We start from the raw sequence: 56,615 nt of genomic DNA, 5'->3' as shown, positions 1-56,615 counted from the left end.
CATCTTCTTTATTCCTAAAGAAAGATAGGGTGAATTAAAAGCGTCTTGGGAATAACATAATCAATTAAAAATTGATGGCCAATTTTATAGAATTTTTCATTTTCTTATTAAATCGGACCTTTGTACAATGATAAATCTTGACGGTAGTTAATTAAACATGGAGCAGGTATGATGAAAAAATCTGAAACTTTATTGATAACGTTACTTCTATTTTTTGGGGTCTTGATATTTCCTGCATCTGCCGATGATTCAGTGCAACTTTCGCCGGAAAGTAATAATTCTGAAAATTCAGAAATAAGTAATGTAGATTTTGACTATTATACTTACTTTTTTGGTCTGTATTCACAAGGAAATAATGTAATTACAAGATACGGAAAGCCTCCTGTACTGGAAACTGAGACTCAAAAAGAAAACTGGAACTCTACTCTTGAAGAACTTAGTAATGAGATAAAAGACACTGTTGTCTCCAAATACATGTATCCTCATGGAGAGGTAATGTCATGTGGAATTAATGCCAAGGGATACTTTGTGATTTTGTTCAAGTATGGCAATGTTGACGAGCAGTTAATGGATGAGATCTACTCTCTAATAGATAATTCTGCAGAAGAAATGGGTATACAGGATATTCCAGTAGAATTCGGATACGGAACTTATAGGGAGGTAATTTACCTGGAAGGCATTAATCGCTGGTACTGGTTTGGGGAAAATACAGAAAATCTTTCTGAAGCTGATATATATACACTTGAAGAAGTTATGAAGCAAAAAACGGTCATGCCAGTGCAGAAAACCGTTGCAGCTTATGGGAATATTCCTCTGTTAAAAGATAAGAATGAGACAATTTCCTGGGTGAATGAGCTATCTGAGATTGCTAATGCTACCGAGGAAAAAATCACTCCATATATGGAACAAGGTCAGGTAATTAGATACGCAACAGGAATTAGATTGGAAGTAGAGATTAACGAAACTTTGTCTCCTGAAGAAAAAACTTTTCTTGCTGAAGAAATCTACCAGACCATTGATCAAGAGGCAAGAAAACAAAATGTGAATAATGTTCCAGTTATTTTTATGTCGACACCTGAAGAAGGTATAAAAGGATCTGATAATTCAAATAATAATTCCGAATCTGGCAGCGGTAGTAGTTCAGGTAGAAATGAATCGAGCAAAAATAATTCTATTCCAGGCTTCGGATTGTTGGGGAGTCTGGCCTGCCTGTGTGGTGGATGGAGGCTCAAGAAAAGATAATGTAGTTTGAAAACTCCAGGACACTGGAGATTGGTAACCTATTGCCTTTCGAGTCTCAACTAAATTTTAGGTGATTAAAAAACGCCAGGATTTCTTTTTTGATGAAAAAAAGGATTTTACATCAATCACTGAACAAACAACCGTCCAAAATGAAAGTAATTTATTTCTGACAAAAAAGGCTATACTTTGTAGAGTGTAAATAATCATAGAAATATAAATATAGGAGTTACGACACAATGCCAAAATCTAGTGATAACCATAAAAATCAAAAATCACTAGATTTTGAATATGGCACAATTCTTTGAGCATGACATATTGACCTGTGCCAGAAGAGCTTGAATATTGAGTTTGATCGAAAATTGAATTCTGCAGGGGAATTCAAGATTTCAATCAAAAAATGTAGAAATCACTAGATTTTGGAACTGAGTCGGAGTTACGCACTTGAGATGTAAAACGAGCATATGTGAGCTTTCCGAGAAGATAACGCTTTAGACAGTTTGGTGTTTTATGTTACTGGTTTTTTGTTCAACTGCGTAAATCCTATTTTTAAAAGCTATACTTCCCAATTTTTTTGCTCTTAACGCACTAAACGTAAATTTTATTCTCATTTACTAATCAATATACAGGAATCAATCCCGGATTATCTCCTGTAATGCATTCTCCGCTATCAGCAGTTACTATGAAAGTGTTTTCGATTCCAACCATACCGATATTTTCAATTCCTTTTTTAGGTTCGAGAGCAAATACCATTCCTTCCTGCAAGGACTCATCAAACCCTTTGGCAATTACGGGAGTTTCGTCAATTAATAAACCGACTCCATGCCCGAGAAATTTCACTTTACGGTTGCCGAAACCCATGAAGTTTTGCAGAAATTCCTTATCAAGCCCATTCATTATGGTATTGTAGATTTCAGAAGGGGCAATCCCTGGTTTTAACATTGCTGCAGCTTCATTCTGTATATCCACACATTTATTGTGCATGTCTATGGCATACTGCGGAAGGGAAGAGCCAAACATGTATGTTGTGGTTTTATCCGTATGATAACCATCAACTCCGCACCCCACATCAACAAACACAAGGTCACCTTTTCTTAGCTTCCGGTCACGGCTCCCAAGCACGGGTGCAGCAGGGCATAAACCATACTTTCCGCCGGGTCCATTAAAATAAGTAGGATAAATGGAGCTTTCCCCAAAACAGACATTTCCGAGAATCATTTCCGTATCAAACATTCCAAAACGGCATGCACCGTGGTGCCCTTCTTTGACCAGAACAGAGAACAATTCCGTTGACAGGTCAGCCTCACTCATCCCTTCGCGCAGCATCCCGGGCACAAGGTCTTCGAGTACATGTTGATGAATTCTGCCGGCTTCTCGCAGCAGGGAAAGCTCATACTCACTTTTTACCGCTCTAACAGCGCAAATCTGGGCATCAACGGATTTAACGTTCTTAAATGGGAAGTATTTTTGAAGCCTCTGGTAGAGGGCCAGAGGGACTACTTCGGTTTCCAGATATACAGTGTCGGGAAGCTCGCTTACCCTGCTCACACTCCCTGCTGCGTCACGGAAGCTGTTCATAGGTTTGATACTGGAAAATAGCGATTCATCCAGAGCCCGCTCATAACTGCGCCGTACCCAGAAAGTTGCTTCTCTATTCCTCGGAATAATAAGCATCCCATCCTGCATGGTGCCGGTAAAGTAATAAAGATTGATTTTGCTGAAGATGAAAGCTATTTCCCAGTCGGGATTTGAGATATCCATCTGTTTTCTGAAGCAACTCATACGGTTTTTCAGTTCGGTTGAAGGTACTTTCTTGATCATGCAGATCCCTTTACTAAGTTATATGCTAACAATTATAGAAGTGTAACCCGTAAGAAGAACCAAATAAAACCAAGGTATAAAGTACAAAGATGTACAGGTTGTTATTATTTTATCAGAATAATAATTAGAGATGAAAAAACTCACATTGCGCATACCCCTATTTTTTCAAAACAGAAAAAATAATTAGAAGAAAAACGAATTAAAGGGAAATAATAAGAGAAATAAACAAAAACAAAATAGATAAAGCTCTTAGAAGGGGTTATTATGCTCGGGAAATATGAAGACCTTGTTAAAAAAGCATCGGAAATAGGAATTAAGGCTTATTTCATGAAGGCAGGAGATATTCCGGTTGAGAACCGGATTGCTCTTAAATGTGCTTACGGATGCAGAGGTTATGGCAAAAGGTTGAGTTGCCCTCCACACATCATGTCAGTTGATGAATTCAGGAAGGTTATAAGGGAATACAGCAGTGCACTTCTCCTTGTAGAAGAGTTGGATACGTCAGGGATTCAGGACGTTCTTGAAGCGTGGTCAGGGCTTCGGAAGGATTCATTTCATAAGATGTTCGAGCTTGAGCAGGAAGCTTTCAGGGAAGGATTTACTTTTGCACATCTTCTCAGGCCAGGCTCCTGCAATGAATGTGAGACCTGTAACCTTGAAAAATGTGTAAAACCTGAAATGAGGCGCTTTGCACCCGAAGCTGTTGGGATAAATGTCCAGAAAACAATGGAAGAAGCAGGAGTTATGCTTGAGTTTTGCAGGCCTGACAGGGTTTCATGTGTGGGGATCTTACTTTTGGAGTGAAAATCTTGCTGAATGAACCTGAGAATGAATCCCGGCAGGAAATTCACCCCTGGGATCGGTAAACTGCCTTTTCGCCTGAGAAGTCCCTTTACCTGTCTCTCGAAGACAATTTTGCGAGAGAGCAGAGCTGTTCAAAGGGTATGGAATTTTTCAGTGAAAATGTTCCTCTTGTTTCTGCAGATGAGACTCCATATGTTTTCGATGATAAGCTGGAATCTGCGTAAAGTTTTTTTAGAGAATGAGCTGTGTTGCTATTGACAGAGCCGTGCCCGAAAACGGTATCATAACCCGGATCTCCAAGGTCTTCGGCTGAAAAACACAGGATCTCGCGTATTTCACTGCTGTTTTTTTCAGGGCACATGCTCCAGACAAGAGCCCCGATTCCCGCTACGGATGGAGCAGAAGCACTTGTACCTGCAAAAAGGCTTCCCTTCCCGTTTGTGCCTGAAACTCTCACACTCCCGGGCCCGCTAAGGTCTATCTTGTTCCTTAACTCGTACTCAGGGTAGTAAATGCTTACAGGACCGCGAGAGGAGTATGACGCTATGCTTTTCTGCAAATTTCCAGAATCAACCGCTCCAACACAGATAACATCCTGGACGGCAGGGTGCCCGAATACAGAGTCCTCCTCAACCAGATTATCCGGATGGATCTTTACTGAAGAGTTTCCGTAAATATAAATCTCCAGCATCCTGTCCTGCCCGCAGTGTTTTTTAACTGAAATGTTCACTTTTTTTATGGTGTCTTCCATATTGGTGTACTGAATGTATTCGAGAGGTTTTTCTGTGCCGCCCTGAACCTTTTCACTTGCATCCAGTTCTTCCCCGCTGCAGCGGTCACACAGATAGAGGTCATAGTCGTTTTCGGAGCAGTTCCAGGGGTCATTCCACTGAAGAACTACAGTTATTTTTTCTCCCTGAGGTACGTCCATATAAATATTTCTGGAATCACTGGTCCCTGAGCTGAAATCATGCCAGCCTGACCCATTGTCAAAAAACATTCCCTGATAATGACGCCCTGCATCGTTGCCTGCTGCGCTCACATAAAGAATATCCTGTCTTTCAATAACCTCTCTGACATGAGAAGCTACAATACCATCTTCAAAAAAAGGTTCGTCAGGCCAGCCAACGTCATCGCAGATAATCTGGCAGCCTTCGGCGATAAGAGCGTCAATTGCCCTGTTAAATTCAAGCTTGTTGTTTCCTGCGCTGTGGAAGTAAAGTTCTGCACCCGGAGACACCTTATGGACTACTTCGAGTATTACAGTCCCTTCAGTTCCTTTTCCCGGAGAAAGGACATGCACGCTTTCAGGAAGGGCTCCCGATCTATCAGCTTCAGAGATGTCTTCTACTCCATCGGAAATTATCCCTATTTTAATTCCGGTTCCACTTATACCGCCCTGTTTCCAGAAGCTCCATGAAGAAAGAGACTCTTTATCTCCCCTCTCAATTTTTCTGATAACGGGAGGAACAGCCAGCTCGACAGAACGCACGCCTTCAAGAGAGTAGAGCTCTTCAATTGATCCCGGTTTAACGCAGACTGCAGCTATACTGGAATCTTCGTCCCATTCTTTAAGCTCGGAAAGAGGAGCCAGGACTTCTGCACCTGTACCGGGAAAGAGCTGAACATATGCTTCCAAGGCTTCTTCAGTTTCTTTTTTATTTTCAATTGTTTTTTTAGAAGTTATTCTCGAATCGTGATCAGTCTGTTTCAAAATAGACGAGACAGAGTATGAGATCTCTTTATTAGATAAAACGTTTTCTTGAGGCAGTGAATCAGAAGTTTCCTGTTCAGATCCTGAAGACCCTCCCTCTCCATGCACTACAAAACTGGTAGAAAAAAGTAGACATGTAAATACCGTAGCCAGCGTTAATAAATAAAGTATTTTTGCGGTGTAACTCCCCAGATACACTACCCCCGATGTTGCTTATGTAGCAGGTCAGGACTGTAGACAGGATACAGGTATATGTGAAGTAATTCCTGAAACAACCCATCGACAGAATTAATTTATTTTAACATATAACGAGAAACATTATAAATATTTCCATTAACTATTAGAAAAAGAATATTCAAAATCAAAAAATAAAGAATAGCATAAGGCAGAGATAATTAAAGAAAATCCTGGAAAAAATAGAATAACTTAATGAAATAATTCCTATATAACATTAAGTATTATAATCATATGATTTAAGACAGAAGATATATTAACTTCCTGACATATGTTATGGGAAGACATAGCAAACTGGAGGTCCTGTTCAATTGAATTCTGAAAAGCTAAAAATAGCTGTTCTAGGAGGAACCGGCAATATAGGAGAAGGAATGGTACTGAGACTTGCCCTTCAAAACCTTATGCCTGAAGGTGTGAAGAATGAGATAATTATTGGATCCAGATCTCTGGAAACTGCAGAAGAAGCTGCAAAAAAAGCGTTATCAGAACTTGAGAACTGCGGGTTCGATACGTCCGGCATAAAGATTACCGGAATGAATAACTTTGAAGCTGCAAAAGCAGCCGAAATGGCAATACTCACGATCCGTTTTGACCATGTTCTTCCTCTTCTGGAAGAAATAAAAGAGACACTTGAGAATAAAATAGTTATTTCTCCGGTAGTCCCAATGGTGAAAGAAGGTAGCTTTATGGCGTACAGGCCTCCTGCAGAGGGTTCGGCAGCTCTTGCAATCCAGAAAAATGTCCCGGAGACCACGAAAGTTGTTGCAGCCTTCCATAATATTCCTGCAGGAAAACTCAAGGATGTTGTTAAATGCAAAGCAGTGCACGACGCACTTGTTTGCAGCGATGACGAAGAGGCAAAGAAACTGGTCATGGAGCTTACACGGCATATGGGATGCCTCAAACCCCTTGATGGAGGCCCCCTTAAGCAGGCAGCTACCATGGAATCCCTGACCCCGCTACTTATAAATCTGGCGAAATTGAACGGGCTTAAAGACCTCGGAATAAATTTCTCCTGAACAATCCAGGCAAAAATGTCAGGGAAAACGTATATAAGGAATGAAGTTTGCCGAAAAAGGAATTAAAGGGTGAAGGGCTTACTCAAAAAATTTCTCTTATATGAGATAGGGCATATAAATTGGGATAAATACTCTGGAGCGAAAAAACAAAATAATTTCTCAGGACATAAACCGTGGAAAAGTAAAGCCAGAAATACGCTTAGTTTCATCCCTGAAGGAATCAGGTGTATTGTTTTTAATGATCCTCCGATGCGTATGTGGAACTTAAAAATTCTTTTTCCTGATTTTAATCCCGGATAAATTTAGCTCATGTTAAATATCATAAGAGTAATACGAATATAATAGGACTGAAAAAATTCTAAAAATCCTTCTGAAAGGAAAATAGAACTGAAAAAATTCTAAAAGCTTCCTCTGGAAGTAATCATCATTTTGAAATTAGAAACCTGCCCGTCAGTATCAGGATCTGGCTGCAGAGTTTCTTCCTTACCTGCTTCTTTCGGTTACACTTATTTTTTAAAAAGGAAAAAATCAATCGAAAACCAGACAGTGAATCTGTATGAGCGAAGAACTGCTAAAAGTGTTAAAGGCTGCGGGACTGGACGTGCTTTCCTGCATGCATTGCGGCACATGCACAGGAAGCTGCCCTTCGGGACGGCATACCGGGCTTAATACCCGAAGAATAATTCGGGACGCACGCAAGAACAGAGCTACTGTTCTGTCAGATGATGCCCTCTGGCTCTGTACAACCTGCTACACCTGCCAGGAGCGCTGCCCGCGCGGAATACCTATCACAGATGCCCTTCTTGAGCTCAGGAGGCTGGCAGTAAGAAAGGGATTTATGCGCCCTGAACACCGCCGCGTCTCGGAATTGGTGCTTGAATGCGGACACGCAGTCCCCCTTGACGAAGAGACAAAGAAAAAGAGAGAGGAACTCGGGCTGGACCCCATACCTGAAACTGTCCAGAAGTATCCTGAAGCTCTTGAGGAACTGAAGGCTCTCCTCAAAACCTGCAAATTCGATGAACTGGCAGCTGAAAAGTAAGGAGGCAGAAGTAATGAACAAATTATCGCTATTCCTTGGCTGTATCGTACCCAACCGCTATCCCGGAATTGAAAAAGCAACCAAACTCTGCCTGCAGAGGCTTGAAATCGATGCATGTGACCTGCCGGGAGCGTCATGCTGCCCTGCCCCTGGAGTGTTCAAGTCTTTTGATAAAGCAACCTGGCTCGCCCTTGCAAGCCGGAATATTGTTCTTTCGGAAAGGATGGAGAGAGATGTCCTGACAGTTTGCAATGGCTGCTATGGGTCACTGGCAGACGCCAATATGGAACTTAAAAAAGACCCTGAAATGAAAGCCTGCACAAATAGCTGTCTTAAAGAAATAGGTATGGAATTCAGGGGAACATCAGAGATAAGGCACATAATCGAGTTTTTATACAAAGAATTCGGACCCGAAAAACTTAAAGAGTATATTACAACTCCCCTCGACCTGAAAGTAGCCCTGCATTACGGATGCCACCTGATAAAGCCCTCGAAGGACAGGAATCTAGGAGATACGGAGTCACCGGTATTCTTTGATGAGCTGGTTGAAGCCACTGGCGCGAAGAGTGTGGACTATACCGACAAAATGATGTGCTGCGGTGCAGGAGGAGGAGTACGTTCAGGGTATGCTGACGAATCCCTGGAAATGCTCGAACATAAACTTGACTGTATCTGTAAAGCAGGAGTGGACTGCATAGTCAATGCCTGCCCGTTCTGTCACCTTCAGTTTGACAGAGGGCAGATTGCTGTCAATGAAAAATTCGGAACAGACTATTCCATTCCGGTCCTTCATTATTCTCAGCTTCTCGGCCTCGCTCTCGGCTTTTCTCCGGACCAGCTGGGCATAGAACAGAATGCGGTTCAGAACATCGAGTTTTTAGCAAAAATATATGAGATCAGTGCAGGTTTAAGTTGAACTGCAGGATATGAAACTGCAGAAAACATTTTCCTGCCGGCTTTTATTTGCCTGCCTGCATATACCAGAGGCATTTTTGCCTCCACTTGCAGGTTCCGCAGACCTCTTCAACATCCGAAGAACTGTTAATTCTGGAATTTATGAGCCCGAAAGCTTCATCTGCATTTATAACGCTTCCATCCTCTATTTTTAATTTATCCAGGACAACAAGATCCATCTGTCTAATCCTGCGGGAGAGGATAGATTCCTGAATAGTACACTCCCTTTTGCTCGGGCAGGAAACGCAGATTGCATCACATTCTGTCACAAGCTTAAGAGGCCTGGAAGGGAGAGATTCCAGATCCGAAATCACAGCCCGCATATTGGCAACAAATGCAGGACTATATCCATATCCCTGGAATCCCTGGATGCAGCAGAGGTGATGTGCCCTGATTTTCAGGAGTTCAGAGTCGCGTTCAGAATCAGTTTCCAATTTAGATGTAGATTTTTCTGGCATGTATTTCTCCGGTGTTTTAGCATCGCAAATAAAAATAGGCTTCAACTTCAACATTCTCAAGAGTATGGCCACATTCTTTGCAGCAACTCAAAGAATGTTCTATTACCTACTCAGGATGATCAACCATTTCAAGAGTTGTTCCTGGATGACCATCTTGACCTCCAGGTTTTTTGCCACTCTTTTTACGGAGACTCTTGGGGTTAGGTTTCTCCTTGATAAAAAAATCAGTAGAAGGAGGGCGACTGCTGTTACGACTGTTTTGGTTTAAACGAGATTCTAATACCTTTACACGTTCTTCGAGTTCAGCAATACGAATAGATTGTTCTTCTATGATAGTCTCAAGCCTCTGGATTACAGAAATTACAGCTTCAGGACCAGCGTCATAAATGATAAGAATCTCTTCACGTGTAAGCATAATAACGAAAGGAAATAGGATTCAATTTATATGCAATTTTTCCTCGAAAAGAGGAAAAATTGTAGCCTTTCAAAGGCTCTACCTGAATAGTTACACCAGATTTAAATTTTATTCTATAAAATCGATCTCGGAATCCCCAGTAGAGGGAAGTTCCAGAAGAGGAAGCGTTATTGAAGGGGCTTCCGAATATTTTGCGAATAGAATGTCATAACCTGTTTTAAGACCGAGCATAATATTGAGGTCAGTTCGGTCATCATTAAGGAGAAGAGCCTGCCCTATGGGATTACAGGCCGCCTCAAATTCCGATTCAACGGTTTTCCTGATATCCAGGCTTTCTTTTTCAATACTGCAAACCTTGCAGCAAACTGAAAATACATCGAAATACCTTGAAAGGATGTCGTAAACAAGCCTTGCTTCCCTTTCATGTTCGATACAGAAAGCGATACCTATCTTTCTGTACCCGAGCCTTTTCGAGTAAATTGCAATTTCCTCTAGCTTTGTTCTCTTGGTAGGGTCCGATTCAAGCCAGGCTGAAATCTGGATTGACTTAAGGTTATCGCCGCTGTAATCAAGTCCCGATTTTATAACAGAGCAGTTTTTGCCTATCAGGCATTCCTTATTCCTGCACAACGCGCACTGCACACTTTTTCTCCCGGGGTCTTTAACACGATAGGTACTACAATCATAAATAAACTTTGCAGGTATAAATATTTCCATAAAATAAAGAAATATACTGGAGAGCTTATGATGAGCAAACCAGATTAAAAAAGCTCAATGAAAAAAGAAAAAAATCTCATTGAAAAATAAGGAAAAATTAAAGTCTCAAGAAGTTTACTTCCTTGCCTTAGGCATAGGACCTTCATAGAGCTTTTCAAGAACGTTAACAATTTCTTCAAGTTTATTGAAAGGAATGCCCACAAGCATTTCATCATTTTCGATGTCCGTAGCTTTTCTGCACCCGAAGCAGCCTAAAGAAATATTTATTTCTCCTGTCAGGTTTGGCAGGATGGTTGTATCGGCGCAGGTTGCCTGGAAAGCCGCACTGCTAAAGTTAGCCCTTCCGCCTTTATGGTAAGTGCTTGCAGGAATAATCCAGTAAATGGTTTCCGGCCTGTCTACAAGAATAACCACGTCAGGGTCAACTTTTGCATCTTTCAGAGGGCCTACGACGGTTGCAACCCTGCTTTCAGGCTCAAACTTAGGGCGTTTACCTATCATTTCGGCTGCAGCTTCCACGCTGTCAAACATCCCCAGGTTATGATGGAACTCCCCCGAAGCTACCTTTTCAGGTGTAGGGATAATCCCCAGGCTTGAAGCTCCTACCACGCAGGCATGCTTATCAGCAGGAATTATAAAAGACTCTCCTTTTCTGGCTTTCATAATGGACTGGCAGTGCCTGAGATTTTTATCGGGCTCGCTGTACCCTTCGGGCATCGGCTCTCCTTTCTTAATAACTTTCACTGCAACCGGTTCGTATTTAAGGCCAAGGTACTTGACCAGTTTCTCTGCAAGCTGAGTATAATCCATGTTATTCCCTCACCGACTATTTGTGAACCACTACTCGTCGAATTTACTGCTTATTGAACTACTATAGAACTATCCTTACTACTATAGAATTGCCTGCTGTTACAAAATTACCTCTAAACCATAATATTCACAGCAATGTTAAAAGAATAAATTACCATACTAATTAACAACTGCCATATTATTTAACTTTCTAACTTCTGGCCTATGATCATTCCGGAGTTTTGAACTCCCTGACCTCGAGGGCTTTTGAATACTTATCTTTGTCCGGAAACTCTGAAAGCCCTGTTTCAATCTCTGCCCAGAGCTTGCGGACAATATTTGCAAACTTCATAGCCTCCGAATCCCTGGAGCGAGCAGCATACTCTATTACAGATTCTTCCATCAGCATTGCCTGTGTGGTCACATCAGAGTAGGGTAAACAGGCAAGGAGAGGAATTCCAGCGTCCCTGCAAAAATCCGCAATTTCAAGGCTTTTTTTCTTGTTAATATCATATCTGTTAATGCAGGCGACAGCTGGGATTTTGAAGTGTGTGGTGAGCTCTATTGCCCGTTTCAGGTCATGAATTCCGGAAACCGTTGGTTCGCTGAGCACAAGGACAAGATCAGTTCCGGTAATAGCAGCAATAACCGGACAGCCGGTACCTGGAGGGCCGTCAATTATAACGAGCTTGCAGCAATATTGGTCTGCAAGTTCTGCTGCCTTTTTTCTGACCATATTCACAAGTTTTCCACTCGCCTCCTCACCGATTCCCAGTTTTGCATGAGCCATGGGCCCGAAACGGGTCATGGAGGAAAATGCCTGCCCGGCAACTCTCGGCATCAAAGACACCGCATTTTCCGGGCAGGCGACAGTACAGACTGCACAACCTTCGCAGCTATACGGGTTTATCGTAAAATCTTCGTTAACCGCTCCGAACCTGCACATCTCAAGACAGATACCGCAACCAGTACATAGATCGGGATCAATGGAAGCAAGCTCGAGGCCCAGACAGTCTTCTCTTTTAATTACCTGAGGCTTAAGAATAAGAGGCAGATCAGATGCATCAACATCGCAGTCCGCAAGTACAGCATTTTCTGACAGAGAAGAGAAGGCAGCTGTAAGTGTGGTCTTTCCACAACCGCCTTTTCCGCTAATTATGGCCAGTTGCTTCATTGTACCCCCTTACTTTCATAGAGCCCTGTTTTTATAGTTTCAAACATATCTTTGAACTGTTTTTTCCATTCAGGCATCTCCTTAACAAAAGGAATGCCTTCCGAATAGAGCCTTGCAATTGTCCTGTCATTGGGAATACGGAGCAGAATAGGTATTCCTTCAGCCCTGCAAAAATCTTCCACTCTTGAATCTCCTAACCCGTCCCGGTTAAGGACGACTCCAACCGGTACATTAAGAGCCCTCGCAGCTTCCAGAGCAAGACAGAAATCATGGAAGCCAAAAGGTGTAGACTCTGTTACAAGCACACAATAGTCCGCAAATCCCATAACCGCAAGGACCGGACATGCAGTCCCCGGGGGGGAATCAATAATTGCAGGTCTGCTTTCATCGATATGATTCTGAAGAGACTTTATGACAGGTGTTGCCGTGGCTTTCCCTATTTTCAGAGTACCGCAGAAAAATGTAAGAGGAGAGTCGGAAAGTGCTTTTTGGATAATTCCAATGGTCTCGGGCTTTTCTTCTATAGCTCCTGCCGGACAGACAAAACTGCAGCCTCCACAGCCGTGGCAGAGGGAGGGAAATGAAAGAATCCTATTGGGAATAGCAGCCAGGGCATTATATCTGCAGAAATCGGAACAACCCCTGCAAAGTGTACATTTGTCAGGATTGATCTCAGGAACCAGGAAAACCACTTCTTCTACAGGCTCCATTTCAAATCCGAGGAACAGGTTGCAATTGGGCTCTTCCACGTCACAGTCAAAAAGCTGCACCTCTTCGAGAGCGAGTGCGAGGTTTACTGCAACCGTTGTTTTACCGGTACCACCTTTGCCACTTGCTATTGCAATTTTCATTGGATGTAACTTCCCTCTTTACATGTAGATTAAAAAACAGGCACTTCAGTGATGGTGCTCATGTTCCGCACAGGTATTTTCGGCACTGGCATTGTTGAACTGACCTGCTCTCCAGGCTTCTATTGTATCCTGAACCGTGCCTCCAGCACCCACAAAAACACTGATCCCACAAGACTCAAACATCTTAACAGCTTTGTATCCCAGCCCTCCACATAACATGATTTCAACTCCATTCTTACGCAGAAACTCAGGAGGCAGGTCCACTCCGCCCATATGCTCACTGGTATTGGGGATCACGGAAACTTCCCCGGTTTCAGTATCAAGGATTGTATAGGTGGGGGCTTTTCCGAAATGTTGCTCTACAGTTCCGTCCATGCCTTTGTTATCTTTAGTGGGTATACATACTTTCATTCAGGTCACCTTTTTATCAAGTTACATTGGATAAAGTATTATTACAAATTTCCATATTTTTAAGATTTATTCTGTTTAAGCTTTAAGTCAAACTTTATTTCATACCGCTATGACTGGAAGCGTTTGGACTCTTGAGAGGGGAAAGTTTTCCGGACTGATACTCTCGCAGAGAAGAGGAGACCGTGCCCCTGACTCCGGAGTAAATTTCAATGCCTGCTTCAGAAAGTACGGAAAAAGAGTTTGGCCCCAAGCTTCCGGTTAAGAGAACATCTGCCCCTGCGTCCACAACCGCCTCTGCTGCCTTAATTCCTGCGCCACCTGAGGCTTCAGAACCCGGGTTTTTAATTGAGCTTATTGATCCTGCATCCGGGTCGATCACCAGGAAATAGTTGCATCTTCCAAATTGAGGGTCCACTTCAGAATCAGGGTCCTTTCCACACGCACTTATGCAGATTTTCATATTTTACACTCCAGTTATAATCCGCTGACTCTCAAAATATGCATTTTTCTGTAAATTTAAAGTGAGTAAATGCATGTCAATCCTATCAGACTGGGGAAGTCAGAGAAATATAAAGTACAATTTCACTCATATGTGCGTAAATATTTATAATTTTCTATTTGAAAAGAGAAATTGTTATATATTTATTCCACAATGTGCATAAGTAATCTATGAAAAAATGCAGAGGAAGGCCAAAATGTCCAAGGCGCGTCGAGCAAACCCCTGACATCACATACTTCAAGCCCAGAGGGGTTCCACTATCAGGCCTTGAGGTGGTATCCCTTACAATAGAGGAACTTGAAGCTCTCAGGCTTGTAGATATCGAAGGCTTGAGGCAGGAAGACGCAGCCACAAGGGTAGGAGTATCGAGAAGAGCTTTCTGGGAAGATCTGAAAGCCGCCAGGATGAAAGTAGCTCTTGCTCTGAGCACCGGAAAAGCAATAGAAATTAAAGGCGGTAACTATATCAGGATCGAGACTGCTGATACCAATGAAGATGCTGACAAGATGCTGACTCGTGAAAAAGAGATATAAAAATCCGGAAAAATCTGGAAGTTGCGGAAATTTTATACAGGCGATAAAAATGACAGATAAGGTTCAACCACTGGAAAGCTTATCAAAAAAGCCCGAGGAACCGAAAATCGTAGTAAACCTCAGGCGCATCAAGCGTAAGATCATGGTAATGAGCGGGAAAGGCGGTGTAGGGAAAAGTACGGTTGCCGCAAACCTCGCTGTCGGGCTCGCTCTCCGCGGGCACAGGGTAGGTCTTCTTGACTGCGATATTCACGGTCCAACGGTCCCCACGATCTTCGGATTGGAGTCCGCAAGACCTGGAGTAAGCGAAGAAGGAATTCTCCCGATAGAGGTGCTCCCCAATCTCTCAGTGATGTCTATTGGTTTTCTGCTCGAAAACAAAGACTCGCCCATAATCTGGAGGGGGCCCGCCAAAATGGGAGCAATCAAGCAGTTCCTTGAAGAAGTATTCTGGGGAGCACTTGACTTTTTGATTATCGATCTGCCCCCTGGAACCGGAGACGAGCCTCTGAGTGTGGCACAGCTTATCCCCAACTGTGACGGTTCCGTACTTGTCACGACACCTCAGGACGTGGCTCTTATAAGTGTTCGGAAATCAATCACATTTTCGGAAAAACTGAATGTGCCCATAATAGGGCTTGTGGACAACATGCACGGGCTAATCTGCCCCCACTGCGGCAAGCCCATAGAAGTCTTCGGAAGCGGAGGCGTCGAGAAAGCCTCAAAAGACTTTAATATCCCCATCCTTGCCAGACTTCCCATAGAACCCGGAGTCGCGGAAATGGAAGACAGGGGCACGGTTGTTCAGGACCAGCTTAAACACGGCACGGAATGGCAGAAGAATTTTGATAATGTCGTAGACGCCGTTGAAAAAATACTTGAGAAAGAGTAAGTCAAACTTCTTTGTTTTCTCTTTTTTCCTTATTTTATTTTTATCAGTTCTCTATATATAAAACCCATGTCTGCAACGGGCCTCTAATATAGTTATTGATATCCTATTCTACCGCATAACTTAAATCGGGAAATTAATAAATGATTGTTATCATTGTTTACAGTTAATTATTTGTGTATGATAGATAATTCTATTGCAGAAAAAAGGCTTTCAGGACTATTAAAAGAAAATTATTAGTGTAACGAGAAAATCACTGATATTAAAAACCTGAAGAAATACCAAATGAACGAATCAATGTTGAGAACATGAATAGGCTAGTCATATTACTGATCCTGCTTGCAGCTGTACTCTTTACAGCAGGCTGTACTGAAGACGGGGACAACTCCACAGACGCTCAGCAAATCCAGGTAAGTGTTGTTGAAAACTTAACCGCTCTGGAACAGATTAACACATCCGTACAGGAAGGCCCGGTCCTTATCAAATTCGGAGCTGAATGGTGTGGGCCGTGCCAGCAGATGAAACCCATCCTGAGTGACCTGGCAGCAGAATACACCGGAAAAGCCACAGTCATGTCTGCAGACATAGATCAGAGCCGTAATCTTTCAGCTTATTTCGTAACGTCTTATATTCCGGATTCCTTTGTGGTTGTTGGTCTTGAAGACGGAGAGTATGTTTACATGCAGGATAACGGAAACGTCACTAAAGACAGATTCCAGGCAAGAGTTCTTGGGGTTATGGATAAACAGGTATACGAAGAACTCCTGGATAGAGCAATTCTTTACCATGAAAACGTAAATAAATAAAAAAGCAATACAGTGAAATCTGAGTTTTAAACTTCCTCGCCAGCTGAAAATTAAATCATCAGCTGAAAATAAAACATATTAAATGGTTAGGACTGAAAACAGATTTTCGGATGAAAAACGTATCTTTAATAGCAGGGGTTATTGAGAAACGTAAGCATACGAATATCTTTACATTTTTCTTAAATATGTGAGATATACTTGCCTCTTCGTAATTGATCAGTAACTCACTGGTGCAACCAGCAATCGTAGATGACTGAACAATAAAACGTCAAATCAGAACCATGTCTTATGAAGCTATTTCCCCCGTGGTTGCATTTGGCGCAGGAGTTCTCAGCATCCTGTCCCCATGCATCCTTCCCCTTCTTCCTGCAGTTCTTGCAAGTTCTACAGGAAAAGGAAAGTTAAGGCCCCTTGCCATAGTGCTTGGAGTAACCATATCTTTTACCGTTATGGGCATTGTGACCTCTGCCTTCGGAGCAGCTTTTCAGGCATACACAACCCAGTTAAAAATCCTGGCAGAAATCTTAATCATTGCAATGGGTATTGCAATGATTTTTGAAATCGGCCTGTTCAATGCTTTTGCAAAATTTCCCCTCCTTGCAGGAATGAATGACAAAGGTCCGGTCTCCGGCCTCCTCTTAGGGCTTTCTCTGGGAGTGCTCTGGATCCCCTGTGTGGGACCGATCCTTGCATCAATCCTGACAATGGTAGCTCTGGAAGGAAGCACTGTTAACGGTGCAATAACCCTTATGATTTACTCTGCAGGGTTTGCTGTGCCCATGCTCCTGCTCGCATACTCAGCTCAGTTTTCCACTTCAAAGATAAAACTTATATCAAAGTATGACGCAGCACTCAAGAAAGGGGCCGGAGTAGTGCTCATCCTTGTCGGGCTCTGGATGGTCTACCAGAATCACTTCTGGTGGCTATTTTAAATTTATTAGGTCAGTACTCAGTTTAAATTTCAATCCTGAGAAGAAAAAATAATAAGTCTAATTAATTTCTTCTCACATCCATTCTACAATCTCTACGAGAATAGGGATAGCTTCACGATTAGGGTTATAGGGAATGGTTTCACCAGATTTGGTATATAAACGAATGTTTACTGAAGTTTTACGACCTGGAATTTCCATCGTACTTATATTTGTGATTTGTTTATCCATAGTTACTTTAAATGTATATTCTTTTTCTCTGTTGAGCCGTACACTCAAAGGACGACGTTTTGTAAAATCGCGATGAGGTTCCAGATTATATGTTTCATTTACTATTGGTTTGCTATTATGATCAAATACTTCAACTGTTACTTCATGACTAATAATGTCATGATTATGAATTACGAAAAAAGGCGCTGCCGGTCCTCTAAACATAAAATGAATAGAGATAGAGAGAAGTAAAATAGTAATTAAAATAATGATACCTGAAATAACCAGTTTCTTAGCAGCATTACCCAATTGTTCACCCCAAAAAAGAGATGTGAAAAAGAATAGGCACATTACTATTTGTCCATTCTTGACTCCTGTAATAAAAGGGGTGCTACAGATATAAATTTATTCAAAAGAAAAAAAAGAGAAATAATATCATGCAGATGGCTACTAATAAGCCGATGACAGAACAAAAAACAGAGAAAAAAATAAAATTAAAAAAGAAAGCAGGGAGATTACTCCTCACTTTCTCTTGCGATTGCTACGAGCTCGTTTACGCAGGCAACAGCCATCGGAGTCCCTCCCCTGGTCCCGACACAGCTGATAGAAGGAATCGGGATTTTCAGGTTTCTAACCATTTCCCTTGATTCGGCTGCATTGACAAAACCGACAGGAAGACCGATAATAAGGGCAGGCCTTACACCTTTCTCAATAAGCTTGCAGACCATAATAAGGGCAGAAGGAGCATTTCCAATAGCTATAATGCTTCCATCGAGTTTTTCCCTTGCCGCCAGGAAACCTGCCGATGTCCTGGTTATCCCGTACTTGTTGGCGATTTTAGCGTCGGGGTCTTCGTCAAGCACGCAGATGATTTCGGATTTATGCCCGGCTTTTGTGATCCCGGATTTTACCATATTGATGTCCACAAAAATGGGGGCACCTTTTTTAATTGCCTCAACACCTGTAGGTATGGGGTCGTTATTGAAACGCATGATATCGGCGACAGAAAGGTCTCCTGTTGCAATAACACAGCGCTGCCGGAAGCGGTCTTCGGGAGTGGAGTTACCGACAATCTCACGGATCATTGTCCGGCTTTTCATGTAGATGGCTTTTGCCTCATCAGTCCTTGCCCCGGAGTCATTGCAGATCTTTACAAGTTCGGGGTCTACTTCCACTGTAAGCTCGGTAAATTCTTCGAGGTTTTCAAGGTTTCCTGCATTTTCATTGGCTTTTTGTTCAGTAGTCATATTTCTTATGATACCCCCTGGGAGTTATTATTATATCCTTTTTCGGAGACTTCCAGATCCTGGACTCTCCGTTGCCTATGAGAATAGCAGTGCTCATGTCCACCCAGTCCTCATAATTCATGACTTCCCCAAGGGTCGTCACGATCTGGTCTTCTTCCTCGCCTCTCATGGCGTTCTTTACAAGCCCTACAGGTACGGAATCGGCTTTGTACCTGCGAATAATTTCAATTGCCCTTGCAAAATTGGATTTTCTCTTGCGGCTCTTCGGGTTGTAAAGACCTATCACAAAGTCGGCATCCGCAGCCATATTAAGCCGCTTTTCAATTACTTCCCATGGAGTTAAGAGGTCGCTTAAACTGATCACCGCAAAATCCGTAACAACTGGTGCGCCCAGGAGGCTTGCCCCGGCAAGGACCGCTGTGACCCCTGGAAGGATTTCAATGTCCACATCAAGGTTCTCGTGTTCTGCTACCTCAAGCACTATTCCTGCCATGCCGTAGACATTGGTGTCCCCACCACTGATCATGACGACATTTGCGGTTTTTGCAAGTTCCACAGCTTTTCGTGCCCTTTCGACCTCTTTTCCCATATAACTGCGGATCACTTCCTGAGAGCCGAGAAGGCTTTCCATCTGGTCCAGGTAAGTGCTGTTTCCAAGAACATAATCGGCATTGAGGATTACATCCCGGGCTTTGAGGGTTAACTGTTCAACTGAGCCCGGTCCTATCCCTACTACATAGAGTTTTCCGGATGCCTTATCTTGCGATTGCGATTGTGACTCTGCCATAGACTTTCTTCCTGCAAATCAATTCGTGTTTTTCCGAGAGAGCCAGAGCAGCAGGCTCTGCAACCCCTTTTAATCCGAAGCGCGAAGCCTGGGAGGATGAAGGAGGGTTGTAGCTGTTCAGCACTTCATCCGGCAAAAAATTAACCGGAATGCCGAGAAATTCGCCTGCTTCCAGCAGACCTCGCTCATTTTCTTTAAGTTTTGCAGAGGCAAAAGCCGTAATCTCCTGGAGACTCAGACCACACTCATCAAGCGCCTGTTTTACGGCTTCAAGGACTTCTTCCCTTGTAATGCCCCTGCGGGTTCCGATACCGAGTATCATCAGTAATCTTTTGTCCACTGCTTTTCATGCAGTTTCATTATTTATTGACTTATAAACCTAATTTTAGCTATGAACCTTAATTTTAGCTGTTTCCGGCACTTTTATCCCTTTCAGCCTGCTTTTTTCTCACAAGCACGGAAACATCATCATCCACAACAACAATCCTGGGACCCTTAACCTCAAGGACCTCCACATTCTGGTCAAGGAGAGCACAGTTCACAGCTATTGTGGATTGTTTATTGAAGACTTCGCAGCCCAACCTGTCAGCTATGCCCTCCACCGAGGGTTTGCCGTGAACTTCAGTAGCTGTCGTAAGCACAGGGACTGCACCTAACTCCGCAATTTTTCGGGCGACCTCATTTGCCCCGTGATGCCCTCCAAGGAGAGGAATTGCGAAATTAAGGTTTGAGTCCACAACAACCACTGCAGGGTCTGACCACTTGTTATCGAGAAGAGGGGCAATATCCCTTACCACAATGCCTGTGGCAAAGACTGCAACGATTGCCCCGTAATTTTCAAAGGCTTTCCTGAAGATGCCCTTTTCGTAGAGAAGGAGGTCGGCTTCAAGATGCTCTGCTACCCTTGATGCAATTTCCCTGTTCCTTTCAAAGGTAATTACAGCGGTTCCTGGGCCACTCCGTATAGATAGGACCTCCTGTAGTTTTTAGGGTCGACAACTCCGCCGATTATAATCATTGCCGAGCGTGTAATTCCTGCATCTTTGACCTTATCTGCGATATCTTCCACAGTCCCTGCAATAACTTCTTCGTCTTCCCAGGATGCGTGGAAAACAACTGCAACGGGAGTATCTTTTGGGCAGCGGACTTTGTCCATTATTTCCCTGATCTTCTGGGTGCCTAGGAAAATTGCCATTGTGGTGTTATAAGCAGAAAGCTCGGGGATAAGGTCTTTTTCCAGAGTCTTTCCAGCAGGGCGGGTAATGATAAGGGTATCGGAAACGCCGTTAAGAGTAAGCTGGGTTCCGAGAGCTGCTGCACTTGCAAAAACCGAGGAGACACCTGCAACCCTTTCTACCTCAATATCGTATTTTCTCAGCTCTTCCATCTGTTCTATGACAGACCCGTAAAGAGAGGGGTCTCCGCTATGGAGCCTCACCACAAACTTCCCTGCATCCACCGCATCGGCGATTATTTTCGTGGTTTCGTCAAGGGTAAGCCCGTAGCTGTCCACAGTTTCCCCTTTAGTGTAATTAAGGACTTCAGGGTTTACCAGGGAGCCCGCATACATAACAAGGTCTGCTTTTTCGAGCATTTCACGTCCCAGAACGGTAATCAGTTTGGGGTTTCCAGGCCCTGCCCCTACAAAATATACTTTTCTTTCCATCTGACCATTCCCTTTGCTTTCCTGAGTATTTCAGAATTATAGTGAATTAATTTGATTATAGGAGGTTAATTTGCATATTGAGGTTTTCAATTGTCTACAGAAGTTCAATTATTACAGAAATTCAATTTATACAATACTCAAACCTCATTTTATCGCTAGAAATTTGTTTCATGCAGCTTTACTTCTTTCCGTAAATAATGCTGAAATAGTTCCCTTTTTCCGGAATATCTTCTTTTTTGCTGATAATCGTTTCATTGTCCGAAAAGAGCCTCTCTGCGAAAATAAACTCCCTGTACCCTTCGGTTTCAAGCTGTTCGATTATCTTTCTCGGCTGTGTGGCTTTAAGGTGGATCTTATACCCGATATCAGAGCCGTCACTGACCTCAAAGGAACTCTCAACAGCCACATCAGTCCTTGCAGCAAAAGATGTGATAGAACTTATTCCTGGCACTGTTGAGGTCTCAACATCCGGATAGTGCCTGTTCATAACTTTTTTCAGGTGAGTGAAAGTTGAGAAAAAGTTTGGATCACCTATAAGCCCGAAAGCCACTGTCCCTTTTCTTGCTTCGTCGGCAATACGGTCTGCATTTTCTTTCCAGAGAGTGTTCAGGACTTCGATATCCCTTATCATGGGGAACTCAAGGATTTCTGCATCCACATAAGGAGCTACAAGGTCTTTTGCCAGGCGGCCTGGAACATATACCTTATCGCTGTTTTTCAAAACGTTCACTGCTTTGAGGGTCAAAAGCTGGGGGTCTCCGGGACCAAGTCCTACTCCTATTAACATATTATCGCTCCATAAATTTACAGGTAAATATTAAGAGTAAATTAATGAACTTGATGGTGATTTAATCTGATGGTAATTAAAGAATGAATCTCAGGATTGCTTTTTTCCAACAACTATATAAACCGGGTTTTCGGGTTTGAACATTGTCTCTCCGGCAATCGGGAAGCTTCTTGAGACTGCAACATGAATGACCTCATCAAAAATATCCAGACTCTTCATAGCCTCAATCGTCCTGACAACGGTTTCGATGCGGACCGCGTTTACAACAATGCTCCGGGCTTTTTTCTCAACAAGCTTCGCAAGTATGGAACCAATGTTTTTCGTCCCTCCAACAAAAGCGCAGTCTATGGAATCAATAGTCTTTTCTGAACCAAGGATATCCGAAGCTTCGCCGGCTAGAATCCTGGCATTTTCAATCCCAAAATTCTTAAAATTTGTTTCCGTGGCGAGAAGAGCTTCTTTACGGGCATCGATTGCATAGATAGTCAGGTTCCGAGCAATTCGGGCTGCTTCAATAGAGACCGACCCGGTACCGCAGCCGACATCTGCAAACCGGTCCCCGTCTTTAAGTCCGAGTTTGGAAAGGGAAACTGCAATTATTTCCGGTTTAGTCGGACCGCCGCTAACACTTACTATTTCGGACATGTATTACCTCGGGAAAATTAAAGCAAATATATTAAATTAAATTAAATAGATGGTGATATTATTTTGAAAATATATTAATTGAACACAGCAATTAAAGCTGACAGAAGGTGATTATTAAAAGGCAAATCATATGCAGTCGCATAGTGAGAGACTTTTATAATATTAGATATTTAAGATCTGTCCGATTATAAATATAACTTGCTGTAGATATACCTTATTATCGGCAAGAAGGGCAACAAAGGAAAGTAAACTTTAATGAAACATAAAAAGGAGAGAGAATTGACAGATAAAAGATATTACATCACATGTAAGCCGAATCCTATAATAGTATCCTGAAAACATGAATAGAGCCCCTCTGAAAACCGGATGATTATTCATCAGAAAAAATTCTTAAAAGAAATCCGGAAAAATTAAAGGTTGAGAGTATGGAATTTACATTTATCCATATACCTTCAAAATGTTTTTATAATTATAAATTTAAGAAAAAGTATAGATATTTTAAAAGAAAGAGATTTTAAGCATAACAGCGTATATTAACGAAATTTCTATAAATACCGAAGTGCCTATTTAAGGAAGTTTAAAACGCCCCTGAAATGAAAAACAAGAGATAATTCTTAGAATAAATGTTTTTTAACAAGAAGATGACCGTCTTCGGTTTATACCTGATTTTCTGATCTTTATACATAACAGCATCTTTTTCGAAGCAAAAATCCAGCAGAGTAAGCCCACTCTCTCGACACAGGGCCATGCATCCTGAAAAAGATAGGAGACGAATATATGAAAATATATGAATCATATGAGGACCTCCCCAAGCTGAAGCTGCCCTATGGGAACGAGGTATTCATAAGTGACAGCACCATTCGCGACGGTTCGCAGATGCCGGGAATAGTCCTGAGCAGAGAACACAAGATTCAAATTTATGAATACCTCCACGAAATAGGGATCGAGAAACTTGAAGCCTTTGTATTCAACAAAAGAGACAGGGACGCTGTAGACCTGATGTTCGATAAGGGATACGAATTCCCCGAAATTACAGGATGGGCGAGGTCTTCAAGAGCAGACATAGATAAAATTCTGGAAGTTGACGGAATTGAAGAAACCGGGATTTTGATGTCGGTCTCGGATACGCACATTCATTCCAAGATGAGACTTTCAGGCAGGGAAGAGGCGGAAGAAAGATATCTCGATGCCCTTCAATACGCTGTTGACCACGGGCTGAAGACAAGGGCTCACCTTGAGGATATGACAAGAGCTGATAACTATGGCTTTGTTTTCCCCCTTGTAAAAAAGATAATGGAAATCGACCCTGACTGTATAATAAGAGTCTGCGATACCGTTGGGTACGGGATGCCGTTCATGAATATCGATGAGCCATACGGAATCCCGAAAATTATCCAGCACCTTAAAAAAGAAATTGGGGTCAAAAATATAGAAACCCACATCCATGACGATTACGGGTTCGGTTCCGCAAGTTCGATTGCAGGTTTCTGGCATGGAGCCAACTGGACAAGTGTGACTTTCCTTGGAATAGGAGAACGTGCAGGAAACAGCGAGATGGAAAAAATCCTTCTCTTCCTGGCTGACAGGGTTGAAGGTTTTGACAAATATAACCTTGAGCCTGTAACCCGTTTTGCGGAATTTATGGAAAAAGAGCTCGGACTCAGAGTCCCGAGAAATAAAGCTGTTGTCGGGAAAAATATCTTTGCCCATGAGTCAGGCATCCACGCCGCAGGCGTCCTGAAAAATCCATTTAACTATGAGCCCTACCCTCCTGAACTGGTCGGGGGCACAAGGCTTCTCCTCATAGGTGATTCATCGGGCCTCGAAGTAATACGCTATAAGGTTCAGGAAACCTTAAATAACCTCCTTGATGTCGAAACCGTAGTAGAAAAAGACGACAGGAGACTGCTTAAGATCCAGAAAGAGATCCAGAAGCTTTACGATAAAGAAGAGAGGGTTTCCTGTATCTCAGATGAAGAGCTCCTTGCTTACGTTGAAAAGTACTTCCTGTATCAGCCAATCTCTGATCCTGCACGAACAGGCAGAGGAAAACTCAAAAACAGAGGGAAAATTCAGGAACCTGTAGAAGAAAAAGAATGAAGTCACAAAAAAGGTAAAAAGAAATATCAGATTAAATGGTGTGAGGTTTTTCAGACCTGATATCAACCTTATTTAACCTTACACAAATTAATCTCTTATTATCAGTTTTACCACTTATTGTGCTCCGAGAATCCCCGGATTTTCGAATTATTGATTTTCAAATCTTTATTTCAGGATTTCTTCTGTGTATTTTGCGATCTCATCTGCCATCTGGCTGAGCTTTGCGCTTCCTCCGAGGTCATAAGTCACGTATTTGCCTTCGGAAATAACACGCTCAGTGGCTTTAAAGATCGCGTCGGATTTGTCCTTTTCTCCAAGGTAGTCCAGCATCCAGGCGCCCGCAAGAACGGTTGCAACAGGGTTTACCTTGTCAAGGCCTGCATACTTCGGGGCTGAGCCGTGAGCAGGTTCAAACATTGCAAAGTTGTCCCCGATATTTGCGGAATAGATAAGCCCGATACTGCCAACAAGGGCTGAGCATTCCTCACTGATCACGTCCATGAAGAGGTTGGTGGAAAGGAGGACTTTCTTGTTAAAGATCTGGGGGTTCTTGATAAGCTGCTGGGCAATATTATCAATATGGTAGGGCCAGACCTCGATATCCGGGAAGTCGTGAGCAACCTTTTCGACCTCTTCAAGGAATGAGCCGCAGGTCAATTTCAGGATGTTACTTTTGTGGATTGGCACAACTGTGTCGTAACCTCTCTTTTTTGCGTCTTCAAAAGCATAGCGGGCAATCTTGCTGGATGCCGTCCGGGTAATTTTCCTGATTGCAATGGATACATCGTCTGTGAGCTGGATTTCTTCTCCTATGTAGAGACCTTCTGTCCCTTCACGAACACAAACCATTTCGACATCTCCGAGAGGTGCACTTGAATTCGGGAAGGTTTTTATTGGCCTGACATTGGCATAAAGGTCGTACTTTCTCCTGATGGATACAGCCACACTTCTCGGGGAGCCGATTCCTCCGGGAGTGGTTGTAGGACCCTTGAAACATGCGTCAGAACTGTCAAGGATCTGCCAGGTCTCTTCAGGAATAAGGGAATTACCTCCATGCTCCTCCCACCAGCCGGCTCCTGCTTCACACATTACGAATTCGACATCAGTGCCAGAGGCTTCTGCAACTTTAAGCATTGCATCCACCAGTTCGGGGCCTACCCCGTCACCTTTGATTACTGCTGCGGTTTTGGTCATGTTATCACCAGATTTATAGGGTTCGTGTTAAAAGAACCGTAGCGATGAAAAGCTAAAAAAGGGGGAACTTTTCTAAGAATTTAATAAGTATAATTGAATCTTGCGGCGTACTCAATGTAAGGCTCATATTTCAACTTTTGGGTAATAATATAGACACCAATACTTCCAGGAAATAGATATGGGATTCCTTGAAGTAAATATGGGATTGCAGAATATAACCCTTCCTTAGTACTCTAATAGAATTGGTTTCAATGGTATAGATAATCTTGAAGAAAGTTTTTAGAAAATATTCGAGGAAACAAGCATGCCTGCAAAAATTCCGATTACCGACAACCATATGCATATAGACCCGAGAGCAAGGGGGCTTGAAGCCGTAAAAGAGTTCAAGAACTCAGGCGGGACGCATATAATCCTGGTCACCAAACCAAGCTGGTCCCTTGGAATTGCGGTTAAAAAACCTGAAGATTACCTTGCTGTATTTGACGAAACAGTGGAAATAGCATCGAAAATCCGGGAGATTGGAGTTGGAGCTTTCCCGGTCTTAGGAGTTCATCCTGCTGAGATCTCAAAGATTACGGAATATATGGACCTATCAGAAGCAGTAGAAACCATGAAAAAGGGGCTTGAGCTTGCTGCAGGATATGTGGAAAGAGGCCTTGCAGTGGGAATAAAGTCCGGACGCCCGCACTATCCCGTACCCTCAGATGTCTGGGAAGCTTCAAACGAAATTATGGAACATGCCTTTTCTCTCGGAAAAGAACAGGACTGCGCAGTCCAGCTCCATACCGAAAGCGTGCAGGAACCCGAACTTAAGGACATAGCCGAAAGGGCAAGAAAAACAGGAATTAAGATGTACAGGGTAGTCAAGCATTACTCTCCCCCTCTTGTAAAAACCTGCGAGGAACTGGGGATTTTTCCGGGAGTAATATCGGTTAAAGGGGCGATTGAAAAGGCAATTGAAGAGGGGACTCGCTTTATGATGGAAACAGATTATATTGATGACCCTGACAGGCCGGGTGCGGTACTTGGACCGAAGACAATCCCTAAAAGAACCATAAAGCTGATGGAAACATATGGAGAAGAGCCCTTCTGGACGATCCATAAAGAAAATCCGGAAAAAGTCTATGATATAGAGATTGAACTCTGAAATTTTACCCATGAAGTGAACTGCAAGAAAGCTCAAATTAAGAATTAAACACAGAAAAAATAAGAATTAAACACAGAACAAACGAAAGAGTGAAAAACTGGTGGCTATCTGAGCCAGCCCGCCTGGCTGATTTTTTAAGCACGCATTTAAAGGATTAAAAGGACCTGTATGATTCAAAACCAAAAGAGAATCTCTCAGGATGTAAATATTTCCATCATTAGTTTCCGGATTTTCATATGTTTCCGGAAGGAAAAACCTGCCGGAAACTATGCTGGTGGAACAAAACCTCAATATAAAACTTTACAGTTAAAACTCATGGATCATTTGGCCTTGTTACTTGAGCTTTGTTACTTGCGCTTTATTTTCACTATATCACCAAGGGTGGTGTCTTTCTTCATATGAGAGACTTCCTGCCCCGCATCATCCAAGCGTTCGGTAAGTTTAATGTTAAGGGCATGTTCCAGTTTTTTTCTAACAGAATCTTCGGGTACTATTTCGCTGCGTTCTATTTTTTTGATCAGAGATGCTTTTTCCTTGATGTTTTCAGCCAGGTCCTCCTGAGACCAGCCTCGGGCTTCTCTAGCTTCCCGGATAATGTGATCGTAATCGTCCAGAAGCTCGTCTTTTAGAATATCGAAGAAATCCTTTTTTGGCCTCTTTTCAGTTCGTGGTACCGTACGAACTACCGGAGAGACTTTCCTTGATACGGGAGACCGCTTATCAACGGGCTTACCGTACGGTGCACATTTCTGGCAGACCTGGAGTTCGCTGTTATCGATTGTAACGGATATAGGCTTTCCGCGGATCTCTGCACCACATATTTCGCACTGCATATTGATCACTTCGAAAACGCTATATACGGTATGAACTTAAATAATATTCGGAGCTCCATGACGGAAAGTACCAAGAGTAAGGATGAAAGCATGCGCAGTCACCTTGTGAAGCCCGGATCTGTGTATGACGGAATCGAGCCTGGAGAGCTGGGGGAAACAACTGAAAGCGTCCAGGACCGAGTGAGGCAACTTGAAAGCCGCAACAGTTTTCTGGAAGAGCAGTGCAGCCAGATAGAGTCCGAAAAACGCTATTTAGAGAACCAAAAGATCAAATATGAGAGGGAGATACGAAAGCTGCAGTCCGAGCTAGATCGGATGAAAACCTCTCCTCTGATCATTGGTACGGTTATTGACGTGATCAAGAATGATCGTATTATAGTCCGTAGCAGTAACGGGCCTCAGTTCCTGGTAAACGTCTCACAATATATTGACGAGAAAAAGCTGCTGCCAGGGGCAAAAGTTGCCTTGAACCAGCATACACTTGCCATTGCAGAGGTTATCCCTTCCACGGAAGAGCCTTTTGTAGCTGCAATGGAGGTTATCGAAAGTGTTGAAGTTGATTACGATCAGATAGGTGGTCTCGACGAGCAGATTCAGGAACTTCAGGAAGCAGTAGAACTTCCGTTAACTTCGCCTGAACGCTTTGCCCGGATAGGAATTGAGCCCCCAAAAGGAGTATTACTTTACGGGCTTCCGGGAACGGGCAAAACCTTGCTTGCAAAAGCCGTAGCCCACAGGACCAATGCTACATTTATCAGAGTTGTTGGTTCTGAACTGGTGCAGAAGTACATAGGGGACGGGTCCAAGCTGGTCAGGGAAATCTTCGAGATGGCACGGAAAAAAGCTCCCAGTATCATTTTTATCGATGAACTGGATTCGATAGCTGCAAGGCGTTTAAACGAGACAACTGGCGCAGATAGAGAGGTTCAGAGAACTTTGATGCAGCTTCTTGCAGAAATGGATGGTTTTGACAAGAGGAAAAACATCAGGATTATTGCAGCAACAAACAGACCGGACGTCCTTGACCCTGCAATTCTCAGGCCAGGCCGTTTTGATAGGCTTGTCCATGTTCCCATGCCCGGTATCGAAGCCAGGGGAAAAATCCTTAAAATCCATTGCGAAAAGATGACTCTTGCAGAAGACATCGATTTCAAAAAGCTTGCAAAAGCTACCGAAGGAATGAGCGGGGCAGACCTGAAAGCTATAGCTACCGAAGCAGGCATGTTCGCGGTCAGAAGAGATAAGGAACTGGTTGAGATGGAAGAGTTCCTCGAAGCAGTGGAAAAGGTGTCCATGGCTGCGGATACGCAGAAGATGATGCCTTCCAACCTTCCGGAAACCATGTTCGTGTAAAAATCCGGCTAATGAAAAAAAGCCTTTTAAAGGCACCTATTTTCCGGAAAACTCCAGTTTCCCTTTGATTTTTGCTTAAAGCGGCTTCACGGGAAACCGGCAAACTATTTTTAGAATTCAGACATACAGGTAGCTGTGGATTCAGATTTTCATGTAAAACCCGAAATCCGAATTCTGGGCATAGATGATTCTGCACTTCTTAATGAAAAGGTAATGATAGTTGGGACTGTTTTTAGGGGAGGGGACTGGATAGATGGAGTCCTGCGCTCTGAGATTACCAGAGACGGGCTTGACGCTACAGAGGTGATGGTCACAATGATAAAAAACAGCAGGCATCACAACCAGCTCAGGGTTATCATGCTTGATGGGATTACTTATGGAGGCTTTAACGTTGTCGATATAGAGGAACTCTACAGAGAAACAGGGCTTCCGGTTATTGTGATAATGCGTTCCTGTCCAGATTTTGAAAAAATCCGATCTGCTCTGAAGCATTTCTCGGACGGAGAGGAACGCTGGAAAATAATAAAAAAAGCCGGAAAAATAGAAAAACTGATTACTGGAAGGAATGGGACTCCTATTTATATTCAGAAAGCCGGGATAGGGGCAAAAAACGTAGAAAAGATCATCCGTCTCACTTCAATAAGAAGCAGCATTCCTGAGCCTCTCAGAGTCGCCCATCTGATTGCAACCGGCATAACTCTGGGAGAATCCAGAGGAAAGGCGTAACTGAAAATATAACTGGTTTTACCGGATTCAAAAAGAAAATTCTGGCAAAGAGTATTAGAAAAAAGGAGAAAAACTGACATGGGGCGGCTGTGAATAAGCTCGGCTGGGAGTAAAATTAAGAACAACATGGAAAAAATCAGAAAAAAAGGGAAAGATAAAAATACAGGAACCAGCCTCAAAAAAATATAAAAAATAAAAAAATATACATTTGAGACAAAGAAATTAAAGAAGATGTTAAAGAAGATATTAAAGAAGATATTAAAGAAGGTTATGTGAATAAAGAGAATTTTGAAGAAAATTTTGAAGAAAAAGAAATACCAGACAATTTCAGGACTGAAAAATCCAGCTTCAGACCTGAAGATAGGACAACATTAATAAAATTATTAAACATATATAGTATAATTTCAAAAACTAGAAAAGGAAAACTATTAAATTGGAAACTGTATATGTGATGGTTAAAATAATTTTTTCCGTGTTGTAACATACTTATAGTTAATACAATTCATCAAATGATCACCCCAGCAGAATGGAGGAAAACAGTAGCATGAGATCCATTGTGGAAGAAGCCCTTGCTCGATCTGCCCTGGAAGGACGTGGTGGGCAGGGAAATAACTCAAATTCGGATTACTCTGATGAAAACATAGAAGTGGACGCTGAACTTGAAGAAATACTGAGAAGCCTCAAAACAACTATCAAAGTGGTAGGTTGCGGAGGCGGCGGTTCAAACAGTATACAGAGAATGATGGGCGAAGGTATCCAGGGAGCAGACCTTGTTGCCATAAACACTGACGCTCAGCACCTTCTTCATATACGCTCCGGCAAAAAGATTCTCATCGGGAAAAAGAAAACCCGAGGGCTTGGAGCCGGCAGTCTCCCCCAGATCGGAGAAGATGCAGCAATCGAGAGTATTGATGAGATTAACAAGATCGTCCAGGGCTCGGATATGGTTTTTATCACCGCGGGTCTTGGAGGAGGAACAGGGACAGGATCTGCACCAATAGTTGCTGAGGCAGCCAGAGATTCAGGCGCCCTTACTATTGCAGTTGTGACTCTTCCGTTTAGCGTGGAAGGGCATGTCAGGAGGACAAATGCCGAAGCAGGCCTCGAGCGCCTGAGAGACGTAGCCGATACGGTAATAGTTGTCCCAAACGATAAGCTGATTGAAGTAGTCCCGAAGCTTCCTCTGCAGGCTGCCTTTAAGGTCTCTGACGAAGTCCTTATGAGAGCTGTAAAAGGTATAACCGAACTTATCACAAAGCCCGGGCTTGTTAACCTTGACTTTGCAGATATAAGGACTGTAATGCAGAACGGAGGCGTTGCTATGATAGGACTTGGAGAATCTGACGGTGAAAACAAAGCTGTCGAATCAGTCCAGAAAGCACTGCGCAGCCCGCTCCTTGATGTGGACATATCCGGTGCAACCTCTGCCCTCGTTAACGTGGTTGGAGGTCCTGACATGACCATTTCTGAAGCAGAATCTGTGGTACAGGAAGTCTACAGCCGCATAGACAGCAATGCTCGCCTTATCTGGGGTGCCCAGGTTGATCCGGATCTCGAAAAGACAGTACGTACAATGATAGTGGTTACAGGAGTTACCTCCGCTCAGATATATGGGCACGGAAACGATAAGGACATCACATATAAGTACGGAATTGACTTCGTAGAGTGATCAGAGAGATGAAAAAGTAAAAATGGATAAAAACGTTCGGTTGGAGAAAAATACTGTTTTCCTCCTCTTAAGCTAAAAAGAAGGAACGTAGAAATATAAATCCAATCGAAAACTATTTTTATGGTAAATGCAGTATGATGCCGATACAATTCGGCACCAAAAAAAGAAAATTTTTGCTGACACGATTAGGGGTTTTATATGAAAAATAATCCTGCGTCTAAAATTTGAGATGTATAATAGATCGTGCCAGTGATATCTTCATATAATAGGAATCAATAATATAATCCGCCCGTTCTTCCTGAAAAGTAAAATCCGAATTCTGCGAGATAAAAAGCATATTCGGGTATATACCATAAAGAAGAAGAACTGTGCGCGAAATTCCAGATAAAATTAAATATGTACATAAAACCTGGATGTGAATTAATTGGTAGAATCCGCCTTAGAACCGAATATAACTACAAAAAGCGTTGGTCAGGCAATTCGGGCACACCTGAGGGTCCTGAAACTTACTAAAAAACCGTCCAGGGAAGAGTTCTTGACCATTGCCAAAGTTGCAGGTGCCGGGATTCTGGCTGTGGGCGCAGTTGGATTTATAATATATGTACTGCTGACAATGTTGCCCCAGTGGGTGGCCAAATGAGTGAGGATTCCCAGATATTTGTAATCAAAACCACAGCAAACCAGGAAAGGTCTGTTGCAATGACACTTGCCAGGGTTGCAAAAAAGGAAAAGCTGGATATAAGGGCAATTCTGGCTCCTGACGAGCTTAAAGGATATGTCCTTGTAGAGGCTCCAAAATCAGGAATTGTTGAACTGGCAATCCAGACAATCCCGCATGCAAGAGCCCTTGTTAAGGGGAGTTCTTCAATCTCGGAAATCGAACATTTCCTCAAGCCAAAACCAGTGGTTACCGGAATCAAAGAAGGGGCTATAATTGAGGTTACCTCCGGACCCTTTAAGGGAGAGAAAGCCCGTGTTAAAAGGGTTGATGAAGGGCACGAGGAAATTACTGTTGAACTCTTCGATGCTGTGGTCCCGATCCCGATTACGATTCGTGGCGACACCGTAAGAATACTCAAAAAAGAGAACGAATAAGCCCGGATCAGTAGGGAATACTGAAAATTCAAGCTTATTAATAAATAAAAATCACCAGCACTCAGAGTGGATTGAAACAGATCTACAAAATTCATACTTATAAAAACCGGTGAGACTCAGATGACAAGTATTGTTGAAGCACTTGTCCCCGGAGGAAAAGCGAATCCCGGACCACCATTAGGTCCGGCACTTGGTCCGCTCGGGGTTAACATAAAAGAAGTGGTCGAAAAGATCAACGAAAAAACAAGGGACTACAATGGAATGCAGGTCCCTGTGAAAGTAATTGTTGACGACAAGAAAAACGTCGAAATCGAGGTAGGTACCCCACCGACTGCATCCCTGGTCATGAAAGAGCTTGGGATCCAGAAAGGGTCTGGAAATGCAGGAAGTGAGGTTGTTGGAAACCTGACAATCCCTCAGGTTGCAAAGATCGCCCGTATGAAAAAGGAAGACGTACTTTCTTACGACCTCAAAGCTACAATGAAAGAGGTCATGGGCACCTGTGTCCCTATGGGCGTGAATGTAGAGGGAATGAAGGCAAAGGACTGCCAGAAAGCACTCGATGAAGGCAAATTTGACGATTTGCTTGCAAACGAGGCGTGGTAAGCCTTTTATCTCCTCCCACCTTTTAAATCCGGGATCTGGCTGTACACCAATAGTTTTAAATTGGATACCACTAATAGCACAAGAGCCTTGAACAGTTTTCGATTAGAATAACTAAGAGGATGTTATTGGTGGCTTACTGTTGAGAGTAACAGGACCCGGAAAGGGGAGCCCCCTACGACCACCGTAGTAAGCCGGAAAGGCTGTCTGGACATGAAGTTCAAACACTACGGGGAGGAACAAGATGGTAGAAAGAACTATACTGGAAGCTGTCAAGAAAGTAATTGAGGAATCGCCAAAGCGTAATTTCTCGGAAAGCGTGGATCTGGCGATTAACTTAAAGAACCTTGACATGAACCAACCAAAGAACAGAGTCGATGAAGAAGTAATTCTTCCGCACGGGCTCGGAAAAGAGCTGAAGATCGGCGTTTTTGCAAAGGGTGACGTTGGCCTGAGAGCAAAGGCTGCCGGTGCTGCGTATGTTATTTCTGACGTTGAGCTCGAAGAGCTGGCTGCTGACAAAAATAAAGCCAGAGTTCTTGCAAACGAATGCGACCTTTTTATTGCAGAAACTCAGTTCATGCCGATTATCGGTAAGAACCTTGGTATTGTTCTGGGACCCAGAGGCAAGATGCCTATCCCGCTCATGCCGAACAAGGACATCGGTGAACTGATTCAGAGCAAGCAAAACGCAGTCAAGCTCAGGTCAAAAGACAGACTTACCTTCCACGTGGCTGTCGGCAGAAGGAACATGAACCCTGACGACCTTTCCGAAAACATAGAGACTATTATGTCCAGGCTTGAGCGTGTCCTCGATAAGGGCAAGCACAACCTGAGATCGGTCTATGTCACGACAACCATGGGAAAATCAGAGAGGGTGGTGTAAATGGCAGAAGAAAGGCATCACACCGAGCACATCCCGCAGTGGAAAAAGGATGAAATTGAAAATATTAAGGAGCTCATCCAGTCTCACAAAGTTTTCGGGATGGTTCGGATCGAAGGCATCCTCGCAACCAAGATCCAGAAGATCCGCCGGGACCTTAAGGACGTTGCGGTGCTCAAAGTCTCCAGGAACACCCTCACAGAGCGTGCTTTAAACCAGCTTGGGGAATCTATTCCCGAAATGACCAGGTATCTGGACAATCAGACCGCTCTGATATTTACCAATGAAAGTCCCTTCAAGCTTTACAAACTGCTTGAGCAGACAAAGACTCCTTCTCCGATTAAAGCAGGCGCAATAGCTCCAGAGGACATAATTGTCCAGAAGGGGCCCACCAGTTTTCCGCCCGGTCCGATTCTGGGTGAACTCCAGAGTGCAGGAATTCCCGCTTCAATCGATGCCGGAAAGGTGGCAGTAAAGGAAACAAAGGTTGTCTGTAAAGCAGGCGAGGCAGTCCCTCAGAAACTCGCTACCATGCTTTCAAAGCTGGAAATATACCCGCTTATCGTCGGGCTTGACCTTAGAGCCGCCTACGATGACGGGACAATTTACGAGCCTGAACTCCTTGCAGTTGATGAAAGCAAGTACTTCTCTGACATTATCAGGGCAGCTCAGAACGCTTTCAACCTCTCGGTCAACACAGCATACCCGACAGGCGCAACAATCGGCACCCTGCTGGCAAAAGCCTATGCAGAATCAAAGAGCCTTGGTGTCAATGCTGTTATCCTTGAACCTGGAGTCATGGACTCCTTGCTGGCAAAAGCCCATGTTCAGATGACATCCGTTGCATCCGAAGCCGCAGAAAAGGACGCAAATGCCGTGGACGACGACCTGAGAGAAGTTCTTGGGGCAGCCGCAAGCGCAGCCGCAGCAGCCACAGTAGCAGCTCCTGCCGCAGAAGAAGAAAAGAAGGAAGAAGAACCTGAAGAGGAAGAAGAGGACCATGCCGAAGAAGATGGAATGGCCGGACTCGGTGCCCTTTTCGGATAAACAGATTTACATTTACGCTAATACAAAGTTAGGTGATTAACGATGGAATACATATATGCAGCTCTCTTATTGCACAACGCTGGTAAAGCAATTACCGAAGAAGCAATCACTGCCGTTCTTCAGGCAGCTGGTATCGAAGTGAACGAAGCCAGGGCAAAGGCCCTTGTCGCAGCCCTTGAAGGCGTGGACATCGAAGAAGCTATCGCAAAGGCAGCATTTGCAGCCCCTGCAGCAGCAGCCGCACCCGCAGCAGCCGCACCCGCAGCAGCAGAAGCTCCTGCCGAAGAGCCTGAAGAGGAAGAAGAAGACCATGCCGAAGAAGACGGGATGGCCGGACTCGGTGCCCTTTTCGGATAATTTCAATATCTCAGCTCGCCTCAGGGCGGGCTCTCTTTTTTTTGGACTGCAAAACTTTGCAATAATTGTTACATACTAAAAATAATTATTAAATCTGCACGGACTTATTTCTCAATTTTATATCTCTGATTAACATTATAATTCAACCCTGGTTCTAAAGTTAACTGATGGAACTCACACCATAAGTCTCCACAGATTCCCTACACATCTTCAAAATCATATTTACCTATTTATAGAATAAGATAGAGAGTATGAAGCAGTCAATACGACAAGCAAAAATTTGTCGTGTTGATCGAAAAGGATGAAGATGGAATCTACATAGGAACTGTTCCCGAACTGAAAGGGTGCTATAGCTATGGAGATATTAATGACCCCCTTTTCCATTTTTACCCGAATTTCTTTTTAGAAAAACAAAACGCGATTGTTATGTCCCGATTTGATCCCATCCTTGCTTCAAGAGCACTCTGGCAAATAAGAATCAAAAAACGCCCTTTTGTCCTCTCTCACGGCGTAAATGCTAATTGTAATATGCGCTGCAAGTTCTGTGAATACTGGAGGAAAGAACCCGGAAAAGAACCGTCCAGAGACGAGGTCTTCAGGCTGCTCAATGATGCAAAAAAATTTGGAATCGGAGTTTACAATGCCTGGACCACGGAACCTCTCCTCAGAAAGGACCTGCCCCTCATAATGGCTCGCGCAAAGGAACTCGGGATGGTTACTTCCATGGTCACGAACGGGAAGCTTCTTTACGAAAGAGTGGAAGAGCTTGAGAATGTGGACTACCTTTCGGTTTCAGTAGACGGGACAGAAAGCTATAAAGAAATCAGGAAAATGGATTTCGGAACCCTTCTGAAAGGCTTGAAAAAAGCTATTGAGGTAAGAAAACTCCAGAAGCAGAAAAACCCGATCCTGATGAACTGCGTGCTCACAGGAAAGAACCTTGATGATATTGAAACCCTTATTTTGCTTGCAGAAAAACTGGGTGTGAAAATTTCTTTTGAACCAGTACATGAGTTCCCCGGAATCAGCCGGGAAATATGGGAAGAAATAGGAATCAGGGATAAGGAAAAGTTCCGCAGCACCGTTAACCTCATAATCGAGATGAAAGAAAAGGGCTACCCCATAATCAATTCCAAGACCTACCTGGGGATGGTCAGGGACGAAAAAAAGGATTACAAATGCAGAGCAAGTGGCATTATTATTAACGTTACGCATGACGGAACTGCCGAGACCTGCCGTGTGCATCAGGAACCTCTTGGAAACGTTATGAAAGACGGTTTTGAAAAGGTATGGAAGAACTCTGCGCAGCGCAGGGAAGAGATCGTAGAAAACTGTAAAGGCTGCCTCTTTTTTGGATATACGGAAAACAGTTTAATGCAGAGTTTCAATCCTGAAGTTTTAATGCATTACGAATGGATGTGATGCCCGAGTTCCGCTTCGGCACCCGAGTTCCGCTTCGGCACCCGAGTTCCGCTTCGGCACCCGAGTTCCGCTTCGGGAGCACGGTGTCCTTTTCGGTCGCTTCGCTCCCTCAAGAGGACTTAAAACCGATGTGTGGATAAGTAAGGAACGAAAAACAGGGCAACCGGAATATCGTATCAAACGTGTCTGGTCACGTTTGCGAAGCAAATGGCTTTTCCAAGTGTAGAACTCAGAAATTGACACTTAAGAAGTACATTGAACCACTAGCATGAGAATATATGTAGAGAAATCAAAAGTGTTTCATTGCCAGAAAAAACGTAACTATTTTTTAAAGTAGAGGCATTTACATTTCAAGCTCGGCGACTTCGCACGCTTCAAGCCTTCGAGCTTCATCTTTTGGAATCCAACTGTACTTCAATTATTAACTTGAGTGGTAAAGCGGGAAAGTAGGAAGTGGTTACAATTCCCTCAGAAGACGGAAGCCAGGGTTGCTGCCGCGGATACCTGGGTCTCCCCCGTTGCTGAGACCTGGATCACCCCTGATGCGGCTCGCCGACTTGCAGTTTCTAGCACTGAAATGACAACTTCACCCTACGTTTGAAGGGAGGAGTTGAAATACACTGGAATTATTTATGGACGTAAACGTGTATAATCCGAATCATTCATTACAGGCTGGGACTGTTGGCAAGGGGTTTGGATTTGTGATATACCTGGAATAATTCAGTAGAGGACAGTTATTGCTTGTCCTCTTGCGATTACTAAACTATAATCGAGTCCAGGCTATAATCGGGTTGTTAATTTAGCGATATAAATACGGACTTGAGGGGTACCTGACATGGAAATCATAAAAGTTACAGGAAGTAAAAAAGAATATATAGATCTGCTATTGCTGGCGGACGAGCAGGAAGACATGGTAGATAAATATCTCGAGCGTGGCGAAATGTTTGTTCTGAATGACAATGGGGTAAAAGCTGAATGCGTGGTTACAAAAGAATCAAACGGTATTTACGAACTAAAAAACATCGCGGTTCAGCCTGATTGTCAGCGAAAAGGCTATGGAAAAGCTCTGATAAAGTTTCTGTTCTCCTTCTATCCAGATTTCAGAACTATTCTTGTCGGAACAGGAAACAGCCCTGTAACTCTAAATTTTTATAAGAGTTGTGGTTTTACGGAGTCGCATCGTATCAGGAATTTTTTACTGACAATTATGACCATCCAATATATAAAAATGGGAAACAGCTTGTTGACATGATTTATCTAAAAAGAGAACTGTAAATACTAATTGCTTAGCCTGCACCGGAGGAAGCTGAATATCTTAAATTCAAGTTCTGACCAAGCTGGCTCGAAGTATCACGGATTAGCACATTAAAAAACGAAGGATAAGGTATTTCCCTTACTCTCCGCTTTTCTATGCCCTTAACCCGCATAAATGACGGCTTTTTTTCAAAGGACCTTTATTGTCACAGTATCTCCACTTCTGAGTCCGAACTGCAGAGCCGCATTACCTTTGTTAATTGCAATTTCCAGAAAGCCATGACTGCCAATAAGAATAAGCGCATCTCCCTGCCCTACAAAACCATAGGTCTGAACAAAAAAGACTTTTCTGCCGTTAACTTCCACCTGTGAGCCGAAAGTACGGAACTTCAGGACCGCATCCTCAGGGATATTTGTAATCACATTCCCGAAATTATCAGTATAAACGACTTCCCCTACAAGAAATTGCCCATCAACCCCATAATTTTCGAAATCCAGGTTTACAAAATCCGAAACTCTATTCCCAACAGTCTCGATTGGCATACCTTTAGAGAGTCTGGCCCCTACAGGTGCAAAAATGTCCCTGCCGTGAAAAGTTGCAGAAATTTCCGAATTAAGCATTATTTCCCTGTTTGTGATCTCATAAACTTCCATATCTCCAAGGCGGCGGGCTGCAGGGATCATAAGCCCGTTATCAGGACCAACAAAAAACTGTTCTTCACCTTCCGGACCTGCTTTCAGGGCAAGGGCACGGCGGGAAGTCCCCACTCCGGGGTCGACAACTCCCACGTGCACGCTTTTAGCCGGGAAATAAGGGACAAGCGAGTACAGTGCAAAGGCGCCCTCTCTGATACTTGCCTGCCGGATAGAATGGGTTACATCAACGATCTGCGCTTCGGGGTTAATTCCAAGAATGACGGCTTTCATGGCTGCGGGGTAGAGGCCTCCAAAATCGGTGGTAAGGGAAATTATAGACATACATATTATTCGGCTTTTTTGCTATTTCAGGCTATGTTGAATTGAAAAATAATAATAAGATGTGAGGAGATACAGTCAAACATTGAAAAATATAGAAGGAAAATAGAAGAAGTGTGGAGAAAATGAAGTATACAAAAATAATACTCATACTGATTTTCATCAGTCTTTCTATTCTCGCATCCGGGTGCGGGGAAAAAATGAACAACGAAAAAACAGGAGAGTCTTTAAAGGAACCTTACACAGAATTTTATATCCTGGGGCCTGAAGGAAAAGCCGACAACTATCCAGTAGATTACGTTCTTGGAGGGAATGGAACCGTAATAGTTGGAATTGTAAACCATGAGCAGAAACCTGTCAATTATACAATGGAGGTTAAGCTTGAAAACACGCCTCTGCCTTTACCTCCTGATAAGCAGTATATAAGTCTCAGGGACAACGCAACATGGGAAAAAGCAGTTACCATAACCCCACCATTTGAAGGAACGAATATGATGCTTGGATTTTCGCTCTACAAGGAAGGCGAGAAAAACATAGTTGAAGGAGATCTCTGCACGCCTTATAGAGGCGTCTACCTGGGGATAAATGTATATCAGAATATCTCGGAGAATAATTCGATAACAGCGATATAAGCAATCTACTTGAAGGAAATTTAACATTGGACCCTAACATCTCGAAAAAACGAAATAATTAAAATCGCTAAATTCGCAGAAAAAAAAAGAATTTAGTTTGTTTCAGCGAGACCTGAGAGCACAGGGTCCGGTTGCGCATTTTCCGCAGGCAAGCTGGTTAAGCTCCGGAAAAGCCTTTGCGTTTTCCTGAAGCAGCCTGAAACACTTCTCTGTGTCTACCCCTTTTATGTTAATGGCACCAGCCGGACACCTGTCCACACAGACAAGACATTTTTCTCCTTTTTTGTAACGGCAGAATTCTTCAGCCGGACGTTGAGTAGGAGGGATCTCTGCAGAAATCAGTATTGTCCCGAAACGGCCAGCACATCCGGCTTTCGTGATCAGCATTTGGTGGACACCGAAAGTGCCCAGCCCGGCAGCGTAAGCTGCACTTTTATGGGACCATGTAACAGCAAAACCCTTATTTTTGTAATCAAAAACAATTGAAGGCACAACTGCTTCTATGCCGTTTTTTGCCAGCTCAACAATCAGTCTCTCACTGATTTCTCCTATCAGACGGTCTGTTTCTCCTTTAGCCTGAATCCATTCCTTTACAGGTCCCTGAGATTTCCAGTTCAGCTTTACAAGTTCTTTTTCAAACGGCAGGAAAAACGAGACAACCGTTTTTGCTTCGGGAAAGATCTCTTTTGGGTGCAGGTGATGAGAGCCAATGATTTTCTTCATTTCCTCAAAAATTGGATCTCTGGCTGAAGCGTAGCCTACGAGAGGTTCACGATATCGAATCTCAGTACCAGGGTTTACGGCGGCTTCTTTGATAAAATTCTCGATCTTGTCTTTGAGCTCCATACTGGGATCTCCTTTTATTTATTTTTGCAAAGTTACAAATAGGTGAAAAATCATAATAAATTAAAGGGTTTTTAACGATGATAGGGGTTAGCGAAGTAATAGTTATCCTTGGAGCTATTTTTGGGATAATATTCTATATTATAATACCATTGTTGTTTTTGATAATGGTATATAAATTGGAAAAAATTTACAGCATTCAAAGAGAGCAATTAGAAAAAATTGACAGTATTCAAAGAGAACTGGATAGGTGTTGCAGAGAACTTAAATAAAATTTATGTAATTCTCTTATTTCAAATTGTTTTCTTCAAGTTTTAGTAGAAACTCTTTTATATCCAGCCCGCTCGCGTAGCCCGTAAGTTTTCCATTCGCCCCGATAACCCTGTGGCAGGGCACAATTATTGCAATCGGATTCCTGTTGTTTGCAAGCCCGACAGCCCTGTAAGCCTTCGGGTTCTGAATTCTTTTTGCGATCTCCCCGTAAGTTCGGGTCTCTCCACAAGGGATTTCACATAAAGCTTTCCAGACGGATTTCTGGAATTCAGTTCCTTGCGGAGCCAGCTTTACATCAAAAGTCTTGAGTTTTCCCGAAAAATAAGCTTCAAGCTGGTTAGAGACTTCCCTGAAAAAATCTTTATTTTCTACCCAGTCATTGGGGATTTTAGCTTTTCTTTCGTCTTTCAAGAAAATAAGATGTTTCAGCCCTTTTTCATCTCCTGCGAGAAGAATTGGGTAGATAGGGGATTTGATTATGTGATAATACATTTCTATTTTCTCCTCTCGATTACAGATAATTCTATGATTAATAGTAGAACAAATTCTATGGCTAATGGTAGAAATGTTTATTCACTAACCTGCCCCTTACGAGGCACTAAAGAAATTTTTGCTCAGGGATTTCGACGTAGGACAGATACGACAAAAAAGAGCAACACTGGATATTATTCATTACAACACTCGGACTTATTTTTTGAAGGGAAAGCCCTCGAAAGGAAATTTGAGGTTATGTGCAGGAAATCGGACATGTACAGAACTCTTACAAAAATTCCAAATAGATTCATGAAAACAAACATGGACATTCCTGATTCCGAGCTACACAAGCTGCAGGATTCTTATCGAATTTATATTGTCGAAGGTCCACAGCAGTTTTCTGGAACCTTTCTAAAGAAGCATAATTTCTATATTATTTTTAAGTTGCTTTCTCTTAGATATAGATCTCATTCTGTTCCCATATTTAATAATATATTATCTGACTATATTATTTATTTTTATACTATTTAACAGATATTCATATCCGAAAACAGATTTTAACGTTATTCCATATATCTTTTATGGCCGGGTCATCAAACAATTCTGAAAAAAGCTCCAAAATTCTTACCACAAAATGAAAATCTTCAGGATAAAGGGTTCCAAAAGTTCAGGAGACAGTAAGCTATAAATAGTCAACATCCAGACGTTTACTTATGTCCCTCCCGGAAGGTGAAACACAGTTTGAACATCGAAGAAACTCTGATTGGGATGGCCAGGGCAAACAGGGTAAAAACCAGAGATTTCGGGAAATACTATTCCCTGAAAACCTGACAGACACTGAACAGGTATCCTGACGCAGAAGGGCAGATTGACTCAAGTTTCATGCCTCAAGTTTCATCACAGGTCTTGGTCTCTGAATGAGAGAGGCAGGATTCAACCTTGGAGAGAAGAATTCGGAAAACCCCTGGAAATAAAGTGGTGAGAAAATGAAAACCCGGAAAACACTTACAACACTTACATTGCTGATCCTGCTGTTTCCGGCCCTTTTTGTATCGGGCTGTACCGAGGAACTCAGCGCGGAAAAAATTGCAGAACAGATACAGGAAAAAGAAGACAGCATCCAGGATTATTCGTATACGATGCAGATGACTTCATACTTTGGAGAAGAGACACAGGAAAGCGAGACCCGAGTCCTGCAAAAGAAACCGAACAAATCAAAAGCAATTGCAATAGAACCTGAAGAAGAAGCAGGCACCATCGCAATTTCGGATGGAGAATTTATGTGGACATATGACCCGAAAACAAATACGGTCATAAAAATGGAAATGCCGAATACTCCGGTACTGGGGGAGATAGATTACGTAGGGATTATTAGCGAGTTACTGAACGAAACGGAGGTCTCCCTACTTGGTATGGAGGAAATCGAAGGAAGGCCCGCATACCTGCTTAAGACTAGCCCGAAAGAGGAAGGAGAAGGAATACAGCTTGTAGATGAGATGAAACTCTGGGTGGACAAAGAAACCTGGATGCCTCTAAGGTATGAAATGTATAACAGCGATGGAGACCTGGTGATAGAGCTCGAGATCCTCGACCTGAAAATTAATACAGGGATCCCGGACTCCGAGTTTGTATTCGAGGTGCCGGAAGGGGCAACCTTAAAGACCGTGGACCTCGACTCGTTCGAACCTTGAAGAAGCTAGAGAAGCTGCAGGATTTGAAATTCTGGTTCCGGAATACCTCCCCGAAAGGTATGCCTTCAACTATTCGATGGTCTCCAACAACAGCTGGATAGCCCCCGAAGGGGAGGCATTCGAGACGGTTTCCCTAACATACGAAAACGAGGAGGGAGATACCATTTACCTTTCAGAAACTGTATATGAAGGCCAGACCCCGGACGCTGCAATCATGGACTCTGCAGAAGACGTTGACATTCAAGAGAAAGAAGGGAAGTACTTTGCCTTAGGGGACATGAAGATCCTGAGGTGAGAGATAGGGGAAATTCACCTGAGCCTTACCTCTTCCCTGGAGCAAGATGAAATGCTGAGAATTGCGGAGTCCATACGGGAGGATACCTAAAAAACCCGTTTAATAGCAGTTAAAGCTGGAAAAAGGTGAGGAATATGGTAACAAAGAAAGTGCTATTCTTGCTGGTCCTCGTAATTCTGGCCCTTTTCACATCGGGCTGCACGGAAAGAGAGCTGAGCGCTGAAGAGATTGTATCCCGGATGATGGAAAAACAGGGCAGCATTCAGGATTATTCGTACACGATGCATATGACCTCCTATATAGGGAAACAGGTTGTAGAAAATGAGTTTAACTCCATATACAAAAAACCGCACATGATGAAAAATTTCATAAAAGAGCCGGGAAAGGAAGAAGAGACACTTGTGCTCTCTGATGGAGAATTCAGGTGGACTTATATCCCTGGGACAAACACAGTTATGAAAACAAAAATTCCCGATACCCCGGAGTTAAACGAAAATGACTATCTTTTACTCGTAAAAATCGCCCTTAACGATACGAACCTATCTATGCTCGGGACAGAGGAAGTTGAAGGAAGGAAAAAAGCTTACCTGCTAGAAGCGACTCCGAAAAAGACAGGAGAACAGGTCCCTGAATACAGCATGAAAGTCTGGATAGACAAAGAAACCTGGATGTTCCTCGGATACGAAATGTACGATAGCAGTGAGAGCAATAAGACGCTGATTTCAAAAGTAGAAATCCGGGACCTGAAAGTAAACACCGGAATTCCGGATTCTGAGTTTGTATTCAAAATCCCGGAAGGAGCAACCGTACAGACCATTGAAACAATAGAGACCGTGGAACACGGAGAATTGAATCCTTCTGGAGAATTAAGCCTTAAAGAAGCTGAGGAACGTGTCGGGTTTGAAATCCTGATCCCGGAGTACCTGCCAGAAAGTTATGAATTCAGCCATGCTATAGTCTACAAAACAGATAAAACATCTCCAGAAGGTAAGGCTTACGAAACGGTCTCCCTGACTTACAAATATGGAGAAAACAGCATAATTATTACAGAAACCGTATATGAAGGAAGCCAAACCCAGGATGCTGCAATCATGGATCCTGCCTAAGAAGTTTTAATCAGTGGAACCGAAGGAAAATATGTTTCAACAAGGGATTTGAACCTGTTGAACTGGAAGCTTGAAAACGTTAACCTGACCATGACCTCTTCCCTGGAAAAAAACAAGCTTTTGAAAATTGCTGAATCAATGGTGGTAAAGAAATAAATTCGGCATAATTCCAGAATAGTGAATTCATCGGAACACGGAAAAAATAGGGAAAAACAGAATAAAAATCGAAAATATGAGGATAAAAGAAAAGGTGAAAAAGTAAAGCTCTAAAGCCTTACTTTATTTTTTTAAGTTTATTTTGCAAGGTTGTAGTTCTGGTTAACGATCTTGAGGGCGCAGAAGTTTCCGCACATTGTGCATGCATCTGAGTCTTCAGGTGCCCTGCTGTTCCTGACTGCTCTGGCGTGTTCGGGGTCCAGGGCGAGAGAGTACATCTTTTCCCAGTCCAGGTCTCTCCTGGCACGGCCCATGTCAAGGTCCCACTGTCTTGCTCTTTCAGGATACTTTACCATGTCCCCTATGTGAGCTGCGATCTTGGAGGTCTTGACACCTGTGATAACATCTTCGATGTTGGGGAGGGCAAGGTGCTCTGCAGGGGTCACGTAGCAGAGGAAGTCACAGCCATAGGAAGCTGAAAGGGATGCGCCGATTGCGGTTACGATGTGGTCGTAGCCGGGGGCGATGTCGGTTGCGAGGGGTCCGAGCATGTAGAAGGGCTTGTGACCGCTCATTTCCTTCATGATCTTGACATTGGTCTCGATCTGGTCGAGTGGGATGTGACCTGGACCTTCGATGATGACCTGCAGGCCTGCATCGTGGGCTCTCTGGCCGAGTTCTGTGTTGATGATCAGTTCCTGAATCTGGGCGCGGTCTGTTGCGTCGTGGGTTGCTCCTGCGCGCATCCCGTTCCCGGTTGAGAGAACTACTTCATGTTCCTTGAGGATCTCAACAAGGTAGTCGAACTGAGAGTAAAGCGGGTTTTCCTTTTCGTTGTGCATCATCCAAGCGCTCATGAAGGCACCGCCGCGGGAGCAGAGACCGCCATACCTTCCGTGTGCTTTAAGCCTGTCAAGGGTGATGTTGTTTACACCTGTGTGGATTGCCATGAAGTTGGTCCCGAGCTTTGCCTGGTCTTCAGTTGCCTTGAAGAGCTCGTCTTCAGTCATGTGCACAATTGAACCGTACTTCCTTGCGGCTTCGATGAAAGCCTGGTAGAGAGGAACAGACCCGACAGAAAGGGAGATGCTGTCAATTACTTTTTTCCTGATCCCGAGGAAGTCTCCACCGGTACCCAGTTCCATGAGTGTGTCGGCACCTGCCTTCTCGGCAGCGATTGCCTTCTTGACTTCCATTTCGTCGTCAACGATGTCAGAAGATACACCGATAGAAGCGTTGATTTTGGTCCTCAGACCTTCTCCGAGTCCACAGAGCTTTACCTGCCTGTAAGGAGAGGTGGGGATAACGATTCTTCCGGCTGCAATACCGCGGCGGATGAATTCAGGGTCAAGTCCTTCATCCTTTGCGACGATCTTCATCTCTTCGGTGATAATTCCTTTTTTTGCATCTTCCACAATTGTCATCTTTATTACCTCAACTTTCATTTGTAAATGAGATTATCGTCAGAGTTCATATGTAAGTAAAGGGATTGTGAGTTAGAACATAAAAGGAAAGTAATTATATATAACACTATTTAAAAAACAAACTTTAATCTTAAACAACTTTACTTTACTTGAGCCTCTTTTGATATCGAAAAATATAAAGTTCAGCATTAAAATAAGGTTTTTATAAAGAATTCCGAAAGTATGGCTGAGTTTTAGACAAGTAAACTTGATTTAAACCAAGAATTATCCTGAGAATTATTCTGAAAAATAAAGATAAATAGCATGACAAAAAAGTTAAAAATTGACCCGGACAGGAATAAAAAAAGCATATGATAAAATCTGAGAAGTATATGAAAGGAATCTGGGGGTGACCAGAAGACCAGAAGGTCCCGATCATTTTCTCTGCTTATTTCTTTCCTGGATCAGGTTGACCGTTTGCCTGTGAAGAGTTACTATAAGGTCGCTGAGCATCCCGAAAATAAACATCTGAAGTCCGAATATAATAAACAGGGCCGTGAGAACTGAAAGGAGAACATGAGTGATATCCTTGAACCACTCAACTACCACATAGGTTCCTGTAAACAGACCTGCAATAATAAAGGCAAAACCAATGATCCCAAAATAAAACATAGGGTTATGAACTTTTGCAAGCCTGTAAATAGTAGAACCGATTCTTATTCCGTCTTTTACGGGGTTTAGCTTGGTTGCACCTTTTTTACTTCTGGGGAGATAAGTAATCGAAATCTCTTCGACTCTCTGCTTTTTCAGGACACATTCTACTGATATTTCGGTCTCAATCTCAAATCCTGTTTTATTAAGCTCAAGCTCCCTTATACTCTCAAGCGTGAACGCACGGTAACCTGAGAGGATATCCCTTAACTGCACCCCATAAACGGTGTCAAAGAGCGTATTTATCAGGCGGTTGCCAACCAGGTTCAGTTTTGTAAAAGAGCCCCGAGAATATTTTTCCAGCCGGTTGCCTATAACATGGTCGGCTGTTCCTTCCAGAACAGGCCTTAGAAGAAAAGGAGCTTCTTTTGCAAGATATGTCCCGTCCCCGTCAACCATTATTACATAGGGGCATTCGATGAGTCCAAAAGCCTGGATCATTGCCTGCCCCTTTCCCCTTCCGGTCTGCAGGACAACTCTTGCGCCTTCAGCTTCTGCAATCTGTGCTGTTCCGTCCCTGCTGTTTCCATCTATTACCAGAATATTGGAAAAGCCTTCTTTCTTAAAGTCTTTAATGAGCTCCCCTATAGTTGCAGCTTCGTTAAGTGTAGGAATGAGGATGCAAACATCTGCATTATTCACGTTTCACACATATCCTTTGCCGGAGCCTCTACGAATACCGCAGAATCCGTTTTTATTTTAGTATTCCCCATGTACTTTATGAGGCAGATTAAAATGGATATAATAGATAAAAAGTTTGAGGATTTTATAAAAGACCCATACTGTCGAGCTGCTGGCGGACTACTTCCACGCTCCTCTCGCAATCTTCAGGGCTCTTACCGCCTGCAACTACCAGTTTTCCGGAGCTGAAGATAAGCACAACTACTTTGGGCTCATCAATTCTGTATACAAGACCAGGAAACTGCTCAGGCTCGTATTCAATGTTTTCAAGTCCAAGCCCTATTGCAATTGCATTAAGGTTCAAAATAGTATGCAGGTCTGCGGAAGCAACAATATTCTGGACAGTAATCTGAGGGTCCTCTATGGTCTTAATCCCTATACTGTTCAGCTTTTTCGCCAAATTGCCTACAACTGTGTGTACATCGGCAACATTTTTCGTCCCTGTACAGACAACCTTGCCGGAAGTAAAGACCAGAAATGCAGCTTTAGGATCTGAAACCCTGTAAACGAGCCCGGGGAACTTCTGCTTGTTGTACTCTGCTCCTTCGAACTCTGATTCGATAACAGTTAAGTCGAATTCTTCAGCGAGTTTGGTGGATGCAACCACATTTTCGATCTTGATACTAGATTCGCTCATTTGTCCACCCTTAGCATATAAAGCCAGTAAGTTACCTAATTTCCAGAAAAATGGTATATAATTAATAGATTGAGGGTTCTTATAAAAGCCCCATATTGTCGAGCTGCTGACGGACTACTTCAACGCCGCTCTCGCAATCTTCAGGCGTCTTGCCGCCTGTAACTACCAGTTTTCCGGAGCTGAAGATAAGCACAACTACTTTGGGCTCATCAATTCTGTATACAAGACCAGGAAACTGCTCGGGTTCGTATTCAATATTCTCAAGCCCAAGCCCGATTGCAATTGCATTGAGGTTAAGAATGGTGTGCAGATCTGCTGAAGCGACTATATTCTGAACAGTAATCTGCGGGTTTTCCATTGTTTTGATCCCGATGCTGTTCAGCTTTTTTGCCATGTTGCCAATAACTGTGTGCACGTCAGCAACGTTTTTTGCTCCTGTGCAGACAACCTTTCCGGAAGTAAATACCAGAAAAGCGGCTTTAGGGTCAGAGACTCTGTAGACGAGTCCAGGGAACTTCTGTTTGTTATACTCAGCCCCTTCGAACTGGGATTCTATCACAGTTAAATCAAACTCTTCAGCGAGTTTGGTGGATGCAACCACGTTTTCGATTTTGATGCTAGATTCGCTCATTAGTCAACCCTCAGTATATAAAGCAAAAGTAATATCCTCTAACCAGTATATAAAGCTATAGTTAAATGCCCTGCATACTATATAAATACCATATATAAAGAATATAAATACGACAGAAAAGCTTAAATTAGAGGCGCCAGTAAAATCAAACTGCGGGCGGCCACCCCACCCTAAAGGATGGGGTATGCTTCGGGCCGCCCGCCCGGTTACTCGGGGACAGATAATTAAGCATCCTCTAACAAGGTTTCATGAACATAAGTGATTGAAATTTGCCTCGGTTTCCGGTCCGATTTACGATTATTATACAAGGAAGCTATGATTTAGAGATTTAAAGAGAAAAACGAAGAGGCGAGGGTTCACTTCATCCCCTACCTAAAGGAAGGGGTATTCGTGACCCTCTGCGCTCCCGTTGTAATAAAAAAAATTAAAGAAGAAAACGGCCTCCGACCTGGTTTTATAAGAGATCAGTCCTCAAAATTTTTTAAACCTTCAATGATAGAGTCATATTTTTTATATACCCTCTCAAGAAGATCTCCCTCTACACTGCGGTGGGTGGGGACCAGAATTTTAGCCCCTTTTCCGATACTTACTCCCTCGCCCGAAGTCCCGTAATCAGGAGCTATAAGGATGCCTTCCGTAGAAATCCTTATATTTAGATCATTGACGATTTTTGAGACCATATCAGTTGCAGGTTTTACTTTCTTCTCAATGAGCATGGCTGAAGCTACATATTTTTCTCTTGTCCCCCTGATTTTCCGAAGAGTGTTTTCCACAGCTTCAGGGTCTACTTCATCGGAAAGTTCTTCAGAGATTAAGGAAACTGCCTCAATAAGGTCTCCAAAGGTTGTCGAACGGACCTCAAGGATCTCACCATCGCAGTGTTGTTTTACCGTATCGAGGTAACCGGCAGTAACTATAAGAACATCAGCTTCAAGCAGGCGAGAAATTTCCTCTTTGGAAGGGCAGTAAGCATTCACAACAAAATAATCTTTAATCCCGCACATCTTCATAAGGGACTCGTACATAGGAGTCACTGCAATGGTCTTTTTCCCGACCCAGAGGTTGATCTCACTCTGACCGCCCTGAGCCCTCAATAACTCGATAATTTTCTCTTTTATAGCTTTGGGATCGTTCTTTTTGAGCCCGAAATAATCTGCAAACAGAGGGGTGGTGGAAAGCTGCCTGCTCCTTCCACAGGGAACAGACTCGACAAAACCTCTTTCAATCAGGTCTTTTATGTGGTCATAAGCTCCACTGCCTCTCATTTCAATGAGGTCGGACTGGAGAAGGGGCTGATGATAAGCAATCATGGACAGAGTCCGGAGTTTGGGAGCTGAGAGTTCTTTTGGGGCAACCTCACGCATGAGTTCGGAATACTCAGGCTTCACCTGCATGACATAGCGGTCTCCAAGATCAAGGATTTCAAGACCCGACCTCCGGGAAGAATAAGCACCCATCAGCTCCTGAACTGCCGAAGAGACATTTTTTTTCGGCTTCCCGGTAATTTTCATAAGTTTTTCAAGGCTTACTGCCCTGCCTGCAGCAAAAAGAGCCGCTTCGATAATTTCAAGCTCACTCATAAATTTCACGACCAGAAAAGAGAGTAAAATTATTTTTCAGGGAATTAATGTGCTTCTTCAGAAGAGTCAGGATTTATATATTCCGGTTCACAGGAAAGGACTTCAGGATTTACGCCGTCTTCGAGATCTGAAACATCTTCTGTTAAGCCCTTTTTTATCTGATGGAAAAGAGGAGGGTTATTCTCTGTGGGAAAACCGGAATCCTCTCCGGGATAAATATGTAACTCTCCGAAAAGCTCCTCCTGGAAAAGCCAGATCTTCCTGCTTGAAGCAAGAAAGAGAAGGGAAAGGTAATCCATTATCCTGTCCTCACTCATGTGGGTCAGGGCAGAAAATTCCGCAACAGGCTGCTTCATAAAAAGCTCAACAAGCCTGCCCCAGATTAAGGCCAGCCTCGAGCTGATAGCCTCGTCATGGGCAATCCCGAGCACATCTCCGGTAGCCAGAGGGGCATCAGGAATATCATGTTCTTCTGCTGCCAGACGGGCTCTTTTTTCGTTTTTTCTTGAGAGTGATTTTTCGGCTTTTTTGAGCTCCACTATCAGTTCATTCAATGTAACAGGCCTTGTTGAAAGGCGGCGGACAGGTAGCTTCGGAACCGGAAACTCATCAGGCTCCGGAAGCTCTTCGTCATCGAAAAAGCCAGAGTCAAAATCTTCTGCCTCCTCTTCTTCAGGCCCCATGATTACTGAAGATTTCATGCGGAGGAGGATAGCTGAATAAAGGAGAGTCCTTGAAGAAATTCTGAGGTCCATTTTCTGGAGTTCTTCTATCCTGCGCAGGAAATTATCGGTTAGCTGCACAACATCGATGTCCCAGGGGTCTATCTTTCCGTCCTTTGCAAGTTCGACCAGAATGCCCAGAGGCTCACAGGTGTTAAATTCCGAGAGGTCAAGAAGAGCCCAGTTAATGCCAAGATAAGAAAGAGTTGTAGGAAGCCCGAAAGTTTCAGGGTCTGAAAAAAGAGAGTCCTTCTCACCGGAATCGCAGACCTCGGGAGAAGTAAGGCCGGAAATGTCGAGTGCCGAGTTATCAATAATTTCAGCCATTAAGCTTCACTCCGGTAATACTCGTGATATTATTCTCCTGCATAGTAACCCCTATTGTCCGGCTTGCAGCCTGGATCATGGGCTTTCGTAAAGAAACAACAATAAACTGGACCTTTGAGCCCGATGTTTTTACGCGCCTTGAGACCCTCTCCACATTCCAGCCGTCAAGGAACATGTCAATCTCATCAAAAGCGTAGAAAGGAGCAGGTCGGTACTGCTGGATTGCAAAAATGAAAGCAAGTGCAGTAAGACTCTTTTCTCCTCCGGACATTGCTTCTATGCGCTGGAGGGTCTTTTCTTTTGGCTGGGCTCTCAGGGTCATTCCTCCGGCAAAGGGGTCGTCAGGGTTTTCCAGCAGAAGTTCGCCCATGCCGTCAGAAAGTTCGTAAAAGATCTCTTTGAAGTTGGAATTTATGCTTATGTAAGCCTCCATAAAGGTATCCCGCTTGAGCTGTTCGTACTGGTCAATGCGTTCAAGGAGCTGCTCCCTTTCAGTGAAGAGAGTATCACGCTTGCCCTGAAGGTCAGAAAGCCTGAATTCCACCTCATTATACTCGTCAATTGCCCGCATATTTACAGGTTCAAGCCTGCGCATGGCTTCTTCTATTGCCTGTATCCGCATGTAAACGGTTTCGTAGCTCGGAACCTCTGAGGTATCTTCAATTCCTCTTCTCTCGATCTCTTCAACCAGCTGTTTTTCCTGGTCAAAAAGTGCACTCCTGGTAGCTGTGAGCGTAATTACCTGCTGTTTTGCTTTTTCAAGGGTTGTTGCAGCTGTGCTGACCCTGCGCTTTACAGCACTGTGTTCTGCCTGAACTTTCTCCCTCTCATTCTGAAGCCCTATAAGCTCATCTGAAAGCTGAAGTTCACGTTTCCGTTTTTCTTCAAGCTGAGCTTCAAGTTCAGTAATTTTTGCTTTAAGAGAATCTACTCTTTCACGCCTTGAAGCTTTCTTTTCATCGAGTTCTTTTATAAGCTCCTTGGCTTCGTTAATCTTCTGTTCAGCGTATTCTTTTTCAAGCTGCAGGGCATTCAGGCTGGCTTCGGTATCCCTCATCCTGCCGTCAAGCCTGCGGATCTCTTCATCCACAAAATCCGCTTTTTTGTTTATCTCGGGAAGAGGAGAATCTGCAAGCTTTGCTTCAAGTTCTGCGACCCGGGATTCAAGTTCAGCCGCAATACCTTCTTTTTCAGTCTTTTCCGCAATTACCCTGTCCATTTCAGCCCTGAGTTCGGTCCTTGATTCTTCAATCGTTTTCAGATCTGCCTGTTTGGCTTCAAGGAGTTCTGCGAGTTTGGCTTCCCTGCCGGCAATCTCCTGAAGTTCGAGTTCTTTTCTGGAAATCGTAGCCTCACAGTCACGGATCTTCCTGCTAAGCTCAAAAACATGGCTTTCAATGCTGTCCTGTTTGCTGATTGCCGCATTCCGGCTTGCATCAAGGGACCTTATCTCCTCCGCAAGTTCAAGGAGCTTGTCTTTTTCCGCTGCTGCAAAAGAAATCCCTGATTTTGAAGAAAGAGAACCTCCTACCATTGCCCCGCTCTTTTCAAGGAGTTCACCTTCAAGGGTTACCATTCTTGCCCTGCCCATAAGGCGGCGGGCACTGGCAAGGTCTTCCATAACAAGAGTATCCTGAAAAACATACCAGAAAGCAGGCTCGAAATCAGGATCGAATTCTATAAGATCGATTGCGTACCCTATTACCCCATTTTCATAATTCAGGTTTTCAAGCCTTCTAGCATCCTTCATTTTATTAAGCGGAAGAAAAGTAGCCCTGCCCCCTTTTTTCCGTTTAAGGAATTCGATCGCTTCTGCCGCGTCAGCATCAGTATCCACGACAACTGCCTGCATCCTGTTCCCTGCAGCAACCTCAAGGGCAGCCGCATACCTGCGGTCTACTTTTCCCAGCTGGGCAATGGTACCGTGGATTCCGAAGAGCTCTTCCTGCCTGGAAGCCCCGATTACCATCTCTACTGCTCTTGAGTAACCCCCCCCATGCTCCGAAGCCCGGACCCTTGCCTCAGCAATCGCATATTCCTGCTGGAGGGCATGAAGTCGGCTTTCAAGTTTTTTAATGTCTTCTTTGATCCTGAAATGGCTGCTCTCAATATCGTCCCGGTCTTTTATGAGAGACTCAAGATTGCTTGTAAGTTTTTCTATTTCATACTGGACAGAAAGGGTATCGCTGTCCGAAGCAGTAACTGCAGCCTGTGCGTCCTTTATCTGATTCTCGATCTCGCGCAGTTCCGAAGACTTTCTCCTGAGGGCATCAAGAAGCCTGTCCTCATTCCGGATAAGCTCGTTCTTTTCGTTTTTAACGTCCTCGAGCTTTTTGCGGGCAACCATGAGCTCGTCCCTTGTTGCTGCGAATTTTGCGTCAATATCAGCAATCCTGCTCTGAAGAAGCATGCGCTCGGTTTTTCTTTCGGAAATTTCTGCTGAGATGCTTTCTTTCCTTACGTTTTCAGCTTCGATTTTCTCTTCGAGCTCCCGGACCTTTCCCTTTGTAGAGTCAATATCAACAAATGCTTTTCTGCGCCGTGCGTCAGCTTCTTCAAGCTCGGATTCCGAAACCTCAATGCTGTCAACACAGCGGGAGATTTCCCCTTTTGTCTCTTCTATTTCCTTCTTGACCTGAAGCTGTTCGTCTTCCCCTTTTTTCCGGATTTCAAGGGAGAGATTTTCCAGGATTATTTCAAGGGCTTCCAGTTCCTGAGCCCTTTCATTAAGCAGTACCTGTACTTTTTCGAGGTGCTCTTCTTTTCCTGCCAGTTCCTTATCCACATTTTCCAGTTCAGTCCTTGCGTCCTTGAGTTTGGAGAGCAGGACATAACCTTCGAATTTAACCTTTTCAGATTTAAGAGACTGATATTTCAGTGCCTGGTCACGCTCCCCCGAGAGTTTTTCAAGCTGGGTGCGCACCTCTTCAAGGATAATATCAACGCGTTCTATCTGCTGCCTGACGATTTCAAGTTCACCGAGTGCTTTTTGCTTGCGCTCGTCAAATTCTGCAACCCCGGCAATCTCGTCAATAATCTTCCGCCTTTCCACAGAGGTCATGGAAATAATCTGTGTGACATCCCCCTGCATTACTACGTTATAGCCTTCAGGGGTTACCCCTGCCTTTGCAAGCTGGGAATGAATCTCTCCGAGGCTTACGGCTTTCCCGTTAAAGTAAAAATAGCTGTAATACGCATTTTTAGTCCGTCTGACCTTTCTTGAGACTTCAATCTCATCGAGTTCTAAAGGCAGCTTGCGGTCAGCATTGTCAAAACGTATCGTAACCTGGGCAAAATCCGGTTTTTTTGCTTCATCCCCGTTATAAATAAGGTCAGTAAGTTTTTCAGCCCTTAAGGTTCTTGAGCTTGTGAGCCCGAGCGCAAAGAGAATCCCATCTATGATATTTGACTTTCCACTTCCGTTTGGACCGGAAATAGTGGTGAAGTCATTGTAAAAGGAAATCCTTACTTTTTTTCCAAAGGACTTGAAATTAACGAACTCAATCTCTTTTATGTACACAGAATGCCTCTGAGGTTTTGCGTTTTTGAGGGAACTTTCGTTTTTTAAGTCTCATTTCGCCCTGGAATCTTTTCGGCTGCAGGTAATGAGTTCCGCGTCCTCACTGTCTCTCAGGTCTACAGACTCTTCAATTATATGCCTTTTAGGGGCCTTTTCGGCGATGATGTATTCACATTTGTAATCGTCATCAGGCCGGGATTTCACAGAATCTGCCTTCACGGGAGGGCAGGACCTTGAAGAAACGGGTGGTCGTGGGGGAAATAAATGCCCCGCAGGAGCCTCAATTACGGGGGTTGACTGCCTCAGAGTGCCTCTAAACCGTTTTCGGTCCCCACTCTCGGCAATAATGTATTCGCATTTTGTTTCGACGGGCTCCTTCCTGTCAAGCTCCCCTGGTTCAACCTCTTTTATTTTCAGCTGGACTTTTGCGTTTGTACCCGGGAGAGGTGCGGAAGCTTCCCTGAAATCGCTCCTCTCATGTGAGGAAGAACCATCTTTTTGGAACTCAAGTTTACGCTTTGGTTTTCTGGAGAGAGGAGGAAGGTCAAGGGGGTCTTCAAGGACAGGAAGAGAGGGAGAAGGAGAGGAGTGTGTAACAGGATTTTGCTTACTTTCCAGTGCTTTTGAAAGCCTTTCAACTTCTGATTCCAGTTTCTTTATAAGCATTTTCTGGTCGAGCAGTTCTCTGACGAGCCCATCCTGTATTCCAGCAAGTTCTTTCACTCTCCGATCAATAGCTTCGGATTCGTCATTTCTACCGGAAATTAATTCGGACCTGAGGTCACCAAGGATTGAAGCCTTGAGAGATGCAGAGTCGGATAGCCCCCTCATTTCAGCCCTTATTTCGGATAGAATTTGATCCTTAAAGGAATCAGGGCCAGAACCATTTTCTACTTCGGCCTGAAGCTCATTGAGAACCGAAGTCTTTATTGATTTTTTGAGAGTTTCGAGCTCCTCGCAGGTAATTGACAGTCGCCTTTTAAGCGGTGTATTGTGCATGTCCCTCTGTCCAGTTCTCATGAAAATACCTCTAATAATAAACTCGGGTCCCGGGTTTTTTATGCCTGGAAATTATTGCTATCATGAAACTTCATTATAATATAATTAGATTGATCTGGTCAGTGAAATTTAAATAATATGTATAAAGTAGATGTAATCTTACTTTATATATATATGGTAATCGATAGTATTCAGCGGCCTCCAGATTACTTCAAATTATATTATAATAAGATAACTTTATTAACTTTTCTGAAACCGAATACAGAGACCATACAGAGGAATCAAAACAGGGCATAAAATATAAAATTTCCGGAGAAAGAAGACTAAATTAACATGATTATTAAAAACAGGAGAGGAAGCCCTAAAATACCCAGAAGAGAAGAAATCCATATCATTAAGTTTTTTTGTGAAAAATTATATGCATACTAAAGCATCTCACATGAAGAGATATAATATTGCAGGCAGGGAGAAGGGGTATTCCATAGAAAAATAATTTTTCTGCAAAAGAAAGGGACAGAAAAGCAGAATAAATATTTTCCGAAAAAGTTTAAACAAAAAATATTAAATAGACGTTACTGTGCAGGCCTGTGCTCAGGAGAATTACGAAGAACACATATCGAGAATAATAGAGGATAA

60 protein-coding genes and 1 pseudogene are annotated in these 56,615 nt (G+C 43.4%); 30 read left to right on the top strand and 31 right to left on the bottom strand.

Annotated elements, in window-relative coordinates; genetic code table 11:
* Positions 1-168 precede the first annotated feature (168 nt).
* Positions 169-1,242: a hypothetical protein gene (locus MSMAS_RS01720; RefSeq protein WP_264357979.1), complete on the top strand. Its 1,074-nt coding sequence runs from the start codon at positions 169-171 to the stop codon at positions 1,240-1,242.
* A gap of 615 nt (positions 1,243-1,857) precedes the next feature.
* On the opposite strand, the gene MSMAS_RS01715 is transcribed toward MSMAS_RS01720, so the two are convergent.
* Entirely contained in the window at positions 1,858-3,060 is a 1,203-nt protein-coding gene (locus MSMAS_RS01715) for a M24 family metallopeptidase (protein WP_048042678.1), read from the bottom strand.
* A 264-nt stretch (positions 3,061-3,324) separates the two neighbouring features.
* Between MSMAS_RS01715 and MSMAS_RS01710 the strand changes: the two genes are divergently transcribed.
* Positions 3,325-3,864, top strand: a complete 540-nt coding sequence (locus MSMAS_RS01710) for a DUF2284 domain-containing protein (protein ID WP_011032925.1) — start codon at positions 3,325-3,327, stop codon at positions 3,862-3,864.
* A gap of 88 nt (positions 3,865-3,952) precedes the next feature.
* Here the strand turns inward: MSMAS_RS01710 and MSMAS_RS01705 are convergent, their stop codons facing one another.
* Complete coding sequence (locus MSMAS_RS01705) at positions 3,953-5,503, bottom strand: S8 family serine peptidase (protein ID WP_230626462.1); 1,551 nt, start codon at positions 5,501-5,503, stop codon at positions 3,953-3,955.
* 620 nt (positions 5,504-6,123) lie between these two features.
* Here MSMAS_RS01705 and npdG point away from each other — a divergent pair.
* From npdG to hdrB, 3 genes are all read left to right on the top strand, one after another.
* Positions 6,124-6,831, top strand: coding sequence for an NADPH-dependent F420 reductase (gene npdG, locus MSMAS_RS01700; RefSeq protein WP_011032927.1), 708 nt, complete (start codon positions 6,124-6,126; stop codon positions 6,829-6,831).
* Positions 6,832-7,387: 556 nt separating this feature from the next.
* The gene (gene hdrC / locus MSMAS_RS01690) at positions 7,388-7,873 is read left to right on the top strand and encodes a CoB--CoM heterodisulfide reductase subunit C (RefSeq protein WP_011032929.1); all 486 of its coding nucleotides are present in this window, start codon (positions 7,388-7,390) and stop codon (positions 7,871-7,873) included.
* Between the two features lie 13 nt (positions 7,874-7,886).
* Positions 7,887-8,789, top strand: a complete 903-nt coding sequence (gene hdrB / locus MSMAS_RS01685) for a CoB--CoM heterodisulfide reductase subunit B (RefSeq protein ID WP_048041296.1) — start codon at positions 7,887-7,889, stop codon at positions 8,787-8,789.
* A 43-nt stretch (positions 8,790-8,832) separates the two neighbouring features.
* On the opposite strand, the gene MSMAS_RS01680 is transcribed toward hdrB, so the two are convergent.
* The 8 genes and pseudogenes from MSMAS_RS01680 to MSMAS_RS01645 all read right to left on the bottom strand — a co-directional run bounded on the left by MSMAS_RS01680 (position 8,833) and on the right by MSMAS_RS01645 (position 14,102).
* Complete coding sequence (locus MSMAS_RS01680) at positions 8,833-9,285, bottom strand: DUF1284 domain-containing protein (protein WP_015411491.1); 453 nt, start codon at positions 9,283-9,285, stop codon at positions 8,833-8,835.
* A gap of 34 nt (positions 9,286-9,319) precedes the next feature.
* A pseudogene (locus MSMAS_RS01675) lies at positions 9,320-9,700 on the bottom strand (DUF6444 domain-containing protein); the annotation flags it as partial.
* 108 nt (positions 9,701-9,808) lie between these two features.
* Complete coding sequence (locus MSMAS_RS01670) at positions 9,809-10,342, bottom strand: DUF1847 domain-containing protein (RefSeq protein WP_048038139.1); 534 nt, start codon at positions 10,340-10,342, stop codon at positions 9,809-9,811.
* 189 nt (positions 10,343-10,531) lie between these two features.
* Entirely contained in the window at positions 10,532-11,227 is a 696-nt protein-coding gene (locus MSMAS_RS01665) for a DUF169 domain-containing protein (RefSeq protein ID WP_011032933.1), read from the bottom strand.
* Between the two features lie 208 nt (positions 11,228-11,435).
* The gene (locus MSMAS_RS01660; RefSeq protein WP_011032934.1) at positions 11,436-12,380 is read right to left on the bottom strand and encodes an ATP-binding protein; all 945 of its coding nucleotides are present in this window, start codon (positions 12,378-12,380) and stop codon (positions 11,436-11,438) included.
* The gene (locus MSMAS_RS01655; RefSeq protein ID WP_011032935.1) at positions 12,377-13,231 is read right to left on the bottom strand and encodes an ATP-binding protein; all 855 of its coding nucleotides are present in this window, start codon (positions 13,229-13,231) and stop codon (positions 12,377-12,379) included. Before MSMAS_RS01655 ends, MSMAS_RS01660 begins: the two co-directional genes overlap by 4 nt.
* Positions 13,232-13,276: 45 nt before the next feature.
* On the bottom strand, positions 13,277-13,642 hold the full coding sequence (locus tag MSMAS_RS01650; RefSeq protein ID WP_011032936.1) for a NifB/NifX family molybdenum-iron cluster-binding protein: 366 nt from the start codon (positions 13,640-13,642) through the stop codon (positions 13,277-13,279).
* Positions 13,643-13,736: 94 nt separating this feature from the next.
* Positions 13,737-14,102, bottom strand: coding sequence for a NifB/NifX family molybdenum-iron cluster-binding protein (locus tag MSMAS_RS01645; RefSeq protein ID WP_011032937.1), 366 nt, complete (start codon positions 14,100-14,102; stop codon positions 13,737-13,739).
* Between the two features lie 209 nt (positions 14,103-14,311).
* Between MSMAS_RS01645 and MSMAS_RS01640 the strand changes: the two genes are divergently transcribed.
* From MSMAS_RS01640 to MSMAS_RS01625, 4 genes are all read left to right on the top strand, one after another.
* On the top strand, positions 14,312-14,674 hold the full coding sequence (locus MSMAS_RS01640; protein ID WP_011032938.1) for a DUF134 domain-containing protein: 363 nt from the start codon (positions 14,312-14,314) through the stop codon (positions 14,672-14,674).
* 49 nt (positions 14,675-14,723) lie between these two features.
* Positions 14,724-15,566 carry an Mrp/NBP35 family ATP-binding protein gene (locus MSMAS_RS01635; protein WP_175413354.1) on the top strand — a complete coding sequence of 281 codons (843 nt, stop codon included), beginning with the start codon at positions 14,724-14,726 and terminating at the stop codon, positions 15,564-15,566.
* A 305-nt stretch (positions 15,567-15,871) separates the two neighbouring features.
* Positions 15,872-16,369 carry a thioredoxin family protein gene (locus MSMAS_RS01630; RefSeq protein WP_011032940.1) on the top strand — a complete coding sequence of 166 codons (498 nt, stop codon included), beginning with the start codon at positions 15,872-15,874 and terminating at the stop codon, positions 16,367-16,369.
* Between the two features lie 281 nt (positions 16,370-16,650).
* Positions 16,651-17,301: a cytochrome c biogenesis CcdA family protein gene (locus MSMAS_RS01625; RefSeq protein WP_011032941.1), complete on the top strand. Its 651-nt coding sequence runs from the start codon at positions 16,651-16,653 to the stop codon at positions 17,299-17,301.
* Between the two features lie 72 nt (positions 17,302-17,373).
* Here MSMAS_RS01625 and MSMAS_RS01620 read toward each other — a convergent pair whose 3' ends face one another.
* The 8 genes from MSMAS_RS01620 to cbiT form a co-directional block, all read right to left on the bottom strand.
* Positions 17,374-17,817, bottom strand: coding sequence for a hypothetical protein (locus MSMAS_RS01620; RefSeq protein ID WP_011032942.1), 444 nt, complete (start codon positions 17,815-17,817; stop codon positions 17,374-17,376).
* A gap of 206 nt (positions 17,818-18,023) precedes the next feature.
* A complete protein-coding gene (locus MSMAS_RS01615) occupies positions 18,024-18,755 on the bottom strand; it encodes a precorrin-8X methylmutase (protein ID WP_011032943.1) in 732 nt (243 codons plus the stop codon).
* The gene (gene cobJ, locus MSMAS_RS01610) at positions 18,745-19,542 is read right to left on the bottom strand and encodes a precorrin-3B C(17)-methyltransferase (RefSeq protein WP_011032944.1); all 798 of its coding nucleotides are present in this window, start codon (positions 19,540-19,542) and stop codon (positions 18,745-18,747) included. The genes MSMAS_RS01615 and cobJ overlap by 11 nt, the downstream gene beginning before the upstream one ends.
* Entirely contained in the window at positions 19,511-19,882 is a 372-nt protein-coding gene (locus tag MSMAS_RS01605) for a cobalamin biosynthesis protein (RefSeq protein ID WP_011032945.1), read from the bottom strand. The genes cobJ and MSMAS_RS01605 overlap by 32 nt, the downstream gene beginning before the upstream one ends.
* Positions 19,883-19,946: 64 nt before the next feature.
* The gene (locus MSMAS_RS01600; protein WP_268988867.1) at positions 19,947-20,399 is read right to left on the bottom strand and encodes a cobalamin biosynthesis protein CbiG; all 453 of its coding nucleotides are present in this window, start codon (positions 20,397-20,399) and stop codon (positions 19,947-19,949) included.
* Between the two features lie 80 nt (positions 20,400-20,479).
* Positions 20,480-21,208 carry a cobalt-precorrin-4/precorrin-4 C(11)-methyltransferase gene (locus MSMAS_RS01595; protein ID WP_011032947.1) on the bottom strand — a complete coding sequence of 243 codons (729 nt, stop codon included), beginning with the start codon at positions 21,206-21,208 and terminating at the stop codon, positions 20,480-20,482.
* A 178-nt stretch (positions 21,209-21,386) separates the two neighbouring features.
* On the bottom strand, positions 21,387-21,995 hold the full coding sequence (locus MSMAS_RS01590; RefSeq protein WP_011032948.1) for a cobalt-factor II C(20)-methyltransferase: 609 nt from the start codon (positions 21,993-21,995) through the stop codon (positions 21,387-21,389).
* A 90-nt stretch (positions 21,996-22,085) separates the two neighbouring features.
* Positions 22,086-22,640, bottom strand: coding sequence for a precorrin-6Y C5,15-methyltransferase (decarboxylating) subunit CbiT (gene cbiT, locus MSMAS_RS01585; protein WP_011032949.1), 555 nt, complete (start codon positions 22,638-22,640; stop codon positions 22,086-22,088).
* Positions 22,641-23,417: 777 nt separating this feature from the next.
* Between cbiT and MSMAS_RS01580 the strand changes: the two genes are divergently transcribed.
* Positions 23,418-24,740, top strand: coding sequence for a homocitrate synthase/isopropylmalate synthase family protein (locus MSMAS_RS01580; RefSeq protein WP_011032951.1), 1,323 nt, complete (start codon positions 23,418-23,420; stop codon positions 24,738-24,740).
* A gap of 165 nt (positions 24,741-24,905) precedes the next feature.
* Here the strand turns inward: MSMAS_RS01580 and MSMAS_RS01575 are convergent, their stop codons facing one another.
* The gene (locus tag MSMAS_RS01575) at positions 24,906-25,934 is read right to left on the bottom strand and encodes an isocitrate/isopropylmalate dehydrogenase family protein (protein WP_011032952.1); all 1,029 of its coding nucleotides are present in this window, start codon (positions 25,932-25,934) and stop codon (positions 24,906-24,908) included.
* A 304-nt stretch (positions 25,935-26,238) separates the two neighbouring features.
* Between MSMAS_RS01575 and MSMAS_RS01570 the strand changes: the two genes are divergently transcribed.
* Positions 26,239-27,081, top strand: a complete 843-nt coding sequence (locus MSMAS_RS01570; RefSeq protein ID WP_011032953.1) for a TatD family hydrolase — start codon at positions 26,239-26,241, stop codon at positions 27,079-27,081.
* Between the two features lie 347 nt (positions 27,082-27,428).
* On the opposite strand, the gene MSMAS_RS01565 is transcribed toward MSMAS_RS01570, so the two are convergent.
* Entirely contained in the window at positions 27,429-27,914 is a 486-nt protein-coding gene (locus MSMAS_RS01565; protein WP_011032954.1) for a multiprotein bridging factor aMBF1, read from the bottom strand.
* 57 nt (positions 27,915-27,971) lie between these two features.
* Between MSMAS_RS01565 and MSMAS_RS01560 the strand changes: the two genes are divergently transcribed.
* The 12 genes from MSMAS_RS01560 (at position 27,972) to MSMAS_RS01505 (ending at position 38,321) form a co-directional block, all read left to right on the top strand.
* Positions 27,972-29,267: a proteasome-activating nucleotidase gene (locus MSMAS_RS01560; RefSeq protein WP_015411502.1), complete on the top strand. Its 1,296-nt coding sequence runs from the start codon at positions 27,972-27,974 to the stop codon at positions 29,265-29,267.
* A gap of 135 nt (positions 29,268-29,402) precedes the next feature.
* Positions 29,403-29,993, top strand: a complete 591-nt coding sequence (locus MSMAS_RS01555) for an endonuclease dU (protein ID WP_011032956.1) — start codon at positions 29,403-29,405, stop codon at positions 29,991-29,993.
* A 272-nt stretch (positions 29,994-30,265) separates the two neighbouring features.
* Entirely contained in the window at positions 30,266-30,445 is a 180-nt protein-coding gene (locus MSMAS_RS01550) for a hypothetical protein (protein ID WP_048038150.1), read from the top strand.
* A gap of 92 nt (positions 30,446-30,537) precedes the next feature.
* Positions 30,538-31,662, top strand: a complete 1,125-nt coding sequence (gene ftsZ / locus MSMAS_RS01545; protein ID WP_011032957.1) for a cell division protein FtsZ — start codon at positions 30,538-30,540, stop codon at positions 31,660-31,662.
* Between the two features lie 424 nt (positions 31,663-32,086).
* A complete protein-coding gene (locus MSMAS_RS01540; protein ID WP_011032958.1) occupies positions 32,087-32,302 on the top strand; it encodes a protein translocase SEC61 complex subunit gamma in 216 nt (71 codons plus the stop codon).
* Complete coding sequence (locus MSMAS_RS01535; RefSeq protein ID WP_015411503.1) at positions 32,299-32,757, top strand: transcription elongation factor Spt5; 459 nt, start codon at positions 32,299-32,301, stop codon at positions 32,755-32,757. The genes MSMAS_RS01540 and MSMAS_RS01535 overlap by 4 nt, the downstream gene beginning before the upstream one ends.
* A gap of 120 nt (positions 32,758-32,877) precedes the next feature.
* A complete protein-coding gene (locus MSMAS_RS01530; protein ID WP_011032960.1) occupies positions 32,878-33,363 on the top strand; it encodes a 50S ribosomal protein L11 in 486 nt (161 codons plus the stop codon).
* Between the two features lie 241 nt (positions 33,364-33,604).
* On the top strand, positions 33,605-34,246 hold the full coding sequence (locus MSMAS_RS01525; RefSeq protein ID WP_011032961.1) for a 50S ribosomal protein L1: 642 nt from the start codon (positions 33,605-33,607) through the stop codon (positions 34,244-34,246).
* Complete coding sequence (locus MSMAS_RS01520) at positions 34,247-35,290, top strand: 50S ribosomal protein L10 (RefSeq protein ID WP_011032962.1); 1,044 nt, start codon at positions 34,247-34,249, stop codon at positions 35,288-35,290. It begins immediately after the preceding gene.
* Between the two features lie 42 nt (positions 35,291-35,332).
* A complete protein-coding gene (rpl12p, locus tag MSMAS_RS01515; protein WP_011032963.1) occupies positions 35,333-35,647 on the top strand; it encodes a 50S ribosomal protein P1 in 315 nt (104 codons plus the stop codon).
* 288 nt (positions 35,648-35,935) lie between these two features.
* The gene (locus tag MSMAS_RS01510) at positions 35,936-37,069 is read left to right on the top strand and encodes a radical SAM protein (protein WP_011032964.1); all 1,134 of its coding nucleotides are present in this window, start codon (positions 35,936-35,938) and stop codon (positions 37,067-37,069) included.
* An 835-nt stretch (positions 37,070-37,904) separates the two neighbouring features.
* Positions 37,905-38,321, top strand: coding sequence for a GNAT family N-acetyltransferase (locus MSMAS_RS01505; protein WP_011032965.1), 417 nt, complete (start codon positions 37,905-37,907; stop codon positions 38,319-38,321).
* A gap of 191 nt (positions 38,322-38,512) precedes the next feature.
* On the opposite strand, the gene MSMAS_RS01500 is transcribed toward MSMAS_RS01505, so the two are convergent.
* Positions 38,513-39,301 carry an SAM hydrolase/SAM-dependent halogenase family protein gene (locus tag MSMAS_RS01500; RefSeq protein ID WP_011032966.1) on the bottom strand — a complete coding sequence of 263 codons (789 nt, stop codon included), beginning with the start codon at positions 39,299-39,301 and terminating at the stop codon, positions 38,513-38,515.
* Between the two features lie 122 nt (positions 39,302-39,423).
* On the opposite strand from MSMAS_RS01500, the gene MSMAS_RS01495 reads away from it, so the two are divergent.
* The gene (locus MSMAS_RS01495; RefSeq protein ID WP_011032967.1) at positions 39,424-39,930 is read left to right on the top strand and encodes a DUF1616 domain-containing protein; all 507 of its coding nucleotides are present in this window, start codon (positions 39,424-39,426) and stop codon (positions 39,928-39,930) included.
* A 102-nt stretch (positions 39,931-40,032) separates the two neighbouring features.
* Here MSMAS_RS01495 and MSMAS_RS01490 read toward each other — a convergent pair whose 3' ends face one another.
* On the bottom strand, positions 40,033-40,776 hold the full coding sequence (locus MSMAS_RS01490) for an epoxyqueuosine reductase (protein ID WP_011032968.1): 744 nt from the start codon (positions 40,774-40,776) through the stop codon (positions 40,033-40,035).
* A gap of 77 nt (positions 40,777-40,853) precedes the next feature.
* Here MSMAS_RS01490 and MSMAS_RS01485 point away from each other — a divergent pair, with 77 nt between their 5' ends.
* Positions 40,854-41,045 carry a hypothetical protein gene (locus tag MSMAS_RS01485; RefSeq protein ID WP_048045861.1) on the top strand — a complete coding sequence of 64 codons (192 nt, stop codon included), beginning with the start codon at positions 40,854-40,856 and terminating at the stop codon, positions 41,043-41,045.
* Between the two features lie 16 nt (positions 41,046-41,061).
* Here the strand turns inward: MSMAS_RS01485 and MSMAS_RS01480 are convergent, their stop codons facing one another.
* Entirely contained in the window at positions 41,062-41,538 is a 477-nt protein-coding gene (locus tag MSMAS_RS01480) for a methylated-DNA--[protein]-cysteine S-methyltransferase (protein WP_011032969.1), read from the bottom strand.
* Positions 41,539-42,233: 695 nt separating this feature from the next.
* Here MSMAS_RS01480 and MSMAS_RS19135 point away from each other — a divergent pair.
* From MSMAS_RS19135 to MSMAS_RS19350, 5 genes are all read left to right on the top strand, one after another.
* Positions 42,234-42,374 (top strand): hypothetical protein, encoded by a 141-nt coding sequence (locus MSMAS_RS19135; RefSeq protein ID WP_015411510.1) that lies wholly within the window; start codon positions 42,234-42,236, stop codon positions 42,372-42,374.
* A 132-nt stretch (positions 42,375-42,506) separates the two neighbouring features.
* Positions 42,507-43,211 carry a LolA family protein gene (locus tag MSMAS_RS19360; protein WP_230633326.1) on the top strand — a complete coding sequence of 235 codons (705 nt, stop codon included), beginning with the start codon at positions 42,507-42,509 and terminating at the stop codon, positions 43,209-43,211.
* Between the two features lie 76 nt (positions 43,212-43,287).
* Positions 43,288-43,506 (top strand): hypothetical protein, encoded by a 219-nt coding sequence (locus MSMAS_RS19355; protein ID WP_011032972.1) that lies wholly within the window; start codon positions 43,288-43,290, stop codon positions 43,504-43,506.
* Between the two features lie 134 nt (positions 43,507-43,640).
* Complete coding sequence (locus tag MSMAS_RS01465; protein ID WP_230633325.1) at positions 43,641-44,612, top strand: LolA family protein; 972 nt, start codon at positions 43,641-43,643, stop codon at positions 44,610-44,612.
* Positions 44,613-44,621: 9 nt separating this feature from the next.
* Positions 44,622-44,768 (top strand): DUF4367 domain-containing protein, encoded by a 147-nt coding sequence (locus tag MSMAS_RS19350; RefSeq protein WP_268988866.1) that lies wholly within the window; start codon positions 44,622-44,624, stop codon positions 44,766-44,768.
* 137 nt (positions 44,769-44,905) lie between these two features.
* Here MSMAS_RS19350 and thiC read toward each other — a convergent pair whose 3' ends face one another.
* The 8 genes from thiC to MSMAS_RS01425 all read right to left on the bottom strand — a co-directional run bounded on the left by thiC (position 44,906) and on the right by MSMAS_RS01425 (position 56,000).
* A complete protein-coding gene (gene thiC, locus MSMAS_RS01460) occupies positions 44,906-46,192 on the bottom strand; it encodes a phosphomethylpyrimidine synthase ThiC (RefSeq protein WP_011032974.1) in 1,287 nt (428 codons plus the stop codon).
* A 414-nt stretch (positions 46,193-46,606) separates the two neighbouring features.
* A complete protein-coding gene (gene aglJ / locus MSMAS_RS01455; RefSeq protein ID WP_048046293.1) occupies positions 46,607-47,524 on the bottom strand; it encodes an S-layer glycoprotein N-glycosyltransferase AglJ in 918 nt (305 codons plus the stop codon).
* A 124-nt stretch (positions 47,525-47,648) separates the two neighbouring features.
* Positions 47,649-48,200 (bottom strand): TATA-box-binding protein, encoded by a 552-nt coding sequence (locus MSMAS_RS01450; protein WP_048046292.1) that lies wholly within the window; start codon positions 48,198-48,200, stop codon positions 47,649-47,651.
* Between the two features lie 79 nt (positions 48,201-48,279).
* Complete coding sequence (locus MSMAS_RS01445; protein ID WP_011032977.1) at positions 48,280-48,831, bottom strand: TATA-box-binding protein; 552 nt, start codon at positions 48,829-48,831, stop codon at positions 48,280-48,282.
* 464 nt (positions 48,832-49,295) lie between these two features.
* Positions 49,296-50,411 (bottom strand): SMC-Scp complex subunit ScpB, encoded by a 1,116-nt coding sequence (gene scpB, locus MSMAS_RS01440; RefSeq protein WP_048046291.1) that lies wholly within the window; start codon positions 50,409-50,411, stop codon positions 49,296-49,298.
* Between the two features lie 44 nt (positions 50,412-50,455).
* Entirely contained in the window at positions 50,456-51,460 is a 1,005-nt protein-coding gene (locus MSMAS_RS01435; protein ID WP_048046290.1) for a segregation/condensation protein A, read from the bottom strand.
* Complete coding sequence (gene smc / locus MSMAS_RS01430; protein WP_011032980.1) at positions 51,453-54,980, bottom strand: chromosome segregation protein SMC; 3,528 nt, start codon at positions 54,978-54,980, stop codon at positions 51,453-51,455. Before smc ends, MSMAS_RS01435 begins: the two co-directional genes overlap by 8 nt.
* 51 nt (positions 54,981-55,031) lie before the next feature.
* On the bottom strand, positions 55,032-56,000 hold the full coding sequence (locus MSMAS_RS01425; protein WP_011032981.1) for a hypothetical protein: 969 nt from the start codon (positions 55,998-56,000) through the stop codon (positions 55,032-55,034).
* Positions 56,001-56,615: the final 615 nt, after the last annotated feature.

Origin of the sequence: Methanosarcina mazei S-6, assembly GCF_000970205.1 — an archaeon.
Classification (GTDB): domain Archaea; phylum Halobacteriota; class Methanosarcinia; order Methanosarcinales; family Methanosarcinaceae; genus Methanosarcina; species Methanosarcina mazei.
Note: the sequence above shows the minus strand (reverse complement) of the source record. Positions and strands in the feature narration are given on the sequence as shown.

Bases quoted from the DNA above. Each gene is read 5' to 3' on its own strand.
- MSMAS_RS01665 (WP_011032933.1), bottom strand. From the start codon at position 11,227: ATGGATTATACTCAGCTTGCAGAGAAACTGGTCAAGTACCTTGGCCTT.
- MSMAS_RS01615 (WP_011032943.1), bottom strand. From the start codon at position 18,755: ATGACTACTGAACAAAAAGCCAATGAAAATGCAGGAAACCTTGAAAAC.
- MSMAS_RS01530 (WP_011032960.1), top strand. From the start codon at position 32,878: ATGACAAGTATTGTTGAAGCACTTGTCCCCGGAGGAAAAGCGAATCCC.
- MSMAS_RS01595 (WP_011032947.1), bottom strand. From the start codon at position 21,208: ATGGAAAGAAAAGTATATTTTGTAGGGGCAGGGCCTGGAAACCCCAAA.
- cbiT (WP_011032949.1), bottom strand. From the start codon at position 22,640: ATGTCCGAAATAGTAAGTGTTAGCGGCGGTCCGACTAAACCGGAAATA.
- MSMAS_RS01720 (WP_264357979.1), top strand. From the start codon at position 169: ATGATGAAAAAATCTGAAACTTTATTGATAACGTTACTTCTATTTTTT.
- thiC (WP_011032974.1), bottom strand. From the start codon at position 46,192: ATGACAATTGTGGAAGATGCAAAAAAAGGAATTATCACCGAAGAGATG.
- hdrB (WP_048041296.1), top strand. From the start codon at position 7,887: ATGAACAAATTATCGCTATTCCTTGGCTGTATCGTACCCAACCGCTAT.
- MSMAS_RS01710 (WP_011032925.1), top strand. From the start codon at position 3,325: ATGCTCGGGAAATATGAAGACCTTGTTAAAAAAGCATCGGAAATAGGA.
- MSMAS_RS01505 (WP_011032965.1), top strand. From the start codon at position 37,905: ATGGAAATCATAAAAGTTACAGGAAGTAAAAAAGAATATATAGATCTG.
- MSMAS_RS19355 (WP_011032972.1), top strand. From the start codon at position 43,288: ATGGTCTCCAACAACAGCTGGATAGCCCCCGAAGGGGAGGCATTCGAG.
- MSMAS_RS01625 (WP_011032941.1), top strand. From the start codon at position 16,651: ATGTCTTATGAAGCTATTTCCCCCGTGGTTGCATTTGGCGCAGGAGTT.
- MSMAS_RS01570 (WP_011032953.1), top strand. From the start codon at position 26,239: ATGCCTGCAAAAATTCCGATTACCGACAACCATATGCATATAGACCCG.
- MSMAS_RS01575 (WP_011032952.1), bottom strand. From the start codon at position 25,934: ATGACCAAAACCGCAGCAGTAATCAAAGGTGACGGGGTAGGCCCCGAA.
- MSMAS_RS01450 (WP_048046292.1), bottom strand. From the start codon at position 48,200: ATGAGCGAATCTAGTATCAAGATCGAAAATGTGGTTGCATCCACCAAA.
- cobJ (WP_011032944.1), bottom strand. From the start codon at position 19,542: ATGGCAGAGTCACAATCGCAATCGCAAGATAAGGCATCCGGAAAACTC.
- MSMAS_RS01560 (WP_015411502.1), top strand. From the start codon at position 27,972: ATGACGGAAAGTACCAAGAGTAAGGATGAAAGCATGCGCAGTCACCTT.
- MSMAS_RS01490 (WP_011032968.1), bottom strand. From the start codon at position 40,776: ATGGAGCTCAAAGACAAGATCGAGAATTTTATCAAAGAAGCCGCCGTA.
- rpl12p (WP_011032963.1), top strand. From the start codon at position 35,333: ATGGAATACATATATGCAGCTCTCTTATTGCACAACGCTGGTAAAGCA.
- MSMAS_RS01465 (WP_230633325.1), top strand. From the start codon at position 43,641: ATGGTAACAAAGAAAGTGCTATTCTTGCTGGTCCTCGTAATTCTGGCC.
- MSMAS_RS01580 (WP_011032951.1), top strand. From the start codon at position 23,418: ATGAAAATATATGAATCATATGAGGACCTCCCCAAGCTGAAGCTGCCC.
- MSMAS_RS01480 (WP_011032969.1), bottom strand. From the start codon at position 41,538: ATGTATTATCACATAATCAAATCCCCTATCTACCCAATTCTTCTCGCA.
- MSMAS_RS01660 (WP_011032934.1), bottom strand. From the start codon at position 12,380: ATGAAGCAACTGGCCATAATTAGCGGAAAAGGCGGTTGTGGAAAGACC.
- ftsZ (WP_011032957.1), top strand. From the start codon at position 30,538: ATGAGATCCATTGTGGAAGAAGCCCTTGCTCGATCTGCCCTGGAAGGA.
- MSMAS_RS01500 (WP_011032966.1), bottom strand. From the start codon at position 39,301: ATGTCTATAATTTCCCTTACCACCGATTTTGGAGGCCTCTACCCCGCA.
- MSMAS_RS19360 (WP_230633326.1), top strand. From the start codon at position 42,507: ATGAAAACCCGGAAAACACTTACAACACTTACATTGCTGATCCTGCTG.
- hdrC (WP_011032929.1), top strand. From the start codon at position 7,388: ATGAGCGAAGAACTGCTAAAAGTGTTAAAGGCTGCGGGACTGGACGTG.
- MSMAS_RS01525 (WP_011032961.1), top strand. From the start codon at position 33,605: ATGGTAGAAAGAACTATACTGGAAGCTGTCAAGAAAGTAATTGAGGAA.
- MSMAS_RS01520 (WP_011032962.1), top strand. From the start codon at position 34,247: ATGGCAGAAGAAAGGCATCACACCGAGCACATCCCGCAGTGGAAAAAG.
- MSMAS_RS01640 (WP_011032938.1), top strand. From the start codon at position 14,312: ATGAAAAAATGCAGAGGAAGGCCAAAATGTCCAAGGCGCGTCGAGCAA.
- MSMAS_RS01435 (WP_048046290.1), bottom strand. From the start codon at position 51,460: ATGGCTGAAATTATTGATAACTCGGCACTCGACATTTCCGGCCTTACT.
- MSMAS_RS01645 (WP_011032937.1), bottom strand. From the start codon at position 14,102: ATGAAAATCTGCATAAGTGCGTGTGGAAAGGACCCTGATTCTGAAGTG.
- scpB (WP_048046291.1), bottom strand. From the start codon at position 50,411: ATGAGTGAGCTTGAAATTATCGAAGCGGCTCTTTTTGCTGCAGGCAGG.
- MSMAS_RS01650 (WP_011032936.1), bottom strand. From the start codon at position 13,642: ATGAAAGTATGTATACCCACTAAAGATAACAAAGGCATGGACGGAACT.
- MSMAS_RS01630 (WP_011032940.1), top strand. From the start codon at position 15,872: ATGAATAGGCTAGTCATATTACTGATCCTGCTTGCAGCTGTACTCTTT.
- MSMAS_RS01445 (WP_011032977.1), bottom strand. From the start codon at position 48,831: ATGAGCGAATCTAGCATCAAAATCGAAAACGTGGTTGCATCCACCAAA.
- MSMAS_RS19135 (WP_015411510.1), top strand. From the start codon at position 42,234: ATGTCCCTCCCGGAAGGTGAAACACAGTTTGAACATCGAAGAAACTCT.
- MSMAS_RS01425 (WP_011032981.1), bottom strand. From the start codon at position 56,000: ATGAGAACTGGACAGAGGGACATGCACAATACACCGCTTAAAAGGCGA.
- MSMAS_RS01715 (WP_048042678.1), bottom strand. From the start codon at position 3,060: ATGATCAAGAAAGTACCTTCAACCGAACTGAAAAACCGTATGAGTTGC.
- MSMAS_RS01635 (WP_175413354.1), top strand. From the start codon at position 14,724: ATGACAGATAAGGTTCAACCACTGGAAAGCTTATCAAAAAAGCCCGAG.
- MSMAS_RS01565 (WP_011032954.1), bottom strand. From the start codon at position 27,914: ATGCAGTGCGAAATATGTGGTGCAGAGATCCGCGGAAAGCCTATATCC.
- MSMAS_RS01590 (WP_011032948.1), bottom strand. From the start codon at position 21,995: ATGTTAATAGGAGTAGGACTTGGTCCCGGAGACCCCCAGCTTTTGACC.
- MSMAS_RS01680 (WP_015411491.1), bottom strand. From the start codon at position 9,285: ATGCCAGAAAAATCTACATCTAAATTGGAAACTGATTCTGAACGCGAC.
- MSMAS_RS01655 (WP_011032935.1), bottom strand. From the start codon at position 13,231: ATGAAAATTGCAATAGCAAGTGGCAAAGGTGGTACCGGTAAAACAACG.
- MSMAS_RS01485 (WP_048045861.1), top strand. From the start codon at position 40,854: ATGATAGGGGTTAGCGAAGTAATAGTTATCCTTGGAGCTATTTTTGGG.
- MSMAS_RS01495 (WP_011032967.1), top strand. From the start codon at position 39,424: ATGAAGTATACAAAAATAATACTCATACTGATTTTCATCAGTCTTTCT.
- MSMAS_RS01535 (WP_015411503.1), top strand. From the start codon at position 32,299: ATGAGTGAGGATTCCCAGATATTTGTAATCAAAACCACAGCAAACCAG.